The sequence below is a fragment of the Mesorhizobium sp. M0047 genome (assembly GCF_040323315.1).
In the GTDB taxonomy this organism is placed as follows: domain Bacteria; phylum Pseudomonadota; class Alphaproteobacteria; order Rhizobiales; family Rhizobiaceae; genus Mesorhizobium.
Map to the genome: position 1 here is coordinate 1 of NZ_JAMYUW010000051.1, position 43,539 is coordinate 43,539.

Consider the following 43,539-nt stretch of genomic DNA (forward strand, 5'->3'; position numbering starts at 1 on the left):
GATACCGATGAAGCACCCTGAAAGGTTTCGCCATGGACAAATGAACTTGCCTTGACGCATCACTCCTCATGTGAGCTTTGAGAGCCGCGTGGCCCTCTTCGAGCTAAAAGCCGGCTTCCGTTGTCGGTTGAGCCTTCCGGTTGATTGGAAACTCGTCCAGCACTGCGAGCACATCCGCAATGCGATGCCTATCGCTTTCTGTGAGTGTCAGATCGACTTTGACGGCCTGGCTCTCGACCTTGGCTGCGGGCGTTCTGGCAAATGCCTGCTCACACCGCACGACGACTGCGGGGTCCTTTGTGAAATCCGCCTTCTTGCCGGCTTGCGGCCACGCTTCACATAGCCATTGCTCTGGCTGCCATCGGGAATGCCGAACATGTGGTTCGTCTGTCCGGTGCGCCGCGGCCCGCGCTGGCTGCGATGAAGCTCCCGGCCAGCCTGCATCTGGGCGACCAGGTCCAGGGCAGCATCAAGTCGCTTGTTCTCGACGATCTCTGATCTGTGAACTGAACGCAGCTTGTCGAAGGTTCTGTAGGGTAGGGCGATGCCGTCGTGCATGACCTCGAGGCGACCGTCGGGATAGTCGCAGACAACGACCTTTTTGCGGGCAAGCCGCTTCGCGGTATCGGTCGGATTGAGAATGAACAGCACCTTGTCGTAGCGCAGCGTCAAAGCCTGAGACAGCGTGCGAACCTCCTTTCGGCACATGGCGCCGTCCAGATTCTCATGCTCGGCGAGGGGCCGGTGCATGTTCTTCGGATTGCGGGGTTCCTTGCCGAAGCGTGCGTTGAAGTCCGCCATGAACTCGGGCGCATAGGCATTGGCCGCTTCGATCGTGCTGATGTCGCGCAGGCGCAGTTCCTTCACAAGCCGGTCCTGGAGCGTCTGGTTGGCGCGCTCGACGCGACCCTTGGCCTGTGGGGTGTTGGCACAGATGATATCGATGTTGAGCTCGTAGAGCGCACGAACTGCGTCAGGCCGGTGCTTCTATCCTTCTCGGAATCATGGGTCGCTCGGAAGACCCCATGCTTGTCGCTATAAAACGCAAGCGGCTTGCCCCATTCCCGCAGATACGCCTTTGCCGCATGAAAGTAGTCGAACGTGTTCTCGGAGCCAGCAAAGCGCAGATGAAGCAGCTTGCCGGTCGCATCGTCGATGAAGACGAGCAGGGCGCATTTGGGACCGCGGTTCTCGAACCACCAGTGATGCGAGCCGTCGATCTGCACCATCTCGCCCAGGCAGTCTCGTCGCCCGCGGGGCTGATGCCGCCGCTGCTTGCGTTCACGGCGCGACGTCCAGATTCCAGCTTCTGTCATCCACTTGCGCAGCGTCTCCTTGCTGACCGCGAGCTGATGCCGTTCGATCAGCTTCTCGCGGGCAAGCGTTGGACCGAAGTCGATGTAGTGTTCGCGGATCAGCTCCAGCACGAAGTCGCGAACACCATCGACAATGCGATTGTTGGAACGCCGGCCACGCGCCTTGTGCCGGAGAGCCGCAGCACCATCCGCTTGGAACGTCTTCAACAGACGCTGGACCTGACGAACAGAAACATCGAGCAGGTTTGCCGCCGCAACGCTTGTCATTCGCCGCTCAACAATCTTCGACAGAACCTCGATACGCCGCAGTTCGCGTTCGCTCATCAGAACCAGTCCCAATCTGCAATCTCCCACGCTCTCGAACGCGGGCAGATTGGCAAGGCAGGAGCGACATTCCTACTTTGCCAGATCCGGACATTTTAACTTAGCTGCTACATTCGAAAGTCGCATAATTGGCAGTGTGGAATTGTCAGCGCATATCCAGATCCAGCGTGCTGATCGCGACCAGCCGGTCGTAGACGATGTCGGTGCGGCCCACTGGTCCGCGAATGTTTCCCTCCAGGAAATGGTCGAAGTCTGGATCAGCGAGCAGCATGGTAACCTGTTCGGCGATGTAGGCCCGGATCTCCGGCTCGCCGTTTGCGATTTCCTCGACGATCTCCTCCCGCCCGTCGACCAAAAGCAGAATGTCCTCGGCATCGCGGCTGGCGATGAGATCGCCTTGGCCGCGTCCGCGGTATGCCTCCAACTTGGTCGCGACAAACAGCTGCGGCGTGAGGCGCCGGATCTCGAGCGCCTCCTCCAGCTGTTCTGGTACGGCCGTCGCGATCCCCTCTGCGTACCAGCGATTGCTGAACCCGAGGATCGCCTCGTCATCCGGCATGAAGTCGACCTTGAGCTCGCCGAGTTTCATACGGCAGATGACGGAATCGTCAGCCGCCTCGGTGAAGCCGCGTGCGCGCAAACGCTCCGTCAGCTCGACCCATTCTGCGAAACCAGCGAGATCGACGATAAGGTCGACATCATCGGTCGCTCTCACCCCTTCGAGAACGATGGGGTCAGTAATGTAGAGCGCGGTCGTGCAGCCGCCGACGAAGACCAGGCGCGCGCGCAACTCCTCGCCGAGTGCCTCGGCGACGGCCTTCAACATGGCCTTCAACTGATCTTGGACAGTCATCCCAGCCTCTGCGCGAGCAGGTCGGCGGCGAGCTTGCTTTCGCGTTGATTGCCGACGCGGATCGCGTCGATGAGGGCCAGATAGGCGTAGAGCCGCCTGTCTTTCTCGCAGGCCTCCGGCACGCTTTTGAACAGCGGGTCGACCGACTGACCCATTTCTTTTGCATGCGCGTAGGGCCAAACGAAGATGAGATTGCCAGCGCTGTGCAGGGATTCACGTAGCACGGGGGCCGCGAATGCCGTCGGCAACCCGCGCTGCATGGCGCCTGGTTTCGCCGGAAAGACGAATTTCACACCGTGGACAATGAACTCGCGCAGATGGCGCCGGCTCGGTTTAGGCCGGTCTGTCTTCCTGTCCTTGATCGCGAGGCCCGCCGCAATGCTGCGCTTGAGCGAAGCGCCGATCTCCGTCTTGCTGATTCCGAGGGCTGCCTCGAGGCCGCGCACAGAATAGGGATCCTCGCCCGCGGCCAGCCCGAGCGGCGTAGATTCGTCACCGATATCCTTTGAGTAGTCCTCCAAGCTCGCCAGCTTGAGCAGAACGACAACATCCTGGCTCTTCATCATGTCCTCTGTCCTCGGACAGAGGACACCTAATCATCGTACACACTGAGTGTCAACGATCACGGCTGCAAACTGGTGGTCTCGGCGGTGGGCCGACCGTTTCCACAGCAACCGCTCGGCATGCCTGCCCGGTCTCCAAAGCCAGATCAGCGTCGCTCCGCGTGCCAAGGCCGGCGACTGCAAACCACCCACCGACTTGCACGCTCCAAACCTCATTGGCGACTCCGCCAGTGAGCCGCTCCAGGCGTCCCAACCAAGACGCACGTGTTGAACCTGCTGCACCGCCTGGTTGACGGCAAAGCCATCACGCCGCCGACCATCGATGCGCCCCAAGTCCATGCTGACCAATGAGCCAAAGGCCAATGTCGAGCGCTATTACGCCCTGCGCAAAGACTCGGAGGCCCGCCATGCGTCATAACCCCCGCCGCCGGCGCGATCATCATCATGCTCAAGAGCCTCAAGATGCACGGCATGGCCCAGGCCGTAGGCGAGTTGACCGAGCAAGGTGCTCCGGCCATCGAGGCTGCCATCCGATCCTGTCGCAACTGCTCAAGGCCGAGACGGCGGAGCGTGAGGTTCGATCGACAGCCTACCAGCTCAAAACCGCTCGCTTCCCGGCCTATCGCGACCTCAATGGCTTCGACTTCTCCAGCAGAGAGATCAATTAGGCCCTGGTGCGCCAGCTTCATCGCTGCGACTTCCTCAAGGAAGCCACTAACATCGTTCTGGTCGGTGGCCCTGGTACCGGCAAGACCCATGTCGCCACCGCCATCGGGGGTGCAGGCCATCGAGCATCATCAGAAACGCGTCCGCTTCTTCTCGACCGTCGAGCTGGTCAATGCACTCGGGCAGGAGAAAATGCAGGGGCGAGCTGGCCAGATTGCCGGCCGCCTGGCTCACTGTGATCTGGTCATCCTCGATGAGCTCCGGCTACCTGCCGTTCAGTGCCTCAGGCGGCGCCTTGCTCTTCCACCTGCTCAGCAGGCTTTACGAGCATACCAGCGTGGTCATCACCACTAATCTCAGCTTCAGTGAATGGGCCAGCGTCTTCAGCGATGCCAAGATGACGACGGCGCTGCTCGACCGGCTCACCCATCATTGCCACATCCTCGAGACCAGAAACGACAGCTTCCGCTTCAAGAACAGCTCGGCCCATGCGCCGCCAAAACCGAAGGAGAAACCCAGACCCTTGACCACCACATTTGACCAAGAACACAATTAAAGGCGGGTCACTTCTCAGTGGAAAGCCAGGGTCACGTCTCGGCGGAAATCAACAGGCATACACAAGTATGATGCCACGAACCACTCGTAGAATGGTGCCAAATCATCGTCTGGCCGATGCTCTCCCTATCAACCGGCCGCACCGGCGGGTTCGCGACAGTGGAGAGCAAAATGAGCATTTTTCTGGTCACCGACGGCACGGCAATTTCCTACACCGACTGGGGCACGGGTCAGCCGATCCTGTTCTCGCATGGCTGGCCGCTGGCCGGCGACGCGTGGGCGCCGCAAATGCTGTTCTTTGCTTCGCAGGGCTACCGCGTGATCGCCCATGACCGCCGCGGCCACGGCAAATCGGGCCAGCCATGGGCCGGCAACAACATGGACCAGTATGCCGACGATCTGGCCGAGCTGATCGAGGCGCTCGATCTCAAGGACATGATCATGGTCGGGCACTCGACCGGCGGCGGCGAGATCGCCCATTACGTTGGCCGGCACGGCACGGCACGGGTCGCCAAGATGGTGCTGGTTGGTGCCGTGCCGCCCTTGATGCTCAAGACCGAAGCCAATCCCGAGGGTACGCCGATTGAGGCGTTCGACGGACTCCGCAAGGGAACGGCCACCGACCGGTCGCAGTTCTTCAAGGACCTGTCGATGCCGTTCTACGGCTTCAACAAGGAAGACGCCAAGGTCAACCAGGGTCTGCGCGACACCTTCTGGCGATTGGGCATGCAGGGCAGCATCAAGGCCGAGTATGACTGCATCCGCGAATTCTCCGAGGTCGACTACACCGAGGACCTCAAGAAGATCGACAAGCCCACGCTGGTCGTGCACGGCGATGCTGACCAGATCGTGCCGATTGCAGCGGCCGGCCTCAAGACGGCCAAGATCGTCAAAGGCGCCGAGCTCAAGATCTATCCCGGCGCGCCGCATGGTCTGGCCGAAACCGAGGCCGAAAAATTCAATGCTGACGTGCTCGCCTTCATCAGAGCCTGATCAGCGCCCGGGGGGCCACGCAGCCGCTGTGTGGCCCACTTTCTTTCGGCCCCAGGAGAGACTCCCATGTCCAGCCATTGCACGCATGTACAGACCATACGCGAGGTGACGCCCGGTAGCCGCGGCTGCGAGGAGTGTCTTAGGACCGGGCAGCGCTGGCTGCACCTGCGCATCTGTCGCACCTGCGGCCATGTCGGTTGCTGCGATCAGTCGCCCGGACGCCATGCCACAGCCCATTTCCACCATACCGGTCACCAGATCATCGAAGGCTATGACCCGCCCGAGGGCTGGGGCTGGTGCTATGTCGACGAGATGATGATCGATCTGCCTTCCCAGACGCCGCAGCTGGGGCCAATCCCCCGCTACTACTGAATTATTGCCAAGAGGGTTTGGGCCATGGCTACCAGCGAGACCACTGAGGATCGACGCTTTCCCACCCTGACGGCTGATCAACTCGCTGTGGTCGAGCGGCGGAGCGGCGGTGCCCCTGCAACATTGACGCCAGGTGCCCTGGCCTATGCAGTGGGCGCGACAGACGCGCTTGCCTGGTTCATCGTCGCCGGCACGATGGACATTTTTTCCCATGCGGGCCTCGACGATGAGCGCCTGATCCAGACGCTTGGCCCCGGGCAGTTCAGCGGGGAAATCAACCAGCTGACGGGGCAGCCGACGCTGGCCGGCGGCCGCGCCGGTGCGCAGGGGTGTCAGGCGGTGCTATTGACGGCGGCGCAGGTGCGGGCGCTGGTGATCGGTTCGGCCGATATTGGCGAAATGGTAATGCGTGCGTTCATGCTTCGGCGGGCTGCGCTGATCGACGCCGGCAGCGGGGGACCGATCCTCATCGGTGTTCCCAATAGTCCGGACATGGTGCGCCTGCGTGGCTTTCTGGCCCGCAACGGCTTTCCCCATGTCGTGCTGGACGTATCAGTTGATGAGAGGGCTCGGGCCTTCGTTGCGCAGATGCAGCCCGGCGGGGCCACTCTGCCGCTGGTGGTCTGCGCTGACGGCAGCACGCTGCGCTGTCCGGACGACGCTGCGCTGGCGCATTGCATCGGCATATCGCCGACCATCGACACGGACGTCGTCTATGACACAGCCATCATCGGTGCTGGTCCCTCGGGACTGGCGGCGGCGGTCTATGCCGCGTCAGAAGGGCTCAGCATAGTCGTGCTGGAGGCCAATGCCATTGGTGGGCAGGCCGGCGCATCGGCCCGAATCGAAAACTATCTCGGCTTTCCCAGTGGCATTTCCGGCCAGGCGCTGGCCGGGCGCGCCTTCAGCCAGGCGCTCAAATTTGGCACGAAAATAGCGCTGGCGCAGTCGGTGACCGCCCTGAAGTCTCTGACCGATGAGCGCCTGACCGCCCTGACGTTGTCTGACGGGCAGGTCATCCGGGCCCGGACCACGGTGGTGGCCTCCGGGGCGCGCTATCGCCATCACCGCTTGCCAATCTCAAGACCTTTGAGGGGCGCGGCATCGCCTACTGGGCGTCCCCCATTGAAGCCAGGCTGTGCGAGGGCGAGGAGATTGCGCTGGTTGGCGGCGGCAATTCCGCTGGCCAGGCTGTGGCCTTTCTGGCGCCGCGGGTGAAAAAGCTGCATCTGGTGATCCGCCGGCCCGATCTGACGGCCACCATGTCGCGCTATCTGATCCACCGCATCGCATCGCTGCCCAATGTGGTGCTGCATGCCACCTCCGAGGTGTCGGCGCTGGAGGGCGATGAGGTCGCCGGGCTCGATGCAGTGGTCCTGCGCCATCGGAAGAATGGGCAGGACAGCAGGCTGGCGCTGCGACACCTGTTCCTGTTCATCGGCGCCGATCCCAACACTAGCTGGATGGACGGCTGTGTCGAAACGGACAGTCACGGGTTCATTGTGACGGGTGCGGGTATGGCTGCCATCCCGCCGCCGGCCGGTCGCTTGCCGCTGGAGACCTCCATGTCGGGCGTGTTTGCCATAGGCGACGTGCGGGCAGGCTCCACCAAGCGCATTGCTGCGGCGGTCGGCGAAGGGGCTGCCGTAATCGCCCAGATCCATGCCGCGCTGGCTGCCCGCTCTTCTGCCCCTTGATGGGTCAAAAGCCGTCCGGCCTAACCGATGCTCGGCAGGCCTTGCGGCCGGGCGACCTCCTGCCACGGCGGGCGACCCATACCTGTGTATGGGGCAATCAAACCAAGACACGTCCGGGCCGCCTACACGTATGACAGACCCCACGATGATGCCCATGCGATCCTTGTAGTCATCGAGAGGACGGTATGTCGGGGCGGAGTTCATCGCCGCCGACGCGGGCTGATCGCGGGTACCCATTGCACCAGACCGTCCCTCCAACCCTTGAAGACAGGAGATGAAAATGGACGACATATCCACCTCAACCGCCAGCAGCATTGTTTCCGACAAACCCCGCAACGGCCGGATCTGGGTGGCTACGCTGGGCTTGGCCCTGCTCGTCGCCGGTCTGCTGGCCAGCGCAAGCCTGATGCTCGCAACCGTCTTTTCGATCATCTATATTGCCGCAATGATGATCATTGCCGGTCTTGCGCAGGTGGGCTTTGCCTTCACCGCCCCGGGCTGGCAGGCCAAGATCCTTTGGACGGTTGGCGGCGTGCTCTACACCGTCGCGGGCGTTTTGGCATTTACCAACCCGCTGCTGGCCAGTGCCGGGTTGACGTTGCTGATCGGCGTGTTGCTGGTGATTGGCGGCGCATCCCGCATCGGCTCGGCCGCGCTTGAACACAAGGGCAGTTCTTCCTGGTCGCTCGCTGCCATGGGAACGGTGACCGCCTTGGCTGGTCTGGCGGTCCTTCTGGCATGGCCCGGGGTCAGCCTGTGGCTTCTGGGCGCCATCCTGAGTGTGGACCTGATCTTCCAAGGGCTCAGCACGCTGGGCATGGCCTGGGCGCTACGCCAGCGCTAGGCAAGTGCTGCCAGTATCGCAGAAAGGGTCGCCCCGTGTCGGGCGGCCATTTTGCATGTGGAACACGCGTCAGAGGGAAGCCGACCTCACGCCGCAAGGGCGGTTTCGATGCAGTCGATCAGCATCTGGCTCTCGAAGGGCTTGCCCAGGAAGCCAATGGCGCCGGCGGCCATGACCCGTTCGCGGATACGCTCGTCGGGGAAGGCCGTTATGAAGATGACAGGCGTTGCATTGCCCCGGTCGCGCAGGATCTGGGATAGTTCCACGCCGCCGATCCCATCCATCTGGACATCAGTTATCAGGCAGTTGACATCGGACGTGCCGAGCGCGGCAAGATAGTCCTCTGCCGACGCAAAGGTGGTGGCGTGCATGCCCAGCGAGCGGATCAGGCTGGATGTCGCCTGACGCACCGAAGGGTCATCGTCGACAATGGCAATGGTCTTGACGTGTGACATTGAAATTCCTCGCGCAGCATACTGGAGCGCGCTGCGCTAATGCCATCCAAATGCGCCCACCGGGGCACCAATTCAATCATACACAGGTTTAGTGTCGTCGGCGCTACCCTGACGGGCGCAGGGCCTCGCCCATCTTGACCAGCTCGGCAAGCGAACGCGCGGCCATCTTTTCCATGACATGACCCCGGTGGATCTTGACGGTAATCTCGCTTACGCCCAGTTCGCCGGCGACCTGCTTGTTCATCAGGCCCGTGGTGACCAGATCCATCACCTCGCGCTCGCGCGGGGTGAGGGTGGCGTGGCGCGCCCGGAGGGAGGCCAGTTGGGCATCGCCGGCACGGCGCTCACGATCAAGCGCTAGGGCCGCCGAAACTGCATCGAGCATGTCCTGATCGCGGAAGGGCTTGGTCAGGAAGTCGAGGGCGCCCGCTTTCATTGCCTTGACCGACATGGGAACGTCGCCATGGCCGGTCATGAACACGATAGGGATGGCGTTGCCCATCTGGGCCAGCTGGGTCTGGAACTCGAGGCCACTGACGCCGGGCAGGCGGATATCGAGCACCAGGCAGCTTTCCGAGATGACCGGGCCCCGTGCCAGGAAGTCGTTTGGCGAGGCAAACTGCTCTACCCGCATGCCCACCGAGCGGAACAGGCTATCGAGGGCATCGCGGAGCGAGGCGTCATCATCAACGACGAAGACCGTGGGTGCGACAGCCGTCATGGTTGTGTCTCCGTATGTGCAGGTAGATTGAACTCGAACGCAGCGCCGCCCTCTGCAAGCAAGTGGGCCCGCAGGGTGCCGCCATGGGCCTCCACGATCGAGCGGCAGATCGGCAAGCCCATGCCCATGCCTTCGTCCTTGGTGGTGAAAAAGGGCGTGAAGAGCTTTGCGGCGGCATCGCTGCTGAACCCCGGGCCGGTGTCGGTGATTTCAACGGACAATCCAGTGTCCGTGGCTCTCGAACGGATGGTCAGATCGCGCTGGGTGGTGCCTGTCGCGGCCATGGCCTGGATGGCGTTGACGATCAGGTTGATCAGCACCTGCTGCAATTGCACGCGATCGCCCAACGCCGGTGGCAACCCGTCCGCCAAGGCCAACTTGAGGCTGACCTGGTGGCCGGCGATCTCGCGCTGCACCACTCCCAGCGTGTCGTGCACCAGCTCGTTGACATCGACCGGCGCGGCCTGTGGCACGGCTTTGCTGGCGAGCGCGCGCAGACGCTTGATCACTTCGCTGGCGCGGCGCGCATCGGCGATCATGCGTTCGATGCCGGCGGAAACCTCGGCAAGATCAGGCTCGGGCCGCCGCAGCCAGCGCAGTCCGGCTTCGCCATTGGTCACCACGCCCGCCAGCGGCTGGTTCACCTCATGGGCAATCGAAACGGTCAGTTCGCCCAGGGTCGCCACGCGCGACACGTGCGCCAGCTCGGCCTGCGCCTGGTGCAGATCGTTCTCGGCCTGATGCCTGGCTGTGACGTCCATGAAGCTGACCAATACCCTGTCGAGCGCCGGACGGTCTGTTGGCATGGCCACGGTATACAGAACATTGAGCCGCTTGCCGTCGACAGTATCGAACACGCTTTCGGTCTCGAAACTGGATTGTTCCGACCAGATGGCCTCGAGAAGTCGCCAGGTCGATGGCGCTATCTCGGGCGGAATCAGCGACGGCAGGCGCTGGGCAAATACTGCCAGGGTGGGGGCGCGGAACATGGTCAGCGTCCGGTCGTTGGCATTGATCAGCCGCATCAGGCCAGTGACCTCGCCAACTAGATCGGGCCTTTCGCGCGCGATGGCCGCGACGCTGGTGAAGCCTTCGGCCCGCAGGGCCTCCAATCTCGCCTTGAGGGGCGAAAAGTCCATCTCGAGAATGGCCACGCCGGCCGCCCGGAAGATCGAGCGATAGCGCTGTTCGCTGTCGGCGATCACCGTGATGGTCGAGGCCAGCCGCAGCGCCAGAAAGGTTGTGACGCCGATGGCCGCCAGGCTGAACAGCCCACGTGCTGTGGCGCCGGCCTCGAAATCGGCACTGTGGGTAATGGCAAAGCTGAGGATGGTCAGGCCCATGCAGCCGGCTCCGACCAGCAGGGTACCGCGCCGGTTGGTGAAGTTGAGCGACAGCAGGACGACGGCCACATAGAGCACGGCGACGGCGATATTGAGCGGTGTCAGCGTATCGAAGATGAAGATGCCTGTGGCCAGAACGATAGCCGCGACAAAGGCATAGCGTGACATGGTGCCCCCAGCCGGAACATATGGCCGAGACATATCATAGGCTTCCGGCGTGGGGACGCGTTTTTGCGGTGACCACAAGAATTTCGCGGGCCACCAGCGCGCAGAGCGCCAGCGCTGCAAGGCCAAGGCAGGCGAGACCAGCGACGCGATGGGCGAGAGCGCCTGCGATGATGCCGGCGAGAAACCCCAGCATCACACTGCCGATCTGCAGCAGCCTGACTGTGGGCCGGCGGCTGCGGCAGCTGTCGACAAGCTCAATCGCCATCTGGGTGGTATTGCTGGTCATGACATTGGTAGAGGCCGAGCTGGGGAGCAGCAGCCGCACGGTCGCGCTCTGGATGCCCATCGCCGCCAGACCAAACAGGGCCGGCCCGGCCGTGATGGGGTCCGCGCCGTCGTGCAGGCTCGCAATGGTGAGGCCGCACAGGAGCGCGGCCTCAAGGCTGAGCGAGCCGACCATCGCCAGGTGCTGACGCGGTCCGGATAGTCGAACGATGGCGGTGGTCACCATGCCAGCGAGGAGGAAAACGGGGATGGCGAGCACCTTGACGCCCAGACCGTCACCGTCGCCGAAGAGGCCTGATCCAGCCACGACGTAGCTGCCTGTCACCTGGGCGACGAAGAAGCCCGCGAATGCCAGAAAGGTGCAGACATCGACATAGCCGGCGACGAGCGCCAGCATCACCGATAGTCCCGTGTCGCTGCGTTGCGCAGCGCTGGCGTCGTTCTTGGTCAGCATCAACATGCTCCTGGGCGCGCGCAGCGCCCCGCTCGGAAATAGCTGGCCAGAACCTAGCCGCAGCGACCGCAAGCCGTCGCCCTATACGCACGTATGAGCCGGCCAAACCAGCGTCCGATAGTGCGCTGAGTGGGGCCGCCGTAATTTGTGGCCATCGGGTTTGAAACCAGCAGGGGATGAGACGATGACCATGACCAAGAGCACCAGCCGCCACGTTGCAACACTGTCGGGCCAGCCACGGTTCGACGGCCCGATGGGTTCGATAACCCATGTAGATGCAGGCGATTTGCCGATCATGCGAGGCCTGTCGATGCGTGGGTTGCGCCTGGCCCCAAACGCGGTGCGCGAGCCGCACTGGCACGCCAATGCGCACGAATTGGGTTATTGCCTGCGCGGCGAGGCACTCATCACCATCGCCGCCAACCACGCCCAGCGTGAGAGTTTTGTGGTTGGCCAGGGCGAGATGTTCTTCGTGCCCAGCGGGGCGATGCACAGTATCGAAAACATCGGCAGCGAACCTGCCGAGTTCGTCCTCGCTTTTTCCCATGAACATCCCGAAGACTTCGGCCTAAAGGCCGCCTTCGGCGCCATGAGCAATGCGGTTCTGGGCAATAGCTATGACCTGCCCAGCGCTGCCTTCGAGGACTTTGATCGCCAGCAGGCTGACCTTGAGATCGTTGCTGTGCAGGGCCACACCCTGGTCGAGGGCCAGGCGCGCCATGTCAATGCTTACAAGTATAGCGTTGAGGCCACGCCGCCGCAGATCGATTTCCCGGCCGGCACCGCCCACACGACTAAGGCCGCCCTCTGGCCAGCGCTGCGCGACATTGCCATGTTCTCGGTACGGATAACCGATCGGGGCATGCGCGAGCCGCACTGGCATCCTGAGACCGCCGAAATGGGTTATGTCGCGGCGGGCACCGCCCGCATGACCATTCTGGATCCGGATGGAAAGATCGATACCTACACGGTGACGCAGGGCGACGTGTATTTCATCCCGCCGGCCTATCCCCACCACATCGAAAACATCGGAGCGGGCACGTTCCACGCCCTGATCTTCTTTGACCAGGTATCGCCCGGGGACGTCGGCTACCGGTCGCTGATCAATGTGTTTCCGCGCAGCGTGCTGGCGCAGTCCTTTGGCATTGCGGAAGACCAGTTGCCGCATTTTCCCTTCACCGAGATCGACCCGCTCCTCGTGCCGCGCACCAATCCCATCGACCCCGTGATCTAGCCGCCGTTCCCCTTTCAAACGCCTACCCAACCAGAAGGAATTCAACATGAGCAACCTGACCGCGCCCCTGCTTACCCCCACCGACCTGGGCAATGACGCCAGCCATGATATTTCGGCCGCCCTGACGGGCCTGCTGGCCGATACGTTCGCGCTCTATCTCAAGACCAAGAACTTCCATTGGCATATGTCTGGGCCACATTTCCGCGATTATCACCTGATGCTCGACGAGCAGGGCGACCAAATCTTTGCCATGACCGATGTGATCGCTGAGCGGGCCCGCAAGCTCGGTGGCACCACCCTGCGTTCGATCGGCCAGATTGCCCGCACACAGCGTATTGCCGACAATGATGCCGCCTTCGTTACCCCCGGCGACATGCTGGCCGAACTGGCCAGCGACAACCAGCAGCTGCTCGTGATCCTGCGGGCCTGCCACGGTGCTGCCGATGAGTACAACGATGTTGCGACCACCTGATCGAAGTTTGGATCGACGAAACCGAGCGCCGCCTGTGGTTCCTCTACGAATCCAACCGTCGCGCCTGACTTTGCACGGTGGTGCCGGCCAGTCCGGCGCCACTGCCCCTTGAGGGCCTGACCTTTCACCACGCCGCCGCCATGCGCGGCCACCGAGCCGGAACGATTTGCCATGAGCAGGAATGTTGCTGAACTGATGGTCGAGACACTGGCCGCCGCCGGCGTGAAACGGATCTATGGCGTGGTTGGCGACAGTCTGAACGGGTTTACCGATGCCTTGCGGACCCATGACGAGATCGAATGGATCCACGTTCGGCATGAAGAGGTTGCCGCATTTGCCTCCGCAGGGGAGTCCCAGGTTACCGGGGAACTCGCAGTGTGTGCGGGGTCATGCGGCCCGGGCAATCTGCATCTGATCAATGGTCTGTTTGATGCCCATCGCAGCCGCACCCCGGTACTCGCGATCGCGGCGCAGATTCCGACCGCTGAAATCGGTAGCGGCTATTTCCAGGAAACACATCCGCAGAACCTTTTCGCCGAATGCAGCCACTATTGCGAACTGGTGTCTGATCCGAGCCAGCTGCCAATGTGCTCGAAAATGCCATTCGCGCTGCCGTGGGCATGCGCGGCGTTGCCGTCGTGGTCATTCCCGGCGACGTCGCCCTGCGCGACGCCCCGGCTCGCGCTGTCGCCAGCCGGCAAAGTCTGCTGCCGTCTCTGCCCCAGGTTTACCCCGCCGATGCCGACATCGAGGCGCTGGCGCAACTGATCGGCGAGGCGCGCAAGGTGACACTGTTCGGCGGTCGCGGTTGTGCCGGCGCCCATGCGCCGCTGATGGCGCTGGCCGAGGCCCTGAAAGCGCCAATCGTCCATGCCCTGGGCGGCAAGGAATATGTCGAATACGACAATCCCCATGACGTGGGAATGACCGGGTTCATCGGCTTTGCCTCGGGCTATGAGGCCATGCACGATTGCGACCTGCTGGTCATGCTGGGGACCGACTTCCCCTAGACGATTGCCGCGCTCTTGCCCCATGTGCCGGCGCGCACAGACCGGGCCCATCTGGATAAATCGCTCAAGCGCTACGCCGCTTCACGCAAGGGGCTCGATGATCTGGCCGCGGGCACCGCAGGGCGCGGGCCGATCCATCCGCAATATCTGACCAAGGTGATCAGTGACCTGGCAGCCGAGGATGCCGTGTTCACCTTCGACGTCGGCACGCCCACCATCTGGGCGGCCCGCTATCTCGAGATGAATGGCCGGCGCCGGCTGGTAGGTTCGCTGGCACATGGTTCGATGGCCAATGCCATGCCGCAAGCCATCGGCATCCAGGCGGCGCAGCCCGGCCGCCAGGTGGTCGCGCTCGCCGGCGACGGTGGCTTCTCGATGCTGATGGGCGACCTGATCACGCTGCGCCAGCAGAATCTGCCGGTCAAGATCATCATCCTCAACAATGGCGTACTGGGCTTTGTCGCCATGGAAATGAAAGCGGGCGGGTTTCTCGAAACCGGTGTGTCGCTGGATAATCCCGACTTTGCCGCCATGGCACGGGCCATGGGCATCCATGCCATCCGCGTCGAGGATTCGGGCGAGTTGCCCGGTGCAGTCGCCGACATTCTGGCCCATGACGGACCGGCTCTGCTTGATGTCGTCAGCGCCACCCAGGAGCTGTCCATGCCGCCCACGATCACCAGCGCCGAAATGAAGGGCTTCGGCCTGTGGATGATCCGCGCCGTGATGAGCGGTCGCGGCGATGAGGTGATCGATCTCGCCGCCACCAATCTGCTGCCCCGCTAGGATATGACCGAAATGACCTCTTCTGAAGAGAAGTCCGCTGCGGGCCTATCGGACATGGGCTTCGTCCTTAATCACTCCGAGGTCTTTTTGCCTCGCCCTGTTGCGCGACATCGCTCGTGAGCTGGATTTGAGCTTGACCAGCATCGTACACCACTTCGGGACGAAGTTTGAACTCCTCGAAGCCGTGCTTGAGCGTGCGGACAAGACCGATGGCAACGAGATGTTCGATTTTGGCGCTGCCCGCGCGCAGTACGGAGTCGCGCATGCCACCCTGGAGCGGGCCCGCTCGGGCCTCGAACGCCCAGGAATACTCAGGCTGTTCGCAATCCTGTCGGCCGAGTCGTCCGCACCCGAGTATCCCGCACATGACTGGTTTGTCGAGCGATATCGCCGCAAGACCGAGGAGCTCGCCGCGGCATTCGCCTTCGACCAGGCGAAGGGCCGTGTTGACCGCGCTCGTGACCCCCCATCTGCTTAGTCGATTGCTTATCGGCGCCCGGGACGGAATTCAAAGGCACTCCCCGGCAATCCTTATGACGGCCACACGCTGGCAAGCGTGATCCCCGATATGGAAAAGACCATCCGCGGCTCCCCCTCAGGCCGTTCGTGGTAGAGCGAATTGAGGGTCCAGCAGACCCAGAAATCCTTTTCGACATTGCCCACCGGAGCTCCGATCCGATTGGCCGTGGCGAGGAACACGTCGAGCCGGTCACGTGGGGATGCCGCGATGATTTGGCGGTAAGCATCGGTACTCATGGCTTCGCCTCGTGCGGGTCCGCCCTCAGGATTTCGCGGAGGAACTCCTGCATCCAGATCGGCACGGCGGAGAGGCCGGCGCGCAGATCCTCGCGAATGGCCTCGCCGTGCTTGGGGTCGGCAAACAGGCGGCGCAACGTTGCCTGAATACGCTTCCGTTCGCCCTTCTGGGCCAGCATGTCTTGCATCCAATGCAAGACCTGGACGACCCGCATCGAACTGGCTTCACGAAATCAAGTACGATGGATACCGCATGCACGCGGGCCTTTTGCGCAACCCTCTAAAGGCGCTTTCATTTCCGGAGCCTCACACCGGCGCCGCCGCCATCCTAACCCGCTATCGCCATCACAAGCCCTACGCCAAGGCCGATTGCAACGCCCATCAGCAGCTTGCCGGCAAGATCAAGGGCGATGGCGCGGACAGGGCGCCACAAGTCCTGGCGGGGCTCTCTGAGGGCGGCAGCGAGGTCATCGAATGCCCGTTCCATGCCGAGCAACATACATTGAAACCCGGAGGCTGTGAATCCCCACGAGATGGCGTCATCGCACCAGCTATTAGCGAAGGCTAAATTGGCGAACTGAGGCGTAGCGGGGTGGCGGGCATTTTAGGGCAGACTAATGGAACAATTGGCGGCTTCTGAAGTTTTGAAGCGGAAAGCCCCCTTCGAGCTTCCGCAGCCCGTCTCGTCCCACCGGACAAAAGGTGCTCCGAGGCGGGCTGGAAGGTCTGCAGCGGGAGCGAAACCGCGACTGGAAACCGACTTTCGATCGAAGGGAACATTAGCGGCTTCTAAAAGTTGAAGCTTGCGTCAGTGGTGCCCCCATCGCCTGCCAAAGATCAGGCCTCGGAGAGGCGCGGGCTTCCTAAACCGGAGAGTGATCATGAACAATATCATTTGGATCGTTGGAGCGATTGTCATCGTGTTGGCGATATTGAGCTTCTTCGGGCTCCGATAGGTCACGACAAGCCGGGCCACGACCTATATCGTCAGCGTGTTCGACAAGCCCCGTTGGCGCACCATCTTGACGACCAAGGACAAGGCCGAAGCGGACGCGCTTGAGCAGGCAATGGTGCAGGGCGGCGTGAACGCCCGGGTGGAAGAGATCACGCCGAAGCCGAAGCGACGTTAGGGCCTCGCCGGAAGCACCAGCAACAAAACCGCGAACGCTGCCATCAGGAGGCAGACGGACATCCCTAGCATGTCGCGCTGCCTATAGCGCCAGACCGCGCCAGCGAGCATCACGACACCGATTGCGGCGATGTAGAGCGGAATCACTTCTGCACGTTGCCCTTGAGTATTTGCTCTCTTAACCAACCAGTCTGCGTGAAGTTATCGACAATCACCGAATACCATGCTGCGCCGGCTTTGCTGGCTGAGAGGGATCGGTGTTCGCACATTGAAAGGCCACGAACCGGCGTTCCATAGGCGTTGGGGCCGTCATAGCGATGAAGAGCGTGAACTTTGTCGGCGGATTTTTGCGACCGGAGTCGTCGCTGTACATCCTGGTCCATAGAACCCGATCTGATTCGGTGGTGGCGTCGCGGTCCTTTAAGTAGTCTTCCAAAGGTATGGGTTCGGAATTTTCCGAAGTCTCTACCCGCTTATAGCCGGCTGGCGCGAGAAGTCGTTTCTTTAGGACTGCTTCGCAAGCTCGGGTCATTGGGGCACGAACGGGTTGTAGTCACTGTTAAGCACAAAGAACGTCGCAACTGCCGCGATAGCAGCAGTTGAGGCCATCAAAAGCCACCTATTCAAAGGAAAGCCCTCCCATCCCTGCGATGGACAATCGCGCAACTGGCGCGCACGCGCAAGCCGGCTCCACTCGGGATCTCAGGGCTTCTGCAGCCTCACCCCGGCGCCGCCGCCATTCTCGGCGATGAACTCGATGCCGGCAGATTCGAGGGCGCGCTCGATTGCAGCCAAGGCATCCTCCGAACCGCCATACTTGCCTGTCTCGAAATTTGAGATGGTGTTGCGATGAACTCCGGCGGCCTTTGACAGGTCGGCCAACGACCAATTCAAAGCGGCTCTAGCCATCCTCACTTGTGCAGGCTTCACAACTCTTCGCTCTTGTGCTATTTTCACAAGTGTAAGTATCACAACTGAAGGGGAATTCCAAATGCCGAACACCGTTCCAGCGGCCCGCGAAGCTATGCCCGCTGCCATCGGGAGATTTTCCCGCCGCACCATCCTGGCCGGTATCGGTGCCGCCTCCATCGCAGCGGTAACCTCACGTAAAGCCGAATTATCTGGACTGACAGAAGCGGCGGGTTTCCTGGAGAGAAGGAATATCCGATGAACATGATCAATCATTCGCACTTCGAAAGCCCAGACACCGAGCTGTTCCGGCTCGAAAAGGAACTGGAACAAGCCGCACCCGAAGGGAAAGAGCGGCGAAGGTATGCAGGAAGGTTGGTAGACGATGCGAAAAGCTCTACCCGCCGAGACCTTCGGCGTGGAAGGAGCCGGACATGCCGGAAGAGGTGAGGACTGCTTTCAACGCCATGACGATTGCAGACATGGCGCACAACAAGAGGCCGGCCATCTACGCCGCATGGTCCAAGCAGATCGAAGAACAGAAAGCCGAGAACAAGGCCTTGCAGGATGCGCGCACCGCCAAATGGGAAGAGATCAACCGCGAAGGCGGGGTTGACGCTGCCGAAGAAGCATTCAACGCGATTTGCGACGAGGAATGGGAAATAGGCAAGCGCATTTGCGCCGTCCCTGCCCATACCCTTGAAGGCGTGACGGTAAAGCTTCGCGTGAGCGACATATTGGGACTAGAGGATTTTGGCGATCCGAACGCGTCGTTCCTGTCGATCGCCACAGATATCAGGCGCCTTGCAGCTCGCCTGAGTTGAGCGCGAAGGCAACTGGTGGCCCGCTGCCTCACGGTGGTGGGCTTTTTTCGCTGACAGGAACCTTACGCAGCGGCCAGCCGTTGAGCATGACAATCAAGGGAGGTTGAAAATGGCCGCCGACCAAAACGAAGCCGCGACACCGAGACCGACCCAGCGCGAAGCTCAGGAAGCCTTGGAGAAGCAGGTCGCTCAGCTGAAGCGGGAAATCAACAAGATCAATCGAACGCTGGCAGAGCGCGCCGAAGAGGCCATCGAGGAAGCCACAGGCTGGTATGACAGCGCTGCCGATCGCGCTGGCCGTACAGCCCAGGCGCTCCGGACTGGGGCTCAATCTGTTTCCGGTGCCGTCGAAGACAATCCGGGTACGGTGTCGAGCGCCTTCATTCTCGGTGCCGCATTAGGTCTGCTATTGGGTCTCACCCTCAACGCTACTGGGCCTAGTCAGGATCGCTGGTTCTATAAGTGATCATCAGGCTGCGCTGGATATGCCCAAACAAAGTCGAAGAACTGGCAACCAAACGAATTCCAATCGCAGGGCGCGACGAGCCCGCTGCCTCACGGTGGCGGGGTTCTACGGCATGTGTCGGGGACTTGTGGACGCCAAGCCCCTATTCGACAGGCGTTAGGTCCGGTCTGGGAAGGGCGGTATAGACCCTTGCAATGAAGCCGTGGAATTGCAGCATGTAGTCGCGCAGGAACTCCTCGGTCGTAGGGTCGGTGACCTCACCTTCGTCGGTGATCAGGTTGGGTTTAAACTGGATGTAGGCCTCGATCGAGTTCATCTGTGGGGAGTTGCAGAAGCCAAGAACGCCGCGAAGGCTCTGCTGCGCCAGCGCGGTGCCGATCGAACCCGGCGAAGTGCCGATGACAGCCGACGGCTTTCGGGTGAACGAGTTCTGACCGTAGGGACGGCTCGCCCAGTCGATCGCGTTTTTCAATCCGCCTGGGATAGAGCGGTTGTACTCCGGTGTGACGAACAACACGGCTTCGACCCCGGCGAGTGCATCCTTGAAGGCTCTTGCCGGCGGAGGAAAATTTGCGTCGTAGTCGTAGCTGTAGAGCGGTAGGTCCTTGAACGGGATTTCAGTCATCGAGAGCTCGGCCGGTGCTAAATTCACCAGCGCCTTGGCCAGCTTCCGATTGAGTGAGCCCTTGGCAAGGCTGCCAATGAGATAACCGACTTTGTACGCGGTCATGGGAGATACCTCCTCGGGAGACTGCCAGTATGCGGCTGACAGCGCAGTCCCCATGCTCGAACGCGCGCACCAGACATCGGTTCCCGAATGTTTGCAGCCCTATGGGCGCTGCCGCTTGTGGCGGCCTTTTAGCGGTGGGGACTAATGGGATTAGCGGGCACAATCCCCAAGCGTCGATTGCGCTTGGCGCCATCCCGCCAGATCATTCCGGGATGGGAGGCACCGACCTCACGGTATTGCTGTCCGAAGGTCTGATCCTCCTCAATGAAATGAACGATTGAGTTGAGGACCCCTTCACCCCTTCCGGACAGGCGGGCCAACTGATTGCGCTTCTCGTTGGGGTCGGGGTACGTCTCGATCAGGCCAAGCCCGGTGTGACGTTGCTTCTTGGTGCCATATCCTTCAGTTTCATCGACGGACCTCAGGGCAGCGAAATGACGGCCTGACGGCCCACCGGGAGCGAGGTCGATTTGCCGAGCGTATTCGGCCAGTTGGTCGGGGCGGAGAGCGATGAGGAGAAACAGGCGCATCTGTCGGACACGCTGCGCGAGGGAACGACCGTTACCACGGTAGCCACCAACTGCTCTGGCACGGCCCCCTCACGCCGGCAATCCCGCCTTGGTCAGTCCTTCGCGGAGAAGCTCTCGGTCGTCGGCGTGTTCAAGGAAAACGCTCTTGCGCATGTATTCGACCGTCGAGAAATTGGGCTGCAGCCGCAGGACCTCCGCCACGGCTGCCTGTGCCTCTGCTGTCCGACCAAGCTGGGCGTAGCACGCCGCGAGCCGCGCGACCGACCATGGGGTTGGCACCGGCGTCAGTTTGAACGCATGGGTGGCCTCTTCAAAGCGCCGAAGGGAAAAAAGGGCGATGCCGGACAAAGGACGGGACCAGCGAGAGCGCAGTGGATTGAGGCGATCGGCTGCCTCCAAACAAGTCAATGCCTCTTCGTGTCGCCCACGACAGGTCACCAACCGACCCTTCATGAGCAGTCAGTCTGCATCGTTGGGGTTGCGCTCGTAAGGCAGATCGGCTGAAGCTAATCTACTGGGAGGGCTCCGGTATCGTCATGGCAGCTTCACCTGGCCTCGGTATCAAGGATGGACTGATGATACTGACCCACGCCCAGTTCGAAGCCATGTTTGCAGGTCTCGATTGGCGGCGGGTTCATGCCATCAAGACGAGAACGCCGGACATCGACGCCGACGCGACGGATCACCCTATAAGTGCGTTGACCAATTGCGGCGGCTTCCCCGACGTATTTGCGAATTCGGAACTGTCCCACGTTTGGCTGATAGCCGACTTTGACCGTGTCGCTGAAATTCAGGACATGCTGCGTCGGATACACCTTGAGGAACGTCATGCCGATTGTGACATATGGACAATTTCGAGATGGCAAGGGGATGACCGGCTGCGGCATCCCACGATCGCATCAGGCTGACCTTCGACCAACGACGCTCGCGATCGCCAGCGCCAGACACATCAGGCCAAGCGTGATCGGCAGCCCACCGGCACCCAGCACATCCATGGCGGTGCCCGCCAACGGCGCCACCGCAATGCCGCCAACGCCCCACATCAGCGAGAAGGCGGCATTGCCGGCGACCAGTGTCGAGCCGGTGAAGCGCTCGCCGAGCTCGATGATCGACATCGTGTAGATGCCGTAGGAAACCGCGCCCCAGGATCCGCTCCAGCATCCGAACCAATACGAGCTCGAGGGTGCGAAAGCTTTTCAAGGACCGAATGCCGATCTCAGCAATCAGCGAAAAGAGATCGCCTTGCTCCGAGAGCCAGGCGAAGAAGGCTTCGACATCAGCAGCGGGGGTTGCGAGATATCGATCAGCGCACTGAGTCCCGGATTGGCGCAAAGCAACAGACACTGAGCGAGGCTATATGCGGCAAGGGACGCTCGAAAGCTCTCGCCATTCAGGCGGCCCCTCTCCGGCGAACATTGTGGAGCGCAGTTGACATCAGCAACCATCGCCATAGGCGGCGGCACCGGTCAGGTTCGTCGCCTCAGCCGGCCGGAATTCTACGGCATCAGATCCCCGACCTGCGGCCGGCGAATGACAATGTCAGGTCGGATCGCCGTATTCCGCATCGCTCTTTGTCGATCGATGGCGATCGTAATCGACGGGAGGCGACAACATGACTTCTGCCTCGGCTCTGCCGAACTCCCTACCGATTTGGAACATCGCCCAGAGCGCGCTAAAACCAAGTAAAAATTTTAGCATGATCGTCCTCCCTTCAATCGAGAAACCAATGCGGGGGGCAGATAGTTCCATAGGTCCGGAACAATGCTCACCGGCGCTCGTTGCCTGTGATCGATGGGCGAGGAGCGCAGAATATGGTCGCCAAGAAGACGAACGACACAAGCCGCGTGGTGAAGGGCGCAGAACTGGAAGTTGAGCACCTGGCGGAGGTGACCGACGTCTCTCCGAAACAGGCCAGAGCGCTGCTTCGCAAGCATGGCGCGGACTGGCAGAAACTTAAAGACGAGGCAGAGGCTTTGAAGGAAGACTAGGGGCAATCCTTCGGCGACGGCTATTCTGCTCTACCCGCATGCCCGTCATGCGCAACCAAAATTCCGAATCTTTGATTAATTCAATCAAAGTACCGTCCGCACATTGCGGACGGCATTACAGCTCGAGGGAGCCGCCACCACTGGCTTAGGCCGGGCCCGTTTCGATTTTATTCTCGCGCCAAAACTTGAGAGTGTCTGATCGGCAACGCCCTCCTGGTTGCCTTGCAGGGGATCGCCGGTGGCATCCAGAAAGCTGCCCTTCCGCTTTCCACCCGAACGGAGACTCGACGCCGAAGATCGTGACTATGCCGAGCCGCGGCGGCGTTTTCTACCGGCAGTCCCGCGGCTTAGGCAGTTTGATCGGCATAGTCTCCGATTCGGGATAAGATCCCTGCGAGCACATCGACCGCATCAACGTGAAAACGCGGGATTTCCGATAAAGCTGCAGCGGTTATCATGTGGTAGTCTCGCCCGCATGACGACGCTTTATCTCAATTGGCGCGCAAGACGGTGAATCCCACAAAGCCGAACAAAACGCATCCGCCGAAATGGATCGAGCCCCAGCTCACGCGCCTGGTCGACGAAGCGCCCGACGGCCCGAACTGGCTTCACGAAATCAAGTACGACGGATACCGCATGCACGCGCGGATCGACGGCAGCGACATCCGCTTGCTTACCCGCACCGGCCTCGATTGGTCGCATCGCTATCGAACGACGATAGCGGCCCTGCGCGCGCTCCCGGTGAAAGAGGCATATGTCGACGGGGAGCTGTGCGCCGTTCGGGCAGACGGCGTCACCTCCTTCAGCCGCCTGCAGGCCGGCATGGTCGAAGGCCACACGGGCGATCTTGTCTTCTTTGCTTTCGACCTTCTGTTTCTCAACGGAGAAAGCATTGCGAAGCTGCCGCTGATAGATCGCAAGGCGCGACTGGAGGGCCTGTTTTCGTCCGATATGCCTGGCCTGCGTTTCAGCGATCACGTGATCGGCGACGGGCCTGCGTTCCGCAAGCACGCCTGCCGGCTTGCACTCGAGGGCGCTATCTCAAAGCGGATCGCCAGCGCCTATGCATCCGGCAATCGCGGGCTATGGGTCAAGTCAAAGTGTCTCAACAGAGAGGAATTCATCGTCGTCGGCTGGACCGATCCAACTGGAAGCCGCCCCCATATCGGCTCGCTGCTTCTCGGCTACTACACCTATGATGGTCGTCTGATGTACGCAGGCCGCGCCGGCACAGGCATCACGATTGCAGAGCTCAAGCGATTGGCTGGCCGGCTTGGACCACTTCAGGTAGATCGAATGCCGCTCGACGTCCCACCGCCACGTGAGAGCCGGTTCGGCTCGCCGCTTGAGCTGTCGCGCGTCCATTGGGTCAAGCCTGAAATGGTGGTCGAGGTCACCTATCTCACCTGGACTGAAGACAATCTCCTGCGTCAGGTCTCGTATCAAGGTGAGCGGCAGGATAAGCCGGCCCGGCAGGTGGTGCGTTCCGTGCCCCATCCCTGATCGGCATCGGTCGCCGACCGGTTCATCCATCCGACTTGCTCTACCTGCAGCGTGCCGGGTGAAAGAGGCTTGATCAGCGACTTGGCCGACACCGAAGGGTCGAGCCAATCCGCCCACGCGCTGCGATCGAGGATGACGATCTGCCGGTCGTGGTAGGGCGCGATGTCGGGTCCTGGCTCCATCGTCAGCATGGTGAATGCCTCGCCGACCTCAGGCGTTTCACGCCAGATGCCAGCGATGCAGAAGATCGGCTCCTCCTTCTTTGTGAAGAGCCACTTGTCCTTGCGCTTCTTCTTGGGGTCTTCGGGATCGGTGAATTCGTAGAAGCCGTCGGCCACGATCAGGCAGCGACCGGAGGTGAATTCTCGGCCCTCCGAACGGAAATTATAGACCGGCCGCCTGTTTGGTCCGGGCCAGCTCCAGCGACGTTGCATCATATCACCTTCGCCTCGGACGCCCTCGATCGTCCTGATGATCGGCGCCACGTCCGTGATCTTGATGTCCTCGCGCGCCTCGAGGTTCGGCGCTCCTTCGCCGAAGCGGATTTTGATCTTCAGGTCGGCGAAGTCCTCCAGGATCGAAGCGACATCCACGGTCAATCGATAGTCATTGCACATCGGTCCTCCGTGGGTCCTCCGTCTGATCGCATCGCACCGCGATCGTGTTCCTGTTTTGTTCGCGCGGACATGAGCGCGAAGGTTTTCGATTCCACACATCGCTCGATGAACGCCGTCTCATCATAAGGCGCTCCGGGAGCGATCTTGGGATGGCAGAGCTGCCTTGGGGTCTTCAGCCCAGCGAAGTTGGAGGCAGGCCGTAGCCGGTCGACGGTCGACTCGACTACGCCTTGTATTTGAGTCTCCCGCTTGGCCCACAGGCGTGTTGTGGCGTTGCGTTCCTTGGCCAGGTCCTCCTGCATAACAGAGAACTTTTCGACGATGGCCTCGACGCGGTGGCGGAACCCGAGGGCCGGTCAGATAGCCATAGACCTGCTCCATTTAGGTGGCTTGGCTGTAACGCCAGAATCGTCCACACAGCCGGAGCAACGAAACGACCAGAGGCCGATTCGAAGCGTAGAGAATTGTACTTTCTTCTCAGGTTATTAGGTTGGTGCTCGGCCGACCGTGTACCAACAAAGATACCAACAAAATATTTCTGTGGATTGGTTCCGTTCCCAAACGTCGCCCTACTCGCTCGACGAGCCCCCACTCCTTGTCTGGTTTTTCGAGCCAGGATAAGGCGCCGCCGGTGAGCCGACCGGCCAGAGTTCGCAGTTTCAGCACTTCTTCCAAAATCGAAAATAGGACGCTTGAGGAAAGAGCGTGCACAAGCTGCGTTGGAAGTTTGAGAATTCGCGGATATGCCGCACAAGATAAATGCAACGCAGAGCCGGAAGCACGATGCGATCAATGTCAGGGTCGCAGGAGGACAAGTAGCCGTGACGCAGAAAGGGATCACCTTGAAGGACGTTGCCGCCGCGGCCAATGTGTCGCGCGCCACGGCGGCGCGTGCGCTCAACAGCTACGGTTATGTCGGCGACGAGACCGCGCTGCGGGTTGTGGAAGCCGCCGAAAAACTGGGCTATCGGGCCAATCTCGTGGCGCAGGCCCTGCGCAGCGGTCAGTTGCCGATCGTCGGCTTCGTGCCCGGCGATATCCAGAATCCGTTCTTCGCACGCATCGCCCACGACATCGAGGTTGAGCTCCGCAAGCATCGCCACAACCTGCTGATTGCCAGCAGCGAGGAAAATGTCGAACAGGAAAAGGAGCTGTTGGAAAGCCTGCGGTCGTTGAGCATCCGCGGCTTCATCCTAGCGCCAACCTCCGCAACCGACAGCGAGCACATCGTCCAGCTGGTGCGTGAAGGCGCGCCGGTCGTGCTGATCGACCGCGTCGTCAAAGAGCTGCACTGCGACAGTGTCGTCGTCGACAATGAGGGCGGGGCGGGCGAGGCCGTGGACTACCTCGTCGCCAATGGCCATCAACGGATCGGACTGCTGCGCGACGAGTCGCGCATCTTCACCGCGCAGGAACGTCTTGCCGGATACCAGAATTCATTGCAATCGCATGGCATTGCGCTCGACGAATCGCTGATCAGCGTGTCGCGCTCGACCGTCGAACATGCCGTCGACGCAACCATCCGCCTGTTCAGCCGCCGCAACCGCCCGACGGCCCTGTTCACCGTGGACAGCCTGATGACCCAGGGCGCACTTCTCGGTCTGCGCTCGATGGGCCTGTCGATCCCCCACGACGTGTCATTGGTGGGCTTCGACGACTTCAATCTCGCCACCTTCACCGACCCCCAGATCACCGTGGTGGCCCAGCCGATCTCGGAGATCGGGCCGCTGGCTGCCAAGCTTCTGCTGGAACGGTTGGCCGGCAAAAAGATCGCGCCTCGCCATATCCGGTTCCCGACGCGCCTGATCGTGCGCGGTTCGGTTGCTCGATTCAGCAGGCGCTGACAACGCCGGGATTCCTCCGTTACCAACAATTTTGTCGGCAAGGGCTTGCCAACCGCGGAACTGCATGGCCATTATCCGGATGTGAGATCGATCTCACATTGGCCGGGACTGATCAAAGTCTGGTGAGACGGGCGCTTCGATCCTTGCGCCTGGATAGAGGCTCTACCGCATCCGAGTACAAGGAAGATCTACATGCTGAACTTCGACAAAGATCGCTTCATAAGGATTCAGAGCGGGGCCGTTGCCATCGCGGGCGAGGCGCGCTCGCTCATGCGCACGCTGATTTCGGAGGGCGTCGAGCGACTGTTTTTCATGGGTACCGGCGGCGTGCAGCTCCTGACGCTCCCGGCGATCGAATTGGCGCAGCGTTACTCCACCTTCCCGGTATGCGCGGCATATCCGGCACAGGTCGTGCTTGACCCGCCAGCCGGTCTCGACAGCAACGCTGTGGTCGTCATCCCTTCATTGTCGGGTACGACAAAGGAAGGCGTCGAACTCATGGCCTTCCTAAAAAAACGGGGCGTCCGCACGATCTCGCTCACGGGCCATTCGGACTCGCCGATAGCGCGGGAAGCTGACCACAACTTCACGAATTTCGCCGAAGACGACACATCATCGGAATCGTTCTACCTGCAGACGTTACTGATCGTCTTGGCGCTTCTGGCCGAACGTGGCGAATATGACGGCTTCGATGCGACTGTCGCCGAGCTCAAGCTGTTGCCGGGCCTGCTCGCCGATGCCAAAGCCGCGTTCGAGGGCAAGGCCGCCGAACTGGCGGGGACGATCAAGGACGAAACCTATCACATCTTCACGGGCGCAGGATCGGTTTGGCCCGAAGCCAACTACTACGGCATGTGCATCCTCGAAGAGATGCAGTGGATCCGCACCCGCCCTGTGCACGCCGCGGACTTCTTTCATGGCACGCTCGAACTGGTCGAGCCAGGCGTCAGCGTCTTCGTGTTCAAAGGCGAGGATGCGCTTCGCCCGTTGGCCGACCGGGTCGAAAATTTTGCCAAACGCTACACGGACCGTGTTCGTACGCTCGACGCGGCCTCGGTCAAGTTGCCGCGCATTTCCGCCCAGGTGCGGAGCATGATCTCGCCGGTCCTGCTTGCCACCTTGCTCGAGCGGCTGAGCGCGCATCTCGAGGTGCTGCGCAATCACCCGCTGACGACACGTCGCTACTACAAACGCGTTGAATACTGATCCACTCTCACCTCTGAAGGAGCTGCTAATGGAACGTTCGCTGCAAGTCGTGGCGGTCACACTGGCCGCGGTATCATCATTGGGGCTGTCGATGGTCGGCAGTTTCGCCGCTTCAGTGCCGGTTGCGGCCGACCCCAGCGCCAAGGTCGAGTATAGCGGCACGCTGTCGGTCCTGACCAAGTTCGGACTGCAGCAGCTGTCGCCCTATTTCGTCAATCTTGCGCAGGACTATGAAAAGCTCCATCCGGGCGTGAAGGTCGAACTCATCCAGGAGAGCGACGACAGCGTGAAGGGCAAGACGAAGACCTTGGTTGCTTCGAACTCGCTGCCCGATATCTACTTCTCCTGGACAGGAAGCTGGGGTGGCAACTTCGTGCGCGGCAATCGCGCCGTTGACCTGAGTGCCGTCATCAGCCCCGACACCGACTGGGGCAAGACGCTCTCTCCGGCCGCTGTCAAGGCATTCGAATACAATGGCAAGTTCTATGGCATTCCGCTTTACCAGGATGCCAAGTTCATGGGCTACAACAAGCAGGTCTTCGCCAAGCTCGGCCTCAAGGCGCCAGCCACTTTCGAGGAACTGTTGACCAGCTGCGACGCCATTCGCAAGTCTGGCGCGACACCGATTTCGTTCGGCAACAAGGAGGCCTGGCCGGCAATCCACTTTGCGGGCCAGTTGCTCGCCTACAACGTGCCGCAGGCAAAACTGGAACGCGACTTCGACCCGGCCACCGCCGATTACAGCGATGCAGGTTATGTCGCAGCGCTCAAGCAGTTCAGCCAGCTTGTAGAGCGCTGCACCGATGGCGCCGGCGTCAACGGCACATCCTATGCCTCGGCTCTCCAGGCCTTCACCAACGCGCAGTCGGCCATGTACTATCAGGAGATCATCGAGTTCGATCAGGCCGCCACGCCGGATTCGGCCCTGAAACCCGCCGATTTCGGGTTTTTCAGACTGCCCGTGCCGGAGGGGGCCAAGGGTGACCCCAAGTCGATCGAGGGCGCGCCGGAGGGCTACATGATCAACGCGGCGTCCAAAAACATCCCGCTGGCGATCGATTTCATGAAGTTCGCGACCTCCAAGGAAAACGCGCAGGTCCTGTCAGCGCCACCCTACGGCCAGCCGAGCGCCACCATCGGCGGCGCCTCGGAAAAGAACATGAGCGCTGCTGTCGTTGATGGTCTCAAGGACATCAACGCGGCCTCCTATCTCATGCCCTGGTTGGACACGGCCAACCCGCCACGCGTCGCCGCCGTCTGGCTCTCCAGCCTGCAGGCGCTGGCAGGTGGCTCGATGACGCCCGAACAAGTGATGGATGAGGTGCGCAAGGCCGCATCCGCAGTCAAATAAAGCAGACCATGGCAAGGGCCTCGGACACAATGGAGAGCGGCGCCATGCTTCGCGGCGTCGCCAGGCCGCAACGGCCAAACAGGCCGCGGGCCCGCTTCGCCAATCTGTGGTCGTTGCGATGGGCGGCGATTGCACTCATCCTCATCGGCTGGTTCGTTTACTATCCGATCGTCGACAATTTCATCGTCAGCACCACCGACCAGGACATCTATACCGGCGAGGTCACCAATGTCGGCCTTGCCAATTACGACCGGCTGCTGCATGACCCGGTCGTGCTGCTGGCGCTGTGGAACAACTGCCTCTACGCCATCATTTCCGTTATCTTCCAGGTCTTCGGCGCGTTCCTGCTGGCGGCCATCATCGAGGACCTGAGGAGCGAACGCTGGCGCCGTCTGTGGCGCGCCATCTATTTCGTGCCGTCGGCCATCTCGATCACCGTGACCGGACTGCTGTTCTATTTCATTTACCAGCCGCAGATCGGCTTGCTGGATGCCGCGCTCAGCCGCGTTGGTCTGAGCCAGTTCGTCATGCCCTGGCTCGGCAACGAGCACACCGCCATCTATGCCATCATCGCCATGAGCCAATGGCAGGGATTTGGCTACTCGACGCTCTTGTTTGCCATCGCCATCCAGAAGATCCCGCGCGACCTTTACGATGCCGCAACGATCGATGGCGCCGGTCCGCTGCGCCGGCTGTGGAGCATCACCTTTCCGCTGACCCGGGAAATGACGGGGCTGATGATCATTGTCACGATCACCGGCGCCTTCCAGGTGTTTAACGAGGTCATGGTCATGACCGCGGGCGGGCCAAACAACAGCAGCCAGGTGCTGGGCACATGGCTCTACCAAAAGGCTTTTATTGAGGACAATTTCGGCTATGGCGCGGCGATTGCCGCCGTCATCTTCGTCCTCACCATGCTCACCGGCGCGGCACAGCTCTGGTACACGAAGCAACGGCGGGTGCAGTTATGAGTGCGACGGTCGCAGCCGGTCGCAGCCGGCGTGTCAATGTATGGTCGGCCATCGCCACGACTTTGCTCTATTCCTTCCTGGTCTGCCTCGCTGTGATCGTCATCTATCCGCTGATCTGGATGGCGCTGAGCGGCTTCAAGGACAATGCGCAGATCTTCGGCGATCCCTTCGCTCTGCCTGTCCATTGGTCGTGGAACAATTACGTCCAGGCGTGGAACCAAGGGGTTCGTGGATATGTGACAGTCTCGGTGCTGGTGACCGTCGCTTCGGCCATATGCACGGTGCTGATCAGTGCCTGGACGGCCTTCGGCCTGACCCGCACGAAGATGCCGGCAAAGCCTCTGGTTATTGCCATCGTTCTTGGCGGCTTGATGCTCAGCCCCACCGTGGCGATCATACCACTGGTGAAAATGTTGCAAGCGCTCGGTCTCTATAACACCTACTGGGCGCTGATCATTCTCTACACGGCGTTCCGGGTCCCGTTCACCACCTTCCTGATCCGTGCCTACATGCTGGATCTGCCTGAAGACATCGACGAGGCGGCGACGATGGACGGCGCCAGCGAGGGTCAGATCTTCTGGCGCATCACCTTGCCGCTGTGCCGGCCGATCATCATTTCGTGTGTCATCCTGCACGTCCTTTTTGCCTGGAACGAATATCTCTTCGCCATGATCTTCACGAGCGGCAGCGATGTGCAGACGTTGCCGGTTGGACTGACGTCGATCATGGCAACGCACGGAACCAACTATGCCGTGGTCTTCGCGGCCATGACGATCTCGGCCCTGCCCATCGTGGTCGTGTTCTTTGCCGCGCAACGCTACTTCATCCGTGGCTTGGCCGAAGGCATCGGCAAATAACAATTCCCGAAAGGAGCCTTCATGCCGCAGCTTGCTGCCCATCAGCTGATCGGAGCCAATTTCAGCTTTCAGCACTTTCCGTTTGATGAGGTTGCCAGGACGATCCGCGACTTCGGCATGAGGGAGATCGAATTGTGGGGGATTGCCCAGCATCTCGACCTCTTCCACGCCACCGACACACGGGTCGAATCCGTTCGTCGGGTGCTCGCCGACAGCGGCCTGTCCACTTGGTGCTTCACGCCAGAGCAGGTTCTATATCCGATCAACATTGCCTCAGGCGATGAGGACCTGCGCCGTGACAGCATCGAGCGGTTCTGCCGCGCGGCGGACATCTGCGCGGCACTGGGCGCCCGTTACCTGTTCCTGACTCCGGGGCGAGGCTACGAGAACGAGGCGCCGCAGGTGGCATGGGATCACGCCCTCGAGGGGCTTGCCATGATCGCCGCGCATGCCGGCCGAAACGGTGTCCGGTGCCTGCTGGAGCCACTGCAACGATTCGAGACCAACGTCATCAATGACGCTGCTGGCCTGCGCCGCATGCTCGACCAACTCGGCGCTGACAACATGGATGTTGTGCTGGACACGGTTGCCATGGCCACTGCCGGCGACACGGTGGCCGGCTATGTAGACCTGTTCGGCGCTCGGCTTGCGCATGTCCAACTCGTCGACGGCACGCCGAGCGGACATCTTGTGTGGGGCGACGGCATACTGCCGCTCGGCCGCTTTGTCAGCGAATTGGCGAGCGCCGGATACGCGGGCAAGATCACCTTCGAGCCGTTCGGCAATGGATGCTACGCGCTGGATCCGATAGGGGCCTGGACGCGCTGCCTCAACGCTATCGAGCCGTACCTGAATCGCGCAAAGGTGCTGGCATGACGTTGAAGAAGCTTGTCGCTGTCGGGGATAATTGCCTCGACGCTTACCTGGCCAGCGGTCTGCTTACCGTCGGTGGCAACGCCCTGAACGTCGCCGCGCAATGGCGGCGCAACGGCTGGACGGCACGGTATTTTGGCGCTGTCGGCGAGGATGCCGAGGGTGATATGGTACTTTCCGAATTGGTAGGCGTCGGCCTTTCGCCGGATGACGTCGAACGTCGCCCCGGCGACACCGCGGTCACCTTGCTTCGCGACGAATCCGGGGAGCGCAAATTCCTGCACGAATCCTTCGGGGTCGGTGAGAGCTACATGCCGTCGCCGGAGCACTATGCGATCATCGCCGCAGCCGACTGGGTGCATCTCGGCACCAATGCCAACAGAGACCTTGTCCGCCGGATGGTCGCGGATCGTGTGCCGTTCAGCATCGATGTATCGACGGCACATCTGGCACTGCCGCTCGGCGGCGTGCCGATGCTGTTTGCCTCCGGCCCAGACGATGTCGATGTCCCCATCGAGCCATTGCTATCCGCGCTCAGGGCCGCCGGCGCGAGCCAAGTGGTTTTGACCTGCGGCCGTCGCGGATCCTACTTTGACGATGGCTCGAATGACATAGTGCATGCGCCGGCGACGCTTGTCGATGTCGTGGATACGTGTGGGGCCGGCGACAGTTTTATCGCCACTTTCCTCGCCGGCTTCCGTTTCGACGGCCTTCGCGCCTCGGAGGCATTGCACGAGGCTTCAATCGCCGCTGCGCAGACCTGCACACATCTCGGCGGGTTTCCCCAGAGACCGCGTCCCATACCAGATTGGCTGCCGGCCAAATATGCCAGCTTCATTGCCGACGCCCAGGGAGCCCGGCCGTGACGACACTGCGTCTGCGACAGCCGAAGGTGGCGCTTCCGTCCGACCGGTCCTTCTGGCTTCAGGACATCGGCGCCGACACCGCGACCGCACCGTTGAGAGGCGACGAGTGCGCCGACGTGGTGATCGTCGGTGGGGGCTATACCGGCCTGTGGACGGCGCTGCGCATCCGTGATTTGGCGCCGGAAACACGGGTCATCGTGCTTGAAGCCGATCTGTGCGGATCGGGGGCGTCGGGACGCAACGGCGGCCAAGTCCACTCTTGGTTCGCCGAAATCGATCAGATCAGTGCCGTCGTCGGCCTCGAAGAAGCGCGACAGCTCTGCGCCGACACGGTGGCGTCGATAGCGGAATTGAAGGCGCTGCAGCAAAGCGGCATCATCGACATGGATTTGCGGTTAGATGGATGGCTGTGGACCGCGAGCTCATTTGCCCAGGAAGGCGCCTGGGAGAACGCCGTTGCGATGACCGCAGCGGCCGGAGAGAACCGTTTCAGGCCGCTGACGGTCGAGGACATAGAATGCCGGACCGGTTCATCCGCATCCTATGTCGGGGTCGTAGAGAGCAATGCGGGTACGGTTCATCCCGCCAAGCTGGCGATCGGATTGCGCAATCTTGCCTTGGCACGCGGGGTGATCATCCATGAGCGCAGCCCGGTCCTCGACATCGAATCCGGCAGGACGTGCAGGCTGCGAACGGCGCAAGGCAAGGTGCGGGCAGAGAAAGTTGTGCTTGCCGCGAACGCATGGCTCTCAGCGCTGCCGGAACTGCGCCGTCATCTCTACGTCGTCGACAGCGAAGTGGTCGCAACCGCCGCCGTGCCCGAACTGCTCAACAGCATTGGTTGGCGCGATGGTGCCTCAATCTGCGATTCACAGGCACAGGTCCTCTACTACCAGCGCACCAACACGGGCAGGGTGGTCTTCGGCCGAGGCAGCGGCAATTTGGCGTTCGCCGGAAACTTCGGCGCCAGCTTCAACCGCAGCCCGGAGCACGGCCGTGACAATGTGCGCGAACTGCACAGAGTCTATCCGGCGCTGCGTGGCGTGCGGGTCGAGTATGACTGGTCAGGTCCCATCGACTGTGTACCCGAACACGTTCCGGTCTTCGATCACCTGCGCGGCCATCCCAACATCTTCTACGGCATGGGCTTCAACGGAACCGGCATCGCGCAAACGCCGATTGGCGGGCGGATACTGGCCAGCCTCGTGCTGGAGCGCAACGATCGCTGGAGCGCCAGCGGGCTGGTCGGCATCGAGCGTCGGATGTCGCTCCCGCCCGAGCCGTTCCGCTATCTCGGCGCCAAGCTCGTCCGCGGCGCGGTGCGCCGCAAGAATGAGGCCGAGATCCGCAACCGGAAGGCGGACAGGATCACCAATCTGCTGGCTGGGCTCAAGCCGGGCCACCGCAAGAAATAAGCGACGTCCAGAGCGTCTTGTCCTTCACGCCACCAAGGAGGATACGATGGCTGATCTGCCCTTGATGCAAGTCCCGAAAACTTCACGACAGTGCCGCCGATGCGTCGCTGTAGCCGCCGATTGTCGGCGCGTTGCCGGCAAAATAAAAGCTGGCCGGGTTTTCTTTCCAATCGCTGAAAAAGGACTTGATCCCCTCGTCGATATGTGTACCTAGTCTGATATGAGATCGATCTCATGTTGCGCTCTCAAATAGCCCTTTCTCTATGGGAGAGGGCGCATATATCTCGATGAAGAGGGAGGTTTAAGTGAGGAAATTGATCGCGTGGCTGGCCTTGGCCACTACCACGCTAGCGTTCGCGTCTGCGGCGTCGGCGGGTGAAACCATCGACCGGGTTACCTCGAAGAAGGCAATGGTGGTCGCCACAAACAGCGGCTGGCCGCCGCAGAGTTTCCTCGATGACAGCAATCAGTTGGTCGGCTTCGACATCGACGTCTCGAAGGAGATCGGAAAGCGCCTCGGCGTCGAGGTCAGTTTCGACACGCCGGACTGGGCGACGATGACGGGCGGTCATTGGCAGGGGCGCTACGATCTGGGTGTCGGCTCGGTGACGCCGACCAAGGCGCGCGCCAAGGTGATCGATTTCGAAGGCATCTATTATTACAGCCCCTACGTTTACGTGGTTCACAAGGACAGCCCGGCCAAATCGGTCGCCGACCTTAACGGCAAGATCATCGGCGTCGAGACCGCCACCACGTCGGAGGATTTCGTCCGCAGACAGCTTGAGATCGATGCTCCCGGCTTGCCGCCCATCGAATACAAGCTGGAGCCCGGTGAGATCAGGACTTTCGCCGACTCAATGCTGCCGTTCGACGATTTGAGGCTCGGTGACGGCGTGCGCCTCAACGCGGTCATCGCACCAGAACAGACAGCTCAGAACGCGATAAAGAACGGCTACCCGTTGCGTATCCTGGAAGGCGGCTATGCCTTCCGTGAGCCACTGGTGGTGATCGCGGAAAAAGGTGATGCCGAGTGGAATGCCAAGATCGGCGGCATTCTCGACGAGATGAAGAAGGACGGTACCCTCACGAAGCTGACTACCGAGTGGTACGGCAAGGATTACAGCGCCGACTGAGGAGCGTCGTGGACGAAGCTTGGGCGGGATGCATTCAAATTGAACATCCCGCTCCATCTGTTTTGTTCAACCGCATTTCTGCGACACCGGGCGGCTCCGCCCGGCTTCAAAATGCTCTAGTGCCGCCATCTCATCATATCGATCATGACATATCCTGACACTTATTACCGACGCACGCTTGCCGACAACACCATCAGACCGCCGCTGAGCGGCGTTTCGCAGTGCGAAACAGTCGTTATCGGCGGCGGACTGGCAGGCCTGACGACGGCGTTGCAGCTGGCTCGCGCCGGCCAGCAGGTCGTCGTGCTTGAGGCGCAGCGCATCGGCTTCGGCGCTTCCGGTCGCAATGGCGGCTTCGTCAATCCCGGCTTCGCCACAGGCACCGACAACATCGCCGCGATGGCCGGCGTGGACGCGGCACAAAGACTGCACCGCCTGTCCATCGAAGGCGTCGATTTCGTGCGGCAGACGATCCGCGATCTCGACATCAAGGCGGCAGGGCCGCGCTCCGGTATGTTGAGCGTGCTTCGCCACGATGGCGGCGCCGCGCTCAAGGCATATGCCGAGCAACTGGCGCGGGATTTCAACTATCGGCTCGACTATCTCGAGCGCGACCAGGTGCGAGCGGTGCTGCATTCCGAGCGCTACTACCAAGGCTTGCGCGACCCCAGCGCCTTCCACATGCATCCGCTCAACTATCTCCGCGCCATTGCGGGCGAGATCGAACGGCTGGGCGGCAGGATCCACGAGAGATCGGGGGCCGTTGAAGCCAACCTTGACGGCGCGGAAAAGATCGTGCGCACCGACGGCGGCCATGTGCGCGCCCGCCAGGCCGTATTTGCCACCGGTGGCTATACCGGGCCACTGGTCGGCAGGCTGAAGCGGGCGTTCCTGCCGATCGCCACTTACGTCATGGTGAGCGAGGAGGCGCCTGACCTGATCGCCAAGGCGATTACGACAACCGACGCCGTTGGCGACAACCGTCGCGCTGGCGATTATTACCGCATTCTCGAAGACGGCAAACGGCTGCTCTGGGGCGGGCGCATCACCACGCGGGCGGCCTCACCGGGCGTGTTGGCGTGGCAATTGCGCCGCGAGATGGTCACAACTTATCCGCAGCTCGAAAAGCTCAAGACCGAACTCGCCTGGTCCGGGCTCATGTCTTATGCCCGCCACTTGATGCCCCAAATCGGCGCGTTGCAGCCGGGCGTCTGGTACCTCACGGCTTTTGGCGGCCATGGCATCAACACCACGGCGATCGCCGGCAAGCTGATCGCCGAGGCCATACTGGGAGAATCGGACCGCTACCGGCTGTTCGCACCATTTGGGCTTGCCTGGGCAGGCGGCCCGGCTGGACTTGCAGTCGCGCAACTTACCTACTGGAAGCTGCAGGCGCAGGATTGGTGGCGCGAGCGCGCCCGCTGACCATAAGGAGATCGAGGACGTGATCGGCCGACTGTTGCTCAACCACCCGGACGCGGCGCGCCGCGTTGGCGTGTTCTTCATGCTCGCCGCCATCGCCGCCGGCCTGTACGGGCTCGGCATCAAAGCCAGTTGGCTCGGCAAGCTTGTTCCGGGGACAGTCGAGTGTCTCGCCGCCAACCCTGAGATCGGGCGGGCGGTCTCGGCGGTGCTGATCGCATTGATCGTGGCGGCGAACTGGAACGCGCTGCGGTATCTCAGCCGCAAACAGCAGATTGTGGCGGTGTGGATAGAGCTGTTCGTGTTGTTAATGCTGTTTTTCTATTCTTTCGACCTGTCCTTCGCGTTCATCGCCAAGAAGATCGGCTTCCTCGTCTCGAAGGGCGTGGTGACGACCCTCTACATTTCGGCCATTTCGATCGCCATCGCCACCCTCATCGCCTTCGTTGGCGCCATCGCCAAACTTTCCCGCAACGGCGTGGTCTATGGCTTGGCGACCTTCTATACCTCTCTGTTTCGTGGCTTGCCGTTGCTGATGCAGATCTACATCATCTATCTCGGCCTGCCGCAGATTGGCTACGTGATCGGCGCCGTGCCGGCCGGCATCATGGCGCTGTCGCTCTGCTACGGCGCGTACATGACCGAGATCTTCCGTGCCGGCATCGAAAGCATCTCGCGCGGCCAGACCGAGGGTGCTACGGCGCTCGGCCTCAGCGCTAACCAGACGATGTTCCTGGTCATCCTGCCGCAGGCGATGCGCGTCATCGTACCGCCGACCGGCAACCAGTTCATTGCGATGCTGAAGGATTCTTCGCTGGTCTCGGTGGTCGGGGTCTGGGAGATCATGTATCTCGCACGCACGCAGGGCCAGACCGAGTTCCGCCACATCGAGATGCTCATCACCGCCTCGATGATCTATTGGCTGCTCTCGATGGGGCTCGAGTTCCTGCAGTCGCGGATTGAGGACCGGTTCGGGCGCTCACTCAAGCGCTGATCGTCATCCGTGATTTTCGCCAAAGCGAGTTGCACAGCACCGCAACAGCCAACTTCGGAGAGCAGCTGCAGATTGTACGCGACAGCATGCCGTTCGGCGACGTCCACCGTCGAACGATAGTCGTTGCACATCAGTCCTCCGTTTGATCGCATTGCAGCGCGACCGTGTTCTTGTTATGTTCGAACGACGATGAGTGCAATGGTTTTCGATTCCGACGCATCGCTCGACGAAGGCCGCGTTATCATAAGGCGCTACGGCGGCGATGTTGAGATGGCAGAGTTGCCTTGGGGCCTTCAGCCCAGCAAAATTGGAGGCAGGCCGTTCACCGTCATGCGCGCTAGGGCAGGACGTTTCGCAGTCACCGTTGCCTCGTTCCGGCACCGGAGCAGGGGCAAGGCCTATAGCTTCTCGCTCGCCGACGGTGACTGGTCTTTTTCGCCGGAATCTGGCGCCCGGCGACACGTGACTGGCGTGAGGCTTATGCCATCCTGACGATCGAGGCGAACGACGACGTTGCGCCCTTCCACGACCGACAGGTGGCAGTGATGCGGCGCGATCAACGGGTGGCTTGGCTCGACAGGACCTGCTTGGAAGAAGAGCTGCTTCGGCCGTTGCCGGCCGGCACGTTCGTGGTTTCGAAGCCGCGCGAAGCATCTGCACAGGCGGTGCTAGCATTTTGAACCAAAACTCGAACTTGGTGATCTCGCCGGCCATCCGCCGCTGCCACTGTGATCGAGGCTAATATCATTTGGACCTCAGTCGCTGCGTAGGATTTTCGCTTCTAACGCCGCTGTAACGAAGGCGCGTCTCGCTACCGGCGTCTGGGCTTCACCACGCAGAACCTGAAGACATGCATCCATAGCCAGTTTTCGCTTCTTCGTCGGGCGAGGGACACTTCGCAGCAGGATCGTGGCTGCGTCGTAGAGGAAGAGGGTGGGCGGGCCGCGGCGGCGGGTGAAGGTCCGGGAGAGAGTCTCCCGGCGCCCGCCGAGGAGCGACACCCATGACCAAGATGGAAATTCACACGCCCAAGGGCAACGAGCGGGCCGGTTACAAGGTCGACGTCGGCCGCGGCCAGCGCATTGGCCGCGTGTCGTCAGAATGGTTCAACCGGCCGGCGGACGAGCGCTACCTGTCGCTCGCCGACCTTTGGAACTCGGTGAAGGCCCGGTCGGAGCGCAGCAAGACCCGCATCGTCGAAAGTGAGCTAATCCGCGTCGAGGCCAGTCGCGACGATCCCCGAGCGCCTGAGGCTAATGCTGCCCGGTGCGCTTGCCCCGGTTGCCCCCACGCATTGGAGTTTTGGCCAACTCGCCGGCCTGGTCGGCGCACCAGCCGCCTATCTGCGGCAGCTTCCAGCCCCGCTCGCGGCGATCAACCTTCAGCACGGTCTGCTCAACCACCGAGCAGAGCAGGTGAAGACACTGGAAATCGACAATGGACGCCTCGAGTTGCGAGCCGTAACCGGTCCGGACTATGGCAGAATACTTGACTCAGAACTGATCGACGCCGTGCAGAGGATCGCTGGCAACGGCACCGGGGACACGCGCTGGAAGGTGCCGGAAGTCCTCGATTGGTCAACGGGAATTTTACCTGGCCGCCGGCGACGAGCTCGGCCGCCGTGCGATGGCCATAGTCGGCGATCGGTTCATTGCGATACCAGTAGATCGCCTTGTTGAAGTCGCCGGTGAGCTCCGTCGCGGCTGAAATTACATTCACCATCTCACGCATCCGACCCTGCAGTCGCTCCGATGATGGATGGGACAGATAGATACGTAATATCAGATACTTGCGGGAGGCCGTGTGCAAAAATCGCACACGAAAGTTCTGCTTCTCTTCTTTTTTCGTTCCCACGACAGAGCCGCCGAAAGCCCTTTTCGGACGTCCTTCTGCCGCCGATATTGACCGTTGCTGTGCGGATGTTCGCCGGGATATCCGTGAACCTCATCGTCCGCTGCGGCGCTCAGTTTGCTTGGGGTTCTTGGAACCGTTTCGAACTTTCTGCCTTGCGCCTCCGGTCGAATTGCGCGTGCTCGGTCCAGGAGGCAGCCGAAGTCGCCGGCATCCGCAAGCGCGTCAGCCCGCACACGCTGCGTCACAGCTTCGCCACCCACCTGCTTGAGCAGGATGTCGACATCCAGGTCCTGCTCGGGCACAGCAAGCTCGATACCACCGCGCTCTACACCAAGGTCTCGATCCGAACGATCCACGCGGTCGCAGGGCCGCTCGACTGGCTGATGGCGCTGATGGAAGGCAAGACGCCGCCCGGCTGAACAGGTGCGCGCGCACCTGGAGGTTGCCGATTTCTTCCGTGCTGCCGGCCCCGGATACCGGGTCGCCCACGCAGGGCATCTGAGCCTGCAGCAGCGCCGCTGGAAGGAGCAGCGGTGCCCGAAGAAAGCGTCGCTGCCGATGCCAGCTTGGAGGACCTCATTCCAAGGCTGGCCTCGGGCGTTCGCGCTTTCAGCGTGGCGGGCGAGGGCGCTCGCCCGCCGGCGCTGCTGACCGCCGGCGCCGTGCTTGCCGTGCTGGAGCGGGAACACACAAGGCGGACCCGGTCATGACGGCACCGGCCGCATCGTTTCGATCCTCGCAGAGGGTCGCAATCGAGCCGGCCCTTCTGCCATGGTGCGCGCTGATCGTGCTGACCGCGCTGTGTCTCGCCCTCAAGACCGATTTCCCCTGGCTGGTGACGTTTCCCAAGGAGTGGACCTTGCCGCTCGCGGCAGGCGTGAACGTGGTCACCGATGCTGTCGTGACCGTCGTCCAGCCGGCATTCCGGGCCCTCTCCGCCGCGCTCGAAGCGCCGATGCGAGGCGCCCGTCTCGTCCTGGTCTGGCTGCCATGGCCGGCGGTAATACTGGCGGTCGCGGCGCTGGCGCTGAAATCAAGCGGCATCAGGCTGGCGGTCTTTGCGTTGCTGGCTTTGACCTACATACTCTTTGCTGGCTATTGGCCGCAAAGCATGAGCACGCTGTCATTGGTGCTGCTCGCCGTGCCGATCTCCACCGCGCTCGGCTTCGCGCTTGGTGTGCTCGGCCACACCAGGCCCGGCCTGCGCCCGATGCTGCTCGGCGCGCTTGACCTGATGCAGACCGTGCCGGCCTTTGCCTATCTCATCCCGCTGCTGCTGCTATTCGGTTTCGGCCCGGTGGTCGGGTTGATCGCCAGCGCCATCTATGCGACGCCGCCGATGGTGCGCAACACCATGCTCGGCCTTGACCGCGTGCCTTCCGATATCAGTGAGGCCGGGTTGATGAGCGGCTGCACGCGCCGCCAGCAATTCTGGCATGTCGAAGTGCCGACCGCGTTGCCGCAGATCCTCGTCGGCTTCAACCAGACGACGATGGCCGCATTGTCGATGGTCATCGTCGCCGCCATCATAGGTGGCTTCGAGGACATCGGCTGGGAGGTGCTGTCATCGATGCGCAAGGCCGAGTTCGGCCAGAGCATCCTGTCGGGCCTGTTGATCGCGCTGCTCGCCATCCTCATCGACCGGCTAACCATCGGCTTTGCCAAGGCGCGTCCGGCCGGGCCGACGGCGGCCATGACATGGATGACCGGCCGCCGGCTGGCAATTGTCCTGGTCCTCGCCGCAGTGCTGGCGATTGCCATACGCCTCTTGTGGCCGAACGAAACCTTGCTGCCGGCCAGTGGGCTGCGCATGCAGGTCGGCGGCATCAATCAATGGCTGCTGGGCCTCGTGCGCGACTATGCCTGGTTCTTCGACGGCCTACGCAACCGCGTTCTCTATTGCCTGCTGCTACCGCTCAGGATCGGCATATCGGGGGCTGCGGTTCCCGCCATCTGGGGGGTCACGCTCTCGCCGACCGCGGACGCAACCTATGCTGTCGCCGTCCTGCTCGCCTGCGCCTTGCTGCTGCATCGCTTCAACTGGCGGCCGGCACTGGCGCTGCTGGTCGCCGGCGCGCTGCTCTACACGGGCTTTCTAGGCTTTCCCTGGCCGGTTTTCATCCTCGGCATTGCCCTGCTCGCCTTTCAGGTCGCGGGCCTTCGGCTGGCGCTTTTTGCCGCCGCCGGGTTCGTGCTGATCCTCGTCAACGGGCTGTGGGGAGCGCTGGTCCAGTCCCTCTATCTCTGCACCCTGGCGGTGCTGCTATGCCTTGTCATCGGCGGCGCTCTCGGCGTCTGGGCCGCGCACAGCGAGCCCGTCTCGCGTACCCTGAAACCGATCTGCGACGCGCTGCAGACCATGCCGCAATTTGTCTTCCTCATCCCGGCGTTGATGTTCTTCAAGGTCGGCGAGTTCACCGCGCTGATCGCAATCATGCTCTACGCCATCGTGCCGCCCATCCGCTATGTCGAGCACGGGCTTCGGCATGTGCGGTCCGATGTCATGGAGGCGGTCGAGCAGATGGGGGCGACGCCTGCGCAAACCCTGCTCCAAGCGAAGCTGCCGCTGGCTTTGCCGGTCGTTATGCTGGGACTCAACCAGACCATCATGGCGGCATTGTCGATGCTAGCCATAGCGGCACTGGTCGGCACGCGCGATCTCGGACAGCAGGTCTATGTCGCGCTGGGCAAGGCGGATGCCGGCATGGGGCTGATCGCCGGGCTATCAATCGCCTTCCTGGCCATTCTCACTGATCGCTTGGTGCAAGCAGCGGTAGCGGGGCCGACAATGGATCTGTGATTCTTGATTACTAGCCTGCTATGACCGCGTTCTCTCAACGATCTGCCAACGTCCTCAGCGAGAGATACGGCCCACAGGACGTCTGTGGTTCGTCGCCTTCGTGCCGTTACAGAGAAGATTCCCACAACCAGCTGATACTATAGATAATTTGAATTCACGCGTGCCTGATCGGGAGCGGCAATGGCCGTGGGGTACCGAGCGGGATCATTGTGGAGAATGCTTCTCAAATTTATAAATGGTTGATTAAACTAAGTAATTCTACAGACGCCTGCACGCTGGTGCTGCCAACTGGGGCCCGGTGGTGGATGCGCAAACGAAACCATCACCGTTGATCATCCTAGCTCTCAAATGAGTCGCTTTGACGCACCGCGGTTCTGTTCGTCCCAGGCATCCAACTCTGCAATAGGGTAGAGAACAGCCTTGCCCATCTTAACGAAACTCGGCCCGACGCGCATTGAACGCCAGTTTCTTAGTGTGCCGGGAGAGATCTCCCCACGATAGCGTTCTGCGACCTCGTCCGGCGTTAGGAATTTGACTGGATCCATGAGCGACATCCCTTCGATGATCGGTAGCGGCCACGAGCGACTAAGCTTTGCGCCACACGTGGGCATTTGGCGCACTGCTTCTCACGCTCGTTCACGGCATCAGGTGCATTGCCAAGGGACAAATGGAAGTGCTTGCTCACAGTCATCGTAGAACCGGACAGCAAGGGCGGCAAATCGGACGGGAGGCACAAAGGCCAAATCGGCGTTTGTTGGATGGAGGCCCCATTCGAGTGGTCGAGTCGGTAGGCCGCTACGGCGCGAAAGGGAGCCCGTTGTCGAAGCGGATGAAAAGCGCTGGAACGCCTGACCCCAGCCCACCGCCAGACAGAACCCCGCTTCGGCGGGCTTTTGTTGGGGCGTTGGAAAAACCCGCTGCCAGGGAGGTGGCAGCGGGCTTTAAGCTCGCCGTGGGGAAGGGGGTGAGCTTGGTACCGCCATCGCTTGGGAGGGGTAGATGGCCGACAGCTAATAAATACCCATAGCCAAGCCGCGCCTCACTTGTGCGAGGGTGTTACTAGCCTAATCGAAGGCACTATCGGGGCACACGATGGTTTAGCCGCCCCGCTTAGCGCTGGGTAGAGCGCGACAGCCCGCTTTCGCTATTTACTGAAATTCTGTTGACCCGTTGCCAAACTCCGCGCGGCATCCTCAATTGCTGCCCGGTCATTGCCAAGCCGATCGATCAGGTCTTGTGCTTGTTCGGCCGTTATACCGGTGCGCATTGCCAACGCGTCAACGGTCAGCACGTCTGAACTGGGCGCTTCGCCACGCTTCGGCTTCTTGGCTCTTCTCGACAACACCGTCGCTCCGACAGAGCTTGGTTCGGTGACCGCCTGGCCGACCTG

General features: G+C 61.5%; 43 protein-coding genes and 13 pseudogenes. 32 read left to right on the forward strand and 24 right to left on the reverse strand.

Going from position 1 to position 43,539, the window contains the following annotated elements; all coding sequences use genetic code 11:
- Window positions 1-238: 238 nt before the first annotated feature.
- The 4 genes and pseudogenes from NKJ89_RS31280 to NKJ89_RS31295 form a co-directional block, all read right to left on the reverse strand.
- Window positions 239-1,640, reverse strand: a pseudogene (locus NKJ89_RS31280) (ISNCY family transposase); the annotation flags it as partial.
- Window positions 1,641-1,785: 145 nt separating this feature from the next.
- Window positions 1,786-2,466 carry a hypothetical protein gene (locus NKJ89_RS31285; RefSeq protein WP_352608309.1) on the reverse strand — a complete coding sequence of 227 codons (681 nt, stop codon included), beginning with the start codon at window positions 2,464-2,466 and terminating at the stop codon, window positions 1,786-1,788.
- A 23-nt stretch (window positions 2,467-2,489) separates the two neighbouring features.
- Window positions 2,490-3,056 (reverse strand): hypothetical protein, encoded by a 567-nt coding sequence (locus tag NKJ89_RS31290; RefSeq protein ID WP_352608359.1) that lies wholly within the window; start codon window positions 3,054-3,056, stop codon window positions 2,490-2,492.
- Between the two features lie 133 nt (window positions 3,057-3,189).
- Window positions 3,190-3,309 (reverse strand): annotated as a pseudogene (locus tag NKJ89_RS31295) (aminoglycoside phosphotransferase); the annotation flags it as partial.
- Between NKJ89_RS31295 and NKJ89_RS31300 the strand changes: the two are divergent.
- The 7 genes and pseudogenes from NKJ89_RS31300 to NKJ89_RS31330 form a co-directional block, all read left to right on the forward strand.
- Window positions 3,300-3,474, forward strand: a pseudogene (locus NKJ89_RS31300) (IS21 family transposase); the annotation flags it as partial. The pseudogenes NKJ89_RS31295 and NKJ89_RS31300 sit on opposite strands and share 10 nt — an antisense overlap.
- Window positions 3,464-4,278: pseudogene (gene istB / locus NKJ89_RS31305) on the forward strand (IS21-like element helper ATPase IstB). The pseudogenes NKJ89_RS31300 and istB, both read left to right, overlap by 11 nt.
- 170 nt (window positions 4,279-4,448) lie before the next feature.
- Window positions 4,449-5,270, forward strand: coding sequence for an alpha/beta fold hydrolase (locus tag NKJ89_RS31310; protein ID WP_352608311.1), 822 nt, complete (start codon window positions 4,449-4,451; stop codon window positions 5,268-5,270).
- 66 nt (window positions 5,271-5,336) lie between these two features.
- Window positions 5,337-5,642, forward strand: coding sequence for a UBP-type zinc finger domain-containing protein (locus NKJ89_RS31315; protein ID WP_352608313.1), 306 nt, complete (start codon window positions 5,337-5,339; stop codon window positions 5,640-5,642).
- A gap of 24 nt (window positions 5,643-5,666) precedes the next feature.
- Window positions 5,667-6,860 (forward strand): FAD-dependent oxidoreductase, encoded by a 1,194-nt coding sequence (locus NKJ89_RS31320; RefSeq protein WP_352608315.1) that lies wholly within the window; start codon window positions 5,667-5,669, stop codon window positions 6,858-6,860.
- Window positions 6,836-7,339, forward strand: coding sequence for an NAD(P)/FAD-dependent oxidoreductase (locus tag NKJ89_RS31325; protein ID WP_352608317.1), 504 nt, complete (start codon window positions 6,836-6,838; stop codon window positions 7,337-7,339). Before NKJ89_RS31320 ends, NKJ89_RS31325 begins: the two co-directional genes overlap by 25 nt.
- Window positions 7,340-7,619: 280 nt before the next feature.
- Window positions 7,620-8,183 carry an HdeD family acid-resistance protein gene (locus NKJ89_RS31330; protein ID WP_352608319.1) on the forward strand — a complete coding sequence of 188 codons (564 nt, stop codon included), beginning with the start codon at window positions 7,620-7,622 and terminating at the stop codon, window positions 8,181-8,183.
- A gap of 86 nt (window positions 8,184-8,269) precedes the next feature.
- On the opposite strand, the gene NKJ89_RS31335 is transcribed toward NKJ89_RS31330, so the two are convergent.
- From NKJ89_RS31335 to NKJ89_RS31350, 4 genes are all read right to left on the reverse strand, one after another.
- On the reverse strand, window positions 8,270-8,638 hold the full coding sequence (locus tag NKJ89_RS31335; RefSeq protein WP_352608321.1) for a response regulator transcription factor: 369 nt from the start codon (window positions 8,636-8,638) through the stop codon (window positions 8,270-8,272).
- A gap of 103 nt (window positions 8,639-8,741) precedes the next feature.
- The gene (locus tag NKJ89_RS31340) at window positions 8,742-9,359 is read right to left on the reverse strand and encodes a response regulator transcription factor (RefSeq protein ID WP_352502293.1); all 618 of its coding nucleotides are present in this window, start codon (window positions 9,357-9,359) and stop codon (window positions 8,742-8,744) included.
- Window positions 9,356-10,771, reverse strand: coding sequence for a sensor histidine kinase (locus NKJ89_RS31345; protein WP_352608323.1), 1,416 nt, complete (start codon window positions 10,769-10,771; stop codon window positions 9,356-9,358). The genes NKJ89_RS31340 and NKJ89_RS31345 overlap by 4 nt, the downstream gene beginning before the upstream one ends.
- Window positions 10,772-10,904: 133 nt before the next feature.
- The gene (locus tag NKJ89_RS31350; protein WP_352608325.1) at window positions 10,905-11,609 is read right to left on the reverse strand and encodes a YoaK family protein; all 705 of its coding nucleotides are present in this window, start codon (window positions 11,607-11,609) and stop codon (window positions 10,905-10,907) included.
- 184 nt (window positions 11,610-11,793) lie between these two features.
- Here NKJ89_RS31350 and NKJ89_RS31355 point away from each other — a divergent pair, with 184 nt between their 5' ends.
- The 4 genes and pseudogenes from NKJ89_RS31355 to NKJ89_RS31370 all read left to right on the forward strand — a co-directional run bounded on the left by NKJ89_RS31355 (window position 11,794) and on the right by NKJ89_RS31370 (window position 15,589).
- Window positions 11,794-12,843 (forward strand): cupin domain-containing protein, encoded by a 1,050-nt coding sequence (locus tag NKJ89_RS31355; RefSeq protein ID WP_352608327.1) that lies wholly within the window; start codon window positions 11,794-11,796, stop codon window positions 12,841-12,843.
- 46 nt (window positions 12,844-12,889) lie between these two features.
- Window positions 12,890-13,383, forward strand: a pseudogene (locus NKJ89_RS31360) (Dps family protein).
- 103 nt (window positions 13,384-13,486) lie between these two features.
- Window positions 13,487-15,111 (forward strand): annotated as a pseudogene (locus tag NKJ89_RS31365) (thiamine pyrophosphate-dependent enzyme).
- 133 nt (window positions 15,112-15,244) lie between these two features.
- Window positions 15,245-15,589, forward strand: coding sequence for a hypothetical protein (locus NKJ89_RS31370; protein ID WP_352608329.1), 345 nt, complete (start codon window positions 15,245-15,247; stop codon window positions 15,587-15,589).
- A gap of 53 nt (window positions 15,590-15,642) precedes the next feature.
- On the opposite strand, the gene NKJ89_RS31375 is transcribed toward NKJ89_RS31370, so the two are convergent.
- Together NKJ89_RS31375 and NKJ89_RS31380 are read right to left on the reverse strand one after the other, a co-directional pair.
- Window positions 15,643-15,867, reverse strand: coding sequence for a hypothetical protein (locus NKJ89_RS31375; protein ID WP_352608331.1), 225 nt, complete (start codon window positions 15,865-15,867; stop codon window positions 15,643-15,645).
- Window positions 15,864-16,046 (reverse strand): hypothetical protein, encoded by a 183-nt coding sequence (locus NKJ89_RS31380; protein ID WP_352608333.1) that lies wholly within the window; start codon window positions 16,044-16,046, stop codon window positions 15,864-15,866. The genes NKJ89_RS31375 and NKJ89_RS31380 overlap by 4 nt, the downstream gene beginning before the upstream one ends.
- Before the next feature lie 74 nt (window positions 16,047-16,120).
- Between NKJ89_RS31380 and NKJ89_RS31385 the strand changes: the two genes are divergently transcribed.
- A complete protein-coding gene (locus NKJ89_RS31385) occupies window positions 16,121-16,435 on the forward strand; it encodes a hypothetical protein (RefSeq protein WP_352608335.1) in 315 nt (104 codons plus the stop codon).
- A gap of 704 nt (window positions 16,436-17,139) precedes the next feature.
- On the opposite strand, the gene NKJ89_RS31390 is transcribed toward NKJ89_RS31385, so the two are convergent.
- Together NKJ89_RS31390 and NKJ89_RS31395 are read right to left on the reverse strand one after the other, a co-directional pair.
- Window positions 17,140-17,379 (reverse strand): hypothetical protein, encoded by a 240-nt coding sequence (locus tag NKJ89_RS31390; protein ID WP_352487006.1) that lies wholly within the window; start codon window positions 17,377-17,379, stop codon window positions 17,140-17,142.
- A 319-nt stretch (window positions 17,380-17,698) separates the two neighbouring features.
- Entirely contained in the window at window positions 17,699-18,238 is a 540-nt protein-coding gene (locus tag NKJ89_RS31395) for a helix-turn-helix domain-containing protein (protein ID WP_352608337.1), read from the reverse strand.
- A gap of 101 nt (window positions 18,239-18,339) precedes the next feature.
- Here NKJ89_RS31395 and NKJ89_RS31400 point away from each other — a divergent pair, with 101 nt between their 5' ends.
- Both NKJ89_RS31400 and NKJ89_RS31405 read left to right on the forward strand, forming a co-directional pair.
- Complete coding sequence (locus NKJ89_RS31400) at window positions 18,340-18,729, forward strand: hypothetical protein (protein ID WP_352608338.1); 390 nt, start codon at window positions 18,340-18,342, stop codon at window positions 18,727-18,729.
- Between the two features lie 109 nt (window positions 18,730-18,838).
- Window positions 18,839-19,195, forward strand: a complete 357-nt coding sequence (locus NKJ89_RS31405) for a hypothetical protein (protein ID WP_352608340.1) — start codon at window positions 18,839-18,841, stop codon at window positions 19,193-19,195.
- A gap of 142 nt (window positions 19,196-19,337) precedes the next feature.
- On the opposite strand, the gene NKJ89_RS31410 is transcribed toward NKJ89_RS31405, so the two are convergent.
- The 6 genes and pseudogenes from NKJ89_RS31410 to NKJ89_RS31435 all read right to left on the reverse strand — a co-directional run bounded on the left by NKJ89_RS31410 (window position 19,338) and on the right by NKJ89_RS31435 (window position 22,153).
- Window positions 19,338-19,925, reverse strand: coding sequence for an NADPH-dependent FMN reductase (locus NKJ89_RS31410; protein ID WP_352608342.1), 588 nt, complete (start codon window positions 19,923-19,925; stop codon window positions 19,338-19,340).
- A 128-nt stretch (window positions 19,926-20,053) separates the two neighbouring features.
- Window positions 20,054-20,455, reverse strand: a complete 402-nt coding sequence (locus NKJ89_RS31415; RefSeq protein WP_352608344.1) for a hypothetical protein — start codon at window positions 20,453-20,455, stop codon at window positions 20,054-20,056.
- 69 nt (window positions 20,456-20,524) lie between these two features.
- A complete protein-coding gene (locus tag NKJ89_RS31420) occupies window positions 20,525-20,803 on the reverse strand; it encodes a hypothetical protein (protein ID WP_352608346.1) in 279 nt (92 codons plus the stop codon).
- Between the two features lie 197 nt (window positions 20,804-21,000).
- A complete protein-coding gene (locus tag NKJ89_RS31425; protein ID WP_156938616.1) occupies window positions 21,001-21,342 on the reverse strand; it encodes a hypothetical protein in 342 nt (113 codons plus the stop codon).
- A 12-nt stretch (window positions 21,343-21,354) separates the two neighbouring features.
- Window positions 21,355-21,600 (reverse strand): annotated as a pseudogene (locus NKJ89_RS31430) (MFS transporter); the annotation flags it as partial.
- 394 nt (window positions 21,601-21,994) lie between these two features.
- Window positions 21,995-22,153, reverse strand: a complete 159-nt coding sequence (locus NKJ89_RS31435; protein ID WP_156938615.1) for a hypothetical protein — start codon at window positions 22,151-22,153, stop codon at window positions 21,995-21,997.
- Between the two features lie 113 nt (window positions 22,154-22,266).
- Here NKJ89_RS31435 and NKJ89_RS31440 point away from each other — a divergent pair, with 113 nt between their 5' ends.
- A complete protein-coding gene (locus NKJ89_RS31440) occupies window positions 22,267-22,443 on the forward strand; it encodes a hypothetical protein (protein WP_023762019.1) in 177 nt (58 codons plus the stop codon).
- 510 nt (window positions 22,444-22,953) lie between these two features.
- The gene (gene ligD / locus NKJ89_RS31445) at window positions 22,954-23,946 is read left to right on the forward strand and encodes a non-homologous end-joining DNA ligase (protein WP_352608349.1); all 993 of its coding nucleotides are present in this window, start codon (window positions 22,954-22,956) and stop codon (window positions 23,944-23,946) included.
- Window positions 23,947-23,975: 29 nt separating this feature from the next.
- Here the strand turns inward: ligD and NKJ89_RS31450 are convergent.
- Window positions 23,976-24,563, reverse strand: a pseudogene (locus NKJ89_RS31450) (SOS response-associated peptidase); the annotation flags it as partial.
- On the reverse strand, window positions 24,542-24,865 hold the full coding sequence (locus NKJ89_RS35855; protein ID WP_023762016.1) for a hypothetical protein: 324 nt from the start codon (window positions 24,863-24,865) through the stop codon (window positions 24,542-24,544). The gene NKJ89_RS35855 and the pseudogene NKJ89_RS31450, both read right to left, overlap by 22 nt.
- Before the next feature lie 540 nt (window positions 24,866-25,405).
- Between NKJ89_RS35855 and NKJ89_RS31460 the strand changes: the two genes are divergently transcribed.
- The 12 genes and pseudogenes from NKJ89_RS31460 (at window position 25,406) to NKJ89_RS31515 (ending at window position 38,175) form a co-directional block, all read left to right on the forward strand.
- Complete coding sequence (locus NKJ89_RS31460; protein WP_245266827.1) at window positions 25,406-26,407, forward strand: LacI family DNA-binding transcriptional regulator; 1,002 nt, start codon at window positions 25,406-25,408, stop codon at window positions 26,405-26,407.
- A gap of 192 nt (window positions 26,408-26,599) precedes the next feature.
- The gene (locus NKJ89_RS31465) at window positions 26,600-27,613 is read left to right on the forward strand and encodes an SIS domain-containing protein (RefSeq protein ID WP_352486996.1); all 1,014 of its coding nucleotides are present in this window, start codon (window positions 26,600-26,602) and stop codon (window positions 27,611-27,613) included.
- A gap of 28 nt (window positions 27,614-27,641) precedes the next feature.
- Window positions 27,642-28,964, forward strand: coding sequence for an ABC transporter substrate-binding protein (locus tag NKJ89_RS31470; RefSeq protein ID WP_352486994.1), 1,323 nt, complete (start codon window positions 27,642-27,644; stop codon window positions 28,962-28,964).
- Between the two features lie 44 nt (window positions 28,965-29,008).
- The gene (locus NKJ89_RS31475; RefSeq protein ID WP_352608351.1) at window positions 29,009-29,935 is read left to right on the forward strand and encodes a carbohydrate ABC transporter permease; all 927 of its coding nucleotides are present in this window, start codon (window positions 29,009-29,011) and stop codon (window positions 29,933-29,935) included.
- Window positions 29,932-30,792 (forward strand): carbohydrate ABC transporter permease, encoded by an 861-nt coding sequence (locus tag NKJ89_RS31480; RefSeq protein ID WP_352486990.1) that lies wholly within the window; start codon window positions 29,932-29,934, stop codon window positions 30,790-30,792. Before NKJ89_RS31475 ends, NKJ89_RS31480 begins: the two co-directional genes overlap by 4 nt.
- A gap of 21 nt (window positions 30,793-30,813) precedes the next feature.
- On the forward strand, window positions 30,814-31,668 hold the full coding sequence (locus tag NKJ89_RS31485) for a sugar phosphate isomerase/epimerase family protein (protein WP_352486989.1): 855 nt from the start codon (window positions 30,814-30,816) through the stop codon (window positions 31,666-31,668).
- Window positions 31,665-32,531 carry a PfkB family carbohydrate kinase gene (locus NKJ89_RS31490; protein ID WP_352486987.1) on the forward strand — a complete coding sequence of 289 codons (867 nt, stop codon included), beginning with the start codon at window positions 31,665-31,667 and terminating at the stop codon, window positions 32,529-32,531. Before NKJ89_RS31485 ends, NKJ89_RS31490 begins: the two co-directional genes overlap by 4 nt.
- The gene (locus tag NKJ89_RS31495) at window positions 32,528-33,946 is read left to right on the forward strand and encodes an NAD(P)/FAD-dependent oxidoreductase (RefSeq protein ID WP_352608353.1); all 1,419 of its coding nucleotides are present in this window, start codon (window positions 32,528-32,530) and stop codon (window positions 33,944-33,946) included. Before NKJ89_RS31490 ends, NKJ89_RS31495 begins: the two co-directional genes overlap by 4 nt.
- A 305-nt stretch (window positions 33,947-34,251) precedes the next feature.
- Window positions 34,252-35,079 (forward strand): transporter substrate-binding domain-containing protein, encoded by an 828-nt coding sequence (locus NKJ89_RS31500; RefSeq protein ID WP_352486984.1) that lies wholly within the window; start codon window positions 34,252-34,254, stop codon window positions 35,077-35,079.
- A 144-nt stretch (window positions 35,080-35,223) separates the two neighbouring features.
- Window positions 35,224-36,504: an NAD(P)/FAD-dependent oxidoreductase gene (locus NKJ89_RS31505; protein ID WP_352486983.1), complete on the forward strand. Its 1,281-nt coding sequence runs from the start codon at window positions 35,224-35,226 to the stop codon at window positions 36,502-36,504.
- A 19-nt stretch (window positions 36,505-36,523) separates the two neighbouring features.
- A complete protein-coding gene (locus NKJ89_RS31510; RefSeq protein WP_023762005.1) occupies window positions 36,524-37,495 on the forward strand; it encodes an amino acid ABC transporter permease in 972 nt (323 codons plus the stop codon).
- Window positions 37,496-37,684: 189 nt separating this feature from the next.
- Window positions 37,685-38,175 (forward strand): annotated as a pseudogene (locus tag NKJ89_RS31515) (SOS response-associated peptidase family protein).
- A 75-nt stretch (window positions 38,176-38,250) separates the two neighbouring features.
- On the opposite strand, the gene NKJ89_RS31520 reads toward NKJ89_RS31515, so the two are convergent.
- Entirely contained in the window at window positions 38,251-38,496 is a 246-nt protein-coding gene (locus tag NKJ89_RS31520) for a DUF982 domain-containing protein (RefSeq protein WP_352486981.1), read from the reverse strand.
- 2 nt (window positions 38,497-38,498) lie between these two features.
- Between NKJ89_RS31520 and NKJ89_RS31525 the strand changes: the two are divergent.
- Window positions 38,499-39,084 (forward strand): annotated as a pseudogene (locus tag NKJ89_RS31525) (hypothetical protein); the annotation flags it as partial.
- On the opposite strand, the pseudogene NKJ89_RS35860 reads toward NKJ89_RS31525, so the two are convergent.
- A pseudogene (locus tag NKJ89_RS35860) lies at window positions 39,083-39,262 on the reverse strand (hypothetical protein); the annotation flags it as partial. The pseudogenes NKJ89_RS31525 and NKJ89_RS35860 overlap by 2 nt on opposite strands.
- Before the next feature lie 266 nt (window positions 39,263-39,528).
- On the opposite strand from NKJ89_RS35860, the pseudogene NKJ89_RS31530 reads away from it, so the two are divergent.
- The 3 genes and pseudogenes from NKJ89_RS31530 to NKJ89_RS31540 all read left to right on the forward strand — a co-directional run.
- Window positions 39,529-39,768: pseudogene (locus tag NKJ89_RS31530) on the forward strand (tyrosine-type recombinase/integrase); the annotation flags it as partial.
- A 114-nt stretch (window positions 39,769-39,882) separates the two neighbouring features.
- Window positions 39,883-40,059 (forward strand): hypothetical protein, encoded by a 177-nt coding sequence (locus tag NKJ89_RS31535; RefSeq protein ID WP_352608355.1) that lies wholly within the window; start codon window positions 39,883-39,885, stop codon window positions 40,057-40,059.
- Complete coding sequence (locus NKJ89_RS31540) at window positions 40,056-42,149, forward strand: ABC transporter permease (RefSeq protein ID WP_352608357.1); 2,094 nt, start codon at window positions 40,056-40,058, stop codon at window positions 42,147-42,149. Before NKJ89_RS31535 ends, NKJ89_RS31540 begins: the two co-directional genes overlap by 4 nt.
- Window positions 42,150-42,493: 344 nt before the next feature.
- Here the strand turns inward: NKJ89_RS31540 and NKJ89_RS31545 are convergent, their stop codons facing one another.
- Together NKJ89_RS31545 and NKJ89_RS31550 are read right to left on the reverse strand one after the other, a co-directional pair.
- A complete protein-coding gene (locus tag NKJ89_RS31545) occupies window positions 42,494-42,694 on the reverse strand; it encodes a helix-turn-helix domain-containing protein (RefSeq protein ID WP_352487650.1) in 201 nt (66 codons plus the stop codon).
- Window positions 42,695-43,293: 599 nt separating this feature from the next.
- Window positions 43,294-43,539 (reverse strand): annotated as a pseudogene (locus tag NKJ89_RS31550) (hypothetical protein); the annotation flags it as partial.

Bases quoted from the DNA above. Each gene is read 5' to 3' on its own strand.
- NKJ89_RS31350 (WP_352608325.1), bottom strand. From the start codon at position 11,609: ATGCTGACCAAGAACGACGCCAGCGCTGCGCAACGCAGCGACACGGGA.
- NKJ89_RS31290 (WP_352608359.1), bottom strand. From the start codon at position 3,056: ATGAAGAGCCAGGATGTTGTCGTTCTGCTCAAGCTGGCGAGCTTGGAG.
- NKJ89_RS31505 (WP_352486983.1), top strand. From the start codon at position 35,224: ATGACATATCCTGACACTTATTACCGACGCACGCTTGCCGACAACACC.
- NKJ89_RS31390 (WP_352487006.1), bottom strand. From the start codon at position 17,379: ATGGACCAGGATGTACAGCGACGACTCCGGTCGCAAAAATCCGCCGAC.
- NKJ89_RS31540 (WP_352608357.1), top strand. From the start codon at position 40,056: ATGACGGCACCGGCCGCATCGTTTCGATCCTCGCAGAGGGTCGCAATC.
- NKJ89_RS31355 (WP_352608327.1), top strand. From the start codon at position 11,794: ATGACCATGACCAAGAGCACCAGCCGCCACGTTGCAACACTGTCGGGC.
- NKJ89_RS31490 (WP_352486987.1), top strand. From the start codon at position 31,665: ATGACGTTGAAGAAGCTTGTCGCTGTCGGGGATAATTGCCTCGACGCT.
- NKJ89_RS31405 (WP_352608340.1), top strand. From the start codon at position 18,839: ATGGCCGCCGACCAAAACGAAGCCGCGACACCGAGACCGACCCAGCGC.
- NKJ89_RS31320 (WP_352608315.1), top strand. From the start codon at position 5,667: ATGGCTACCAGCGAGACCACTGAGGATCGACGCTTTCCCACCCTGACG.
- NKJ89_RS31400 (WP_352608338.1), top strand. From the start codon at position 18,340: ATGCCGGAAGAGGTGAGGACTGCTTTCAACGCCATGACGATTGCAGAC.
- NKJ89_RS31425 (WP_156938616.1), bottom strand. From the start codon at position 21,342: ATGCCGCAGCCGGTCATCCCCTTGCCATCTCGAAATTGTCCATATGTC.
- NKJ89_RS31440 (WP_023762019.1), top strand. From the start codon at position 22,267: ATGGTCGCCAAGAAGACGAACGACACAAGCCGCGTGGTGAAGGGCGCA.
- NKJ89_RS31315 (WP_352608313.1), top strand. From the start codon at position 5,337: ATGTCCAGCCATTGCACGCATGTACAGACCATACGCGAGGTGACGCCC.
- NKJ89_RS35855 (WP_023762016.1), bottom strand. From the start codon at position 24,865: ATGCAGGAGGACCTGGCCAAGGAACGCAACGCCACAACACGCCTGTGG.
- NKJ89_RS31545 (WP_352487650.1), bottom strand. From the start codon at position 42,694: ATGGATCCAGTCAAATTCCTAACGCCGGACGAGGTCGCAGAACGCTAT.
- NKJ89_RS31475 (WP_352608351.1), top strand. From the start codon at position 29,009: ATGCTTCGCGGCGTCGCCAGGCCGCAACGGCCAAACAGGCCGCGGGCC.
- NKJ89_RS31435 (WP_156938615.1), bottom strand. From the start codon at position 22,153: ATGCTAAAATTTTTACTTGGTTTTAGCGCGCTCTGGGCGATGTTCCAA.
- NKJ89_RS31415 (WP_352608344.1), bottom strand. From the start codon at position 20,455: ATGCGCCTGTTTCTCCTCATCGCTCTCCGCCCCGACCAACTGGCCGAA.
- NKJ89_RS31375 (WP_352608331.1), bottom strand. From the start codon at position 15,867: ATGAGTACCGATGCTTACCGCCAAATCATCGCGGCATCCCCACGTGAC.
- NKJ89_RS31380 (WP_352608333.1), bottom strand. From the start codon at position 16,046: ATGCTGGCCCAGAAGGGCGAACGGAAGCGTATTCAGGCAACGTTGCGC.
- NKJ89_RS31330 (WP_352608319.1), top strand. From the start codon at position 7,620: ATGGACGACATATCCACCTCAACCGCCAGCAGCATTGTTTCCGACAAA.
- NKJ89_RS31485 (WP_352486989.1), top strand. From the start codon at position 30,814: ATGCCGCAGCTTGCTGCCCATCAGCTGATCGGAGCCAATTTCAGCTTT.
- NKJ89_RS31335 (WP_352608321.1), bottom strand. From the start codon at position 8,638: ATGTCACACGTCAAGACCATTGCCATTGTCGACGATGACCCTTCGGTG.
- NKJ89_RS31480 (WP_352486990.1), top strand. From the start codon at position 29,932: ATGAGTGCGACGGTCGCAGCCGGTCGCAGCCGGCGTGTCAATGTATGG.
- NKJ89_RS31465 (WP_352486996.1), top strand. From the start codon at position 26,600: ATGCTGAACTTCGACAAAGATCGCTTCATAAGGATTCAGAGCGGGGCC.
- NKJ89_RS31340 (WP_352502293.1), bottom strand. From the start codon at position 9,359: ATGACGGCTGTCGCACCCACGGTCTTCGTCGTTGATGATGACGCCTCG.
- NKJ89_RS31310 (WP_352608311.1), top strand. From the start codon at position 4,449: ATGAGCATTTTTCTGGTCACCGACGGCACGGCAATTTCCTACACCGAC.
- NKJ89_RS31385 (WP_352608335.1), top strand. From the start codon at position 16,121: ATGCACGCGGGCCTTTTGCGCAACCCTCTAAAGGCGCTTTCATTTCCG.
- NKJ89_RS31410 (WP_352608342.1), bottom strand. From the start codon at position 19,925: ATGACCGCGTACAAAGTCGGTTATCTCATTGGCAGCCTTGCCAAGGGC.
- NKJ89_RS31470 (WP_352486994.1), top strand. From the start codon at position 27,642: ATGGAACGTTCGCTGCAAGTCGTGGCGGTCACACTGGCCGCGGTATCA.
- NKJ89_RS31285 (WP_352608309.1), bottom strand. From the start codon at position 2,466: ATGTTGAAGGCCGTCGCCGAGGCACTCGGCGAGGAGTTGCGCGCGCGC.